The organism is Acinetobacter sp. EKM10A, assembly GCF_011075215.1.
Lineage (GTDB): Bacteria > Pseudomonadota > Gammaproteobacteria > Pseudomonadales > Moraxellaceae > Acinetobacter > Acinetobacter baumannii.
The window spans coordinates 214,432-272,102 of record NZ_JAALLK010000005.1 but is presented as its reverse complement, the minus strand read 5'-3'; the positions used below and the strand labels follow the sequence as shown (position 1 = coordinate 272,102).

Below are 57,671 nucleotides of genomic sequence, written 5' to 3'. Positions count from 1 at the left end.
TCCTCGAACACCACCCCAAGATAAAATAGTTAAACTACCATTGTAACTTTTGGTCTTACGCATTGTTGGGAAGAAAGCAAAAGACATAAAGTTTGCTGCAAAACGAGAAATATGCAGAATAAAGAAAGCAACTATTCCACCTAAAATCAGGCTAAAGTTTAAGTCAAGAATAAATAACTCAAGGCCAATTAAGGTAAATAAGAATGAATTGATAATCCCTTCTACTGTATGCCAAAAATGGTTAACCTCTCTGATCTCACGCTCTTCGCGAATTTCTTTCCATTTATTGCCGACGATTAAACCGCCAATTACGCAGGCAATCGGTGCGGATGCATGGGCAAATAGAGCCACCAAATATGCTCCACTTGCAAGTAATGCAGTTGTTAAAATCAGGGATTCCATTTCGTGTTTACCACGCAATAAGCGTAAAGTACCTATCCCAAATGCCCACCCAATACCAACAGCAACCACAATTTCATAAAGCAAAGCTTCTAATGTCGCAACCAATGAAAAATGTTCACCCTGTAAAACATTCAGTAATGTCATAAATAAGGCAATACACATCGCATCGTTAAATAAAGATTCTCCTTCTAATTTAACAATGAGATGATGAGGGGCACGAATTGAACTTAAAACACCTTTAATACCGATCGGGTCTGTTGCACCTAATGCTGCACCTAATAATAGAAGAACCAAAATTGGTACATGATGCCCAACTAACAATTGGAAACCGTAAAGTAAGCTACCAAACAATACAGCGCAGATTACCAAGGCAATAGTGGCTAAAATACTAATCTGTTTCCAATAGCTTCTTAGATCTGAAATTTTAAATTTAAGTGCTGAAGACGTCAGAATAAAGCAAATAACACCATTAATTAAAAAATCATAGAAATCGATGTGACGTACTGCTTCCTCAATATTATGAATATTGATAGTAATGAATTGATTACCATTTAAAAGACTGGCTCCCCATTGCAAAATGAAGACAAAAATCGCAGAAACAAGAGGTACGCCGATAGCCTGAGGAAAGCCCAAAATACGCTTATTAAATATGGTGGTCGCAATTGATAAGGCAAATACAACCGTAAATGCTTGTAATAAGAAAAAATTACCCATGAACACCCTTCTTCTGGGTCAATGACCAAATAAAAAATCTAGACAGCTGAACTGAACAGAACGAGAAAATAGACACCTCATGTGTGCCCAAGCAATTAAAAAGTTGGAATACAAGTTTAACGAATTACGTTAATCATTCTATCAATTAGTTAAATTTCTTAACATTAATTATGTTGGAGGGATGATTAAAAAGATGAGCCTACTTAAACACCTTGTAAACTCATCTTATTTATAGATTTAGATAGAATTATTAAAAGTATCGCATTGGCTAATATCACCAGTTTTTAAACCAACTTGGAACCAGTGCATTCGCTGTTCACTACTACCATGAGTAAAGCTATCCGGAACGACTTGTCCTGTTGCTCGTTTTTGTAAGTAGTCATCTCCAATTTTTTGCGCGGCATCCATTGCTTCCTCAACGTCCCCCTGCTCTAAAAACTGAGTACGTTGTTGATTATGATTGGCCCAGATACCCGCTAAACAGTCAGCTTGTAATTCTTGACGTACAGATAACTGATTACCTTCTCTTTGACTGACTTGCGCACGAGCCTGTTGTACTTGAGATGAGATACCAAGCAAAGTTTGGACATGATGCCCTACTTCATGGGCAACCACATAAGCTTGGGCAAAGTCCCCTGCCTGATCTTGTCTCGATAATTCTGTCTGATTTTGTTCGCCAGATATTCCCATCTGCTCACGCATATCTTTGAAGAATTCTGTATCTATATAAACCTTCTGATCTGCCGGGCAATAAAAGGGACCCATTGCAGACTGAGCTGTACCACAGCCTGACTGAATCATCCCACTAAACAAGACTAATTTTGGTGGTGTATAAGTTTTACCTAACTGTTTAAAAATAGGTGTCCACGTATCCTCTGTATCGGCTAAAATCGTCCTAATAAAATCCGAAGCTTCTTTTTGCTCAGCTGTTAAACTTTCCGGTGCAGTTGCATTTGATTGTTGCGAAGCAGTGACCTGCTGCGTTGCCTGATATGCTTGTTGTGGGTCAACACCAAAAAATTTCCATGCAACAAATGCTACAACCAAACCAATAATACTAATACCACCTGCCCTAACACCGCCTCCACCTCGACGGTCTTCAACATTGGTACTGACTCGACGGCCTTTCCAGCGCATAATTTCCCTCTTCTTTGTAGATGGCCTGATTAACTAGAAGCTTTTGGCCACATTTTTTGTATCAAACTAACAACAAGCAATACTATTGCACCAGCAACAATTCCTATTGCAAAGTTAATAAGCGTTGGGGTTAAAGCACCAATGATGTTGCCTACAGCAGGTATAGTTTCCACATGGTCAACTGTATTTTCAGTGACATGATGGAGTAAAGGAATCGTATGATTAATAATCCCTCCACCTACCAAAAACATCGCAATAGTGCCGACGATAGACAATAACTTCATTAAAAGTGGCGCAAATGCAAGCAGCCCGCGACCAATAGTTTGTTTAAAAGAAGTAGCCTGTTTTGTTAAATATAGACCCAAGTCATCAATCTTAACAATCATGCCAACCAAACCATAAACGCCGATCGTCATCACAACTGCAATAATGCTGAGGACACTAACTTTAGTCATTAAAGTTGCAGTTGCCACAGTACCTAAAGAAATAACCACAATTTCAGCTGACAAAATAAAGTCTGTACGAATAGCTCCTTTCACTTTATCTTTTTCAAAAGTTGCCAAGTCTAACTCTTCACTATCAAACTCTTTTTGTGCTTCTTCTGAGGTTGAGGCTTTTTTATGTGTAATGGTATGAAGAACTTTTTCAACACCCTCATAACATAAGAATAGCCCGCCAAGCATTAATAAAGGATTAATCAACCAAGGAGCAATCACACTAATTAATAAAGCTAGAGGAACTAAAATGAGCTTATTAACAAAGGAGCCTTTAGCAACTTTCCACACAATCGGTAATTCGCGATCAGCACGGACACCTGTAACCTGTTGTGCATTTAAAGCCAAATCATCACCTAAAACACCAGCAGTTTTTTTTGCTGCCATTTTGCTCATTAAGGCGACGTCATCTAAAATTGTTGCAATATCATCTAGTAGTAAAAGTAAGCCACTTGCCATTTCTTATCCAGGTTTGTATTTATTAAACTATTGTAAGATGATTTTTTTCAATTTTTGTAATTTTACTGAATAAATTCACAATATTATTTTAAGAAAAGTTTACCCAATTGCTGACGAAAAAATTTTATTTCCCGTACAATAATGCCAATCTTTTATATTGCAGGGCTTATTATCCCTGATTAAGCCAATACTATAGTGGAATAAATAATGAGTAATGTTGATCAGCGTCCAATTATTTTGACAGGCGACCGCCCAACCGGACAACTTCACCTCGGGCATTTTGTCGGTTCTTTGCGTTCTCGTGTAGGTCTACAGGATAGCCATCATCAACATCTCTTATTAGCAGATGCACAAGCGTTAACAGACAATGCCGATAACCCAGATAAAGTACGCCGTAACATTTTAGAAGTTGCTCTAGACTATTTAGCGGTAGGCATTGATCCAACTAAAACCACAATTTGTGTACAGTCATGCTTGCCTGCACTGAATGAGCTTACAATGTTATATCTTAACTTTGTAACTGTAGCTCGTTTGGAGCGTAACCCAACCATCAAATCTGAAATTCAAATGCGTGGTTTTGAACGTGATATTCCTGCCGGTTTCCTTTGCTACCCTGTAGCACAGGCAGCTGATATTACGGCTTTTAAAGCGACTGTAGTACCAGTAGGCGAAGATCAAATTCCAATGATTGAGCAAACTAACGAAATCGTGCGTCGTGTAAACCGTCAAATTGGTCAAGACCTTTTACCTGAATGTAAAGCATTGCTTTCTAATATGGCTCGTTTACCTGGTTTTGATGGTAAAGCGAAAATGTCTAAGTCATTAGGCAATACCATTGTTTTAAATGCTTCTGACAAAGACATCAAAAAAGCTGTAAATGCGATGTATACCGATCCAAATCATCTTCGCATCGAAGATCCGGGCCAAGTTGAAGGAAACATTGTATTTACTTATTTAGATGCATTTGATCCAAATAAAGAAGAAGTTGAAGAGCTAAAAGCACACTACCGCCGTGGTGGTCTTGGTGATGGTACAGTTAAAAAACGTCTTGAAGGTGTACTAAAAGAATTAATTACACCTATACGTGAACGTCGAGAAGAACTTGCTAAAGATCCTGACTACATTATGGATGTTTTACGCCAAGGTACTGATAAATGTCGAATCATTACCCAGCAGACTTTGGACGAAGTTAAAGATGGCTTAGGCTTATTTAAGTTCTAATTTTTTATATTAGAGATATAAATCAAAAAAGCCCTACGGGGCTTTTTTTATAATTATATTTAGATTCAATAATTTAATTTTTTAGAATTTCTATATATTTATTATGATTCACACGCTTTTACCCTTTTAACGTGAAGTAACACTAATTAACGTGAACCTTAATGAACAAATAAGAATGCGTCACTAATATAACTTGAGTAGGTTGATATGAACCTCACGACATTTCTCCTTAAGCCGAAACTGTTTTTAACAGATTCGTTGTTCTACGCAGTGATCACCCCAATCATTGCGTATTTTTTTGTCTTTTTTAACCAAATTATTCCTTATATCAATTATTTTATTTAACTTTTCAATAATACAAAAAAATACCGCATCATTTTTCAGATGCGGTATTTTTTAAAGATTCAAGGAAGCAATTAAGCTAAACCTTTCTCTTTTAATACTTGCAACATAGTTGAACCAAGCTCAGCTGGGCTACGAGTGTAAGCCATACCTGCTTTTTCAAATGCAGCGAATTTCTCCTCAGCAGTACCTTGACCACCAGAAATGATCGCACCAGCGTGACCCATACGCTTACCTTTAGGCGCAGTTACACCAGCGATGTAACCTACTACAGGTTTAGTCACGTTAGATTTGATGAATTCAGCAGCTTCTTCTTCCGCTGTACCACCGATCTCACCGATCATGATGATTGCATCAGTATCTGGATCGTCTTGGAACAATTGAAGAGCTTCAATTTGGTTCATACCTGGGATTGGGTCACCACCGATACCGATACAAGTAGACTGACCTAAACCAAGCTTAGTTGTTTGAGCAACAGCTTCATAAGTCAATGTACCTGAACGTGAAATGATACCAATACGACCTGGTTGGTGGATGTGACCAGGCATAATACCGATCTTACATTCACCCGGAGTGATCACGCCTGGGCAGTTAGGACCAACTAAACGAGTACCGTTACCGTTAGTTTCTAAATAACGTTTTGCTTTAAGCATGTCGATTGTTGGAACACCTTCAGTGATCACAACGATTAGGCCAACACCTGAATCAACCGCTTCAACGATTGAGTCTAAAACGAATGGAGCTGGTACATAGATTACAGATGCATCTGCATTTGTTTCACGTACAGCTTCTTTCATTGTGTTGAATACCGGTAAGTCAAGGTGAGTTGTACCACCTTTACCTGGAGTAACACCACCAACAACTTTTGTACCGTAGTCTAAAGCTTGTGCAGAGTGGAAAGTACCGTTTTTACCAGTAAAACCTTGTACCAATACTTTAGTGTCTTTATTAATTAATACGCTCATGATTGATACTCCCCTTACGCTTTAACTGCAGCTACAACTTTTTCTGCGGCATCAGACAAACCGTTCGCAGAAATTAATTTCAAACCAGATTCATCAAGTAATTTCGCACCTAACTCAGCGTTGTTACCTTCTAAACGAACAACAACTGGAACAGTTACGTTTACTTCTTGAACCGCTGCAATAATTGCTTCAGCAATCATGTCACAACGTACGATACCACCGAAGATGTTGATTAAAACACCTTGTACAGACGTATCAGCAAGAATGATTTTGAACGCTTCAATTACACGCTCTTTAGTTGCACCACCACCAACGTCAAGGAAGTTTGCAGGCTGACCACCATAAAGTTTAATGATGTCCATAGTTGCCATTGCAAGACCAGCACCGTTAACCATACAACCAATGTTACCTTCTAAAGCAACATAGTTAAGATCAAATTCAGATGCTTTTAACTCACGCTCATTCTCTTGAGATTTGTCACGTAAAGCAGCAACTTTAGGTAAGCGGTAAAGCGCGTTAGAGTCGATACCTACTTTCGCATCTACACATAAAATTTCGCCATTTTCACGAACTGAAAGTGGGTTAATTTCAAATAAAGCGAAATCATTTTCAACAAATGCTTGATAAGCAGCTGTCATGATTTTCACGAATTGACCGATTTGTTTGTCTTTCAAACCTAAAGCAAACGCAACTTCACGTGCTTGGAATGGTTGTAAACCAACTAATGGATCAACTTCAACTTTGATAATTTTTTCTGGAGTTTCTTCCGCAACTTTCTCGATTTCTACACCACCTTCTGTAGAAGCCATGAAAGTAATACGACGGCTAGAACGGTCTACAACCGCGCCCAAGTAAAGCTCACGCTCAACTGGATATACGTCTTCAGCAACAATGATGCTGTTTACTGGTTGACCATTTGCATCTGTTTGATACGTTACAAGACGAGTACCAATGATATTGTTTGCAAATTCGATAACATCTTCTTTAGATTTTGCAACTTTAACGCCACCAGCCTTACCACGACCACCAGCATGAACTTGCGCCTTCATTACAGCGAATTTACCACCAAGCTGTTCAAATGCAGCAACTGCTTCGTCTGCATTGGTTGCCAAGATACCTTCTTGTACCGGCATACCATATTCTTTCAATAACGCTTTAGCTTGATACTCATGTAAGTTCATTTAGTTACCTACTTAACTTTGTTTGTTGTCTTCAATTTGCGCAACATTCTCATGTTGTATAAGCAAATTGCTGTCTACGTCTATCAACTTGATGATTTTTTAATCACACCATCGAATGTGAAAAAGAGCGGAGGACCGCTCTTTATTTTATTTACGCTTACGTTGAATCGCGTGAATTGCACGACCATCTACAGCAAGTGCAGCTTCATGAACAACTTCAGAGAATGTTGGGTGACCAAAAGTCATCAACTGAAGATCTTCAACAGAAGATACAAATTCAAGTGCAATCATACCTTGGTGAACGATATCAGATGCCGCAGGCCCAATCACATGCATACCTAATAAACGGTCAGTTTTTGCATCAGCAACAAACTTAACAAAACCTGCACCTTCACCAGCAGCTAAAGCACGACCATTTACAGCAAAACCGAATTGACCAGTTTTTACTTCATGACCTTTTTCTTTAGCTTGCTCTTCAGTTAAACCAACCCACGCCGCTTCAGGGTGTGTATAGATAACAGAAATGATTGTGTCATAGTTTACTTGAGCTGCGTGACCGTGGATACGTTCAACAGCCATTACGCCCTCTTCCATTGCTTTATGAGCAAGCATTGGACCACGTACTAAGTCACCAATCGCATATACACCTTCTACAGAAGTTGCACAGTGATCATTTACTTCAACTAAACCACGTTCAGTTAATTTAATACCTGAATCTTCAGCTAATAAACCTTCTGCATAAGCTTTACGGCCAACACAAACGATTAACTTATCAAACGTTTGTTCTTTATCTTCGCCACCTTGAGTGTATTTAACAGTCACTTCACGACCGTTTACTTCAGTACCAGATACTTTTGCACCAATGCGGATATCTAAACCTTGTTTAGTCAAGATTTTTTGATATTCCTTAGAAAGTGCTTTATCAGCCATTGGCAAGAATGCATCCATTGCTTCAAATACAACAACTTCTGCACCAAGACGACGCCATACTGAACCAAGTTCTAAACCGATTACACCTGCACCAATTACACCTAAACGTTTAGGTACTTCAGGGAAGTTTAATGCGCCAGTTGAATCAACAATAATATCTTGATCTACAGGAGCTACAGGAATATTTACAGGCACAGAACCAGACGCAAGAATTACGTATTTAGGTTCTAAAATTTGAGTTTCACCTTCATGTGGAACAAACTCAACTTTTTTACCAGCAAGTAATTTACCTGTACCTTTTAACCACTCGATACCGTTGCCTTTAAGCAATTGATCAATACCGCCAGTTAATTGGTCAACAATTTTGTCTTTACGAGCAAGAAGTTTTGCAAGATCGAAATTCACTTCACCAGTTGTAATACCGTGATCAGCTAAATGATGCACTGTATCTTCATAACGATGAGAAGAATCAAGCAAAGCTTTAGAAGGGATACAACCTACGTTTAAGCAAGTACCACCTAAAGAAGGCTTACCGTTGTGAATACGTTTTTCAATACAAGCGACTTTGAAGCCTAGTTGAGCAGCGCGAATCGCAGCTTCATAACCACCAGGACCACCGCCAATGACAACAAGATCAAATTGTTGAGACATTTTTATCTCCATAAACCAGGATAGAGGATTACTCTACCCTGGTAGGTATTTATTCGAAGAAATTAAAGATCAAGAATGAGTTTAGCTGGTTCTTCTAACAATTCTTTGATTGCAACTAAGAAACCTACAGCTTCTTTACCATCGATCATACGGTGGTCATAAGAAAGCGCTAAGTACATCATTGGCAAGATTTCAACTTGACCATTTACCGCCATAGGACGTTCTTGGATTTTATGCATACCCAAGATACCAGTTTGCGGCTGGTTCAAAATTGGAGTTGAAAGTAATGAACCGAAAGTACCACCGTTAGTGATTGTGAAAGTACCGCCAGTCATTTCTTCGATAGATAATTTACCATCACGTGCTTTAGCAGCATAAGCAGCAATACCTGCTTCAACTTCTGCATAGCTCATACGGTCAGTATCACGTAATACTGGTACAACAAGACCACGATCAGAAGATACTGCAACACCGATGTCGTAGTAACCGTGATAAACGATATCATCACCATCAATTGAAGCATTTACAGCTGGGTAGCGTTTAAGCGCTTCAGTTGCTGCTTTAACGAAGAATGACATGAAGCCTAAACGAGCACCATGACGTTTTTCGAAAGCATCTTTATATTGCTTACGTAATTCCATGATTGGCTTCATGTTAACTTCGTTAAATGTAGTTAACATTGCTGTTTCTTGAGTAGCTGCAAGAAGACGCTCAGCTACACGTTTACGTAAACGAGTCATTGGAACGCGTTTTTCGATACGTTCGCCAACAGCAACGCTTAATGGAGTAACGTTAGCAGCTGGTTTAGCTTGATGGTTTGCAACATCTTCTTTAGTGATACGACCACCACGACCAGTACCTTGTACGTCAGAAGCAGCAATACCAGATTCAGTTAACGCTTTACGTACTGCAGGAGCTTGATCAGACACAGTTTCATTACGCTCAACAACAGGAGCAGCACCAGCTTGAGTCTGAGCAACTGCTTGTTCTACTGCCGCAGGAGCAGCAGCCGCTGCGCCAGCACCAGCTTCGAATTGAGCAATAACTTCGTCAGAAAGAACTGTATCGCCTTCACCTTTAATGATTGCAACCAAGCTACCATCTGCAGGAGCAACAACTTCTAAAACAACTTTGTCGGTTTCAATATCACAGATTACTTCATCACGTGATACAGGTTCACCCACCTTTTTATGCCAAGTTGCGATGGTTCCATCTGCAACAGACTCTGGGAATACCGGTGCTTTAATTTCGGTTGCCATTATTGAGAATCTCCTGATTGTTCAGCTTCGATTGCCAATGCATCATTAATTAGCTGAGCTTGTTGTTTTGCATGCAAGTACGGTGAGCCACAAGCTGGTGCAGCAGAAGCTTCACGACCTGCAAAACTGATACGGATTTGTTTGCCAGATTTTAAGATATCGTCATATAAACGCGGTGCGATAAACAACCAAGCACCTTGGTTCTTCGGCTCTTCTTGCGCCCAAACGAGTTCTTTCACATTTGGATAAGCAGCCAAGATTTCCGCAAGACGTTGCTCTGGGTATGGATACAACTGTTCAATACGTACAATTGCAACATTAGTTAAGTTTTGTTCACGACGTTTTTCGAGTAAGTCGTAATAAACTTTACCGCCACAAAGTACAAGACGAGTTACATCTGACTTGTTAATTTGATCGATTTCGTCAATTACAGTTTGGAATGAACCATGTGCTAGCTCTTCTAAAGTAGAAGTCGCAAGTTTATGACGAAGTAAAGATTTCGGTGACATTACGATTAATGGCTTACGAATTGGGCGTACAGCCTGACGACGTAATGCATGGAAAATCTGTGCAGGTGTCGTTGGAGTGATCACTTGCATGTTGTCTTCAGCACATAACTGTAAGAAACGTTCTAAACGAGCTGAAGAGTGCTCTGGACCTTGACCTTCGAAACCGTGTGGTAACAACATTGTTAAACCACAAACACGCTCCCACTTAGTCTCACCAGAAGCAATAAACTGGTCAATCACAACTTGAGCACAGTTTACGAAGTCACCAAATTGTGCTTCCCAAATAATCAAGCTCTTAGGAATTGTAGTTGCGTAACCATATTCGAACGCAAGAACTGCTTCTTCAGATAAAAGAGAGTCATAAATCGCAAAACGCGGTTGGTTCTCTTTCACATGGCAAAGAGGAATGTAAGTTGAACCATCAACTTGGTTATGCAATTTCGCATGACGGTGTGAGAAGGTACCACGACCCACGTCTTCACCAGTAATACGAACTAGATAGTCTTCATCTAATAAAGTTGCATAAGCTAAAGTTTCTGCTGCACCCCAGTTCAATGGAGTTTCACCAGTTTGCATTTTCACGCGGTCTTCAATTACTTTTTGAACCTGACGCTGCATTACAAACCCTTCAGGAAGCTTGCTCATGCCCTCGCCTAACTCTTTAAGGCGATTTATGTCAAATGAAGTATCCCAATCGTCTGTATATTCATGGCCCAAATATGGAGTCCAATCTACAAACATTTTAGTGTTCGGTTCAAGAATCAAAGCATTCGCTACATGATTACCCGCTTCTAAATCAGCACGATAATCTTCAACCATTTGGTCAGCTTCAGCACGGTCAAGTACTTTCTCTTGTACCAATTGATCAGCATAAAGTGTACGAGTAGTTGCTTTCTTAGCAATCACTTGATACATCAATGGTTGTGTACCAGATGGCTCATCTGCTTCGTTATGGCCGCGACGACGGTAACAGAACAAATCGATGACTACATCTTTACGGAATTCGTGACGGAAATCATGTGCTAATTGAGTAGCAAAGATAACAGCTTCAGGATCATCACCATTTACATGGAAGATAGGAGCCTGAATCATTTTAGCAACGTCTGTACAGTATTCTGTCGAACGCGCATCACGTGGATCAGAAGTTGTGAAACCAACTTGGTTGTTCACAATAATATGAACTGTACCACCAACCGTATAGCCACGAGTTTGTGACATCTGGAAGGTTTCCATGTTCACGCCCTGACCTGCAAATGCAGCATCACCATGAACAATAACTGGTAATACGTCATCACCGCCGATGTCTCTACGACGTACTTGACGCGCACGTACAGAACCTTCGACTACAGGACCAACGATTTCTAAGTGAGATGGGTTAAATGCCAATGCCAAGTGAACTTCACCACCTGGAGTCATTACATTACTTGAGAAACCTTGGTGGTATTTAACGTCACCAGAACCTTTCTTATGAAGTGCTTTACCTTCGAACTCACCAAATAAGTCCGCAGGGTTTTTACCCATAATATTAACAAGAAGGTTCAAACGACCACGGTGTGGCATACCGATAACAACTTCTTTACAACCTACGGCACCAGCACGCTGGATAATCTCATTTACCATAGGAATAAAAGATTCGCCGCCTTCAACACCAAAACGTTTAGCGCCGACGTATTTATTACCGAGATATTTTTCTAAGCCTTCAGCAGCGGTTAAACGCTCTAAGAAGCCTTTCTTTTGTTCATTTGAGAAATTGAATTTACCACGGGCACTTTCAAGACGCTGTTGAATCCAACGTTTCTCTTTTGTGTCCACGATATGCATATATTCAACACCGATCGAACCACAATAGATTGCTTCCATTGCTTCAATCATCTCAGCAAGCGTTGCTTCGCTTTTACCGATCTCAAGATTGCCTGTGTTGAATACTGTATCTAAATCTGATTTGGTTAAACCGTGTGCTGAAAGATCTAAATCAGGAATATCTTCACGCTTAGCAAGACCTAACGGATCTAACTTAGCTTTTTGATGTCCGCGATTGCGATAAGCAGCAATGAGTTGTAAAACGCCAATTTGACGACGCTCATGTTCAGTACTTACAGTACTTTGTACAACAGGTTGAACACGATTAGCATTACGTCCTAGTAATAGGAATTGCTCACGCACAGCGCTGTGTGGTTGGTCACCCTTTGGATATTTATCGAAATATTGGCGCCAGTCCTCAGCGACGGAGGTTGGGGAAGTCAGGTACTGCTCGTAAAGTTCTTCAATATACGCTGCACTATCAGCGGAAAGTTCAGTGTCAAGACGCAATGCGTCAGCAACTTCTTGCATTTGTGGACCCATTTCCTATTGCAAAAAATATTACAGGCTGCCTTTTAAGCATACCCATGATGCATAATGTCAAATTGGTAAAAATGACACTACTTACCCAACAGGTCTTCAAGACCATGGGGCGTCATACTACCTAGAGAGAAAACTCCATAGGTAATTAATGAATCACAACGCCCTCAATGGCATCATCACTCACCTTATACTCGATAAAAAACCGAGCAATTTTTTGCAAATCTTTTTAGAAAAATTAACTTTAAAATTAACTTTTCTAAAATGACTTTAACCATAAAAATTAAGCACAGATCTAAGATCGTGCCACTTAATTTAATTTCACTAGTATACGCTTTTTTCACCTATAACTTTGTGGCAAATCGTATCATGTTCTTAACGAACGATTGATTTTTTTGACATATACCATCTATAAATTGGCGAAATACATATCCAATTTTATCTATTAATATATGGTGCTTTATATAAAAACCCCTCTTTTACCGACTAAAGTATAAGACACGTATTATAAAATTAAAAAAAAACGCACATCAAGGATGTGCGTTCTCTATTTGCGCAGAATTAACCCGCTTGATCTAACAACATATTACGGATATGACCGATTGCTTTTGTTGGATTCAAACCTTTAGGACATACTGACACACAGTTCATAATACCTTTACAACGGAACAAACTGAACGGATCGTCAAGACGAGCCAAACGTTCTGCAGTTGCAGTATCACGAGAGTCGATAATAAAACGATATGCATTCAACAACGCTGAAGGACCCAAGAATTTATCAGGGTTCCACCAGAATGATGGGCATGAAGTTGAACAACATGCACAAAGAATACACTCATACAAACCATTTAAGTGTTCACGCTCTTCAGGAGATTGCAAACGCTCTTTAGGTGGAGCAGGTTGGTTATTGATCAAGAATGGCTGAATTTTGTCATACTGATCATAGAATTGGTTCATATCAACAACCAAATCTTTAACAACCGGCAAACCAGGTAATGGACGAATTACGATTTTCTCTGGTAAATCGTTAAGGTTTTGCAAGCAAGCCAAACCATTTTTACCATTGATATTCACACCATCAGAACCACAAATACCTTCACGGCAAGAACGACGGAATGTTAACGTTTCGTCTTGAACCTTCAAAGCAAGCAATGCATCAAGCAACATACGGTGCTTATCAGTCAATTCAAGCTTGAAAGTTTGCATGTACGGCGCTTTATCCTTATCAGGATCATAGCGGTAGATTTCGAATGTACGAGTACCTCTACTCATCTTTATACTCCCGATTAGAATGTACGTGGTGCTGGTGGAATTGGATCAACAGTTAACGGCTTGAAGCGCACTGGCTTATATTCCAAACGGTTATCTGATGAATACCATAAAGTATGTTTCATCCACTCATCATCACGGCGACCGTATGAATAAGTTGGGTGATCAGCTGGTAATTCATAATCAACTACCGTATGCGCACCACGACATTCTTTACGCGCAGCAGCTGAAATTAATGTAGCTTTTGCAACTTCATATAAGTTTTCAACTTCAAGCGCTTCAACACGTGCAGTGTTAAATACTTTAGATTTATCTTTCAAGTGGATGTTACGCACGCGTGGTTCAAGAGCAAGAATCTCTTTAACACCCTTATCAAGCAATGCTTGAGTACGGAATACACCTGCGTGATCTTGAACGATATCACGAATTGCATCAGCAACTTCTTGAGCATTTTCGCCAGAAGTTGATTCATCCAATTTACGTACACGAGCTAAAGTTTGCTCTAATACATTTGTTGGAAGCGGTGCATATTCATCACCATGATGCTTAGTTACGTAATCGATAATGTGCTCACCAGCAGCCTTACCAAATACAACCAAGTCAAGAAGTGAGTTAGTACCTAAACGGTTCGCACCATGTACTGATACGCATGAACACTCACCGATTGCATAGAAACCTTTTACAGGTTTAGTGTAGTTGTCTGTACCAGGCTCTGGTAAGCACACTTGACCATGCATATTCGTAGGAATACCACCCATTTGATAATGGATCGTTGGTACTACTGGAATTGGTTCTTTAGTGATGTCAACGTTTGCGAATTTTTTACCAATCTCAAATACAGATGGTAAACGCTTCATAATTGTGTCAGCACCCAAGTGAGTCATATCAAGCAAGATATAATCACCTTTTGGACCACAACCACGACCTTCTTTAATTTCTTGGTCCATAGAACGTGATACGAAGTCACGCGGAGCCAAGTCTTTTAAAGTTGGTGCATAACGTTCCATGAATGGTTCGCCGTCTTTGTTACGAAGGATCGCACCTTCACCACGACAACCTTCAGTCAACAATACGCCTGCGCCCGCAACACCTGTAGGGTGGAATTGCCAGAATTCCATATCTTGTAATGGAATACCAGCACGAGCAGCCATACCAAGACCGTCACCAGTGTTGATATAAGCATTTGTTGATGCACGGTAAACACGACCAGCACCACCAGTTGCAAATAATGTTGCTTTTGCTTGGAATACTGCAATGTTACCAGTTTCTTGGTCAATTGCAGTTACACCGAGTACATCACCTGCTTCGTTACGGATCAAATCAAGAGCGATCCACTCAACGAAGAATTGAGTACCCATTTTCACGTTGCTTTGATAAAGCGTGTGCAATAAAGCGTGACCAGTACGGTCAGCAGCAGCACAAGCACGTGGAACTGGCTTATCACCATAGTTTGCAGAGTGACCACCGAACGGACGTTGGTAAATTGTACCATCAGCGTTACGGTCGAACGGCATACCTAAGTGTTCAAGTTCATAAACAACTTTTGGCGCCTCACGACACATAAATTCGATTGCGTCTTGGTCACCTAACCAGTCAGAACCTTTTACTGTATCGTAAAAGTGGAAATGCCAGTTATCTTCTTGCATGTTACCTAACGACGCACCAATACCGCCCTGAGCAGCAACTGTATGTGAACGTGTTGGGAAAACTTTAGTAAGTACTGCAACTTTCAAACCTGCTTGAGCAAGTTGGTAAGATGCACGCATACCAGAACCACCACCACCAACGATAACAGCATCGAAAGTGAGGTTTTGAATATTTGAATAATCTTCTTTAGGGTTTATCGCGCCCATGATATCTTCCTATCAATTCGCCCAGAAAATCTGGATACCCCAGATTGCGTACACAAACACTGCAATAATGACAGCCGTAGTCAGTACAAGGCGTAAACCTTTCGCTGAAGGACCCATTTGACGAGTAGTGACATAGTCAGTAAAAACCTGCCACATACCAATCCATGCGTGTGCGATAAGCGACAAAATTGCCAATAAAGAGAAAATCTTCATTGGTAATGTCATCATGAAGCCAGCCCATTGTTGATAGTCAAATCCGCCTTTGCAGAGGATCCAACCAAAAAGAACAACAGTATAAGCTGCCAATACCACAGCACTTACACGCTGGATAAACCAATCACGAGAACCTGAACCTGTTAAACCTGTAGCACTTTTCATTAGAACATAATCCATACAAAGGCTGCGATAATGGCTACCACAGATAAGATCAATGAAATTGTCGCTGCAATACGACCGCTTTGCAGTTCTTCAGCAAAACCTAGATCTGCAAGCAAATGCTTAACCCCAGCAATAAAGTGGAAAATCAAGCCGGCTACAAATACCCACACAACAAAACGTACGAGGATATTTCCAAAAACGACATTTTTAACGTAGTCAAATCCTTCTGGTGAAGATAATGATTTATCTAGAATCCATAAGAGAACTGGTACTAATAAGAAAACGATGACACCTGATAAACGGTGTAAAATTGATGCAATAGCCACGGGTGAGCGTAAATTTACCGCTAACACCTGACCCATGGACAAATTGACAGGTCTGTTGCTTTTCACAGCGGGCATCCTGTAGGTAGAAACTCCGACCGGAGTTTGTTGAATTAATTCCAAGGAAAGCTGGCATTGTTAGGCAAGCACAGCTCATGCCTAACCTATAAACGACACTGAATTATAAAACGCGAAATATCAAAATACAAACAATCGACTTTGGCTTTTCCGCAAAAACTCATCAAATAAGAATCATTCACATAGCCAAACAGCATCCTTTCCTATCCCGAAGTTAAGATTAAACAAAACATGTGCTTGTTTAATCTCATCTTTTATAAAAAATTGCTTTTCTACAGTTTTATTTAAAATAAGTGCATTTTAGACTAAAGATAAAGTTAATAAATCGTCAACTCAAGACAAAAATATAAATAAAACTGCTTCTTACCTGCTAATTTTATTCGGTTTTATCTATAAAGAGGGATTATCCATATTTATATCAAAAGAAATAAAGTGCTACTTGACTGTTAACAATGATCACTATTTTTACAAAAAATGAGTTTTAATTTTTTCTAGACTGTTCAATGAGCTATTTTTTAAACAATTAAACTTAAAAAAAGACAACTTTTGGAATTATCAAATAGTGATAATGTGGCGATTTTTGAATCACAATTTAAAATTACAGCCTGAGTTTTATGATTTTTTTAATCGGATTGGCATTTTATAACGTTACCCTATTCTTAATTTTTATTTAAAAATTTGCTTACAATTGTACTCACGCTTCATTTTTTTTCTGCACGTTCTTCTTGAATTGACTTATGATACCATCCCGATGCAGTGATTTTACTGACTTTTTTTGCTCGGGTCTTGATGACTAACTCTCTGTGGGAACGTCATTTTTTATCCATAAGTATAATTGACAAAATTTCAGTACTCACTAATCTTATAGCAAATTTTGACACCGTCTGATTCGCACATGAGAAAATTAGGATTTCGAGTCAGATAATCATTCACCAGGACAGGAGATCTATTGAATGTCTGAAGCAACTGGCAAAAAAGCCGTATTACATCTTGATGGCAAAGAAATTGAATTACCAATTTACAGTGGCACATTAGGTCCCGATGTAATCGACGTTAAAGATGTATTGGCCTCAGGTCACTTTACTTTTGATCCTGGTTTTATGGCGACAGCTTCATGCGAGTCTAAAATCACATTTATCGATGGTGACAAAGGTATTTTATTGCACCGCGGTTACCCGATTGACCAGTTAGCGACTCAAGCAGACTACCTTGAAACTTGTTATTTATTATTAAATGGCGAGTTACCAACTGCTGAACAAAAAGTTGAGTTCGATGCGAAAGTTCGTGCTCATACTATGGTTCATGATCAAGTTAGCCGTTTCTTCAATGGTTTCCGTCGTGATGCTCACCCTATGGCAATCATGGTTGGTGTAGTAGGCGCATTATCTGCTTTCTATCACAACAACCTTGACATTGAAGACATCAACCACCGCGAAATTACTGCGATTCGTTTGATTGCTAAAATTCCAACGCTTGCTGCTTGGAGCTACAAATATACTGTAGGTCAGCCATTCATCTATCCACGTAATGACTTAAATTACGCGGAAAACTTCTTACACATGATGTTCGCAACTCCTGCAGACCGTGACTACAAAGTAAACCCTGTTCTTGCACGTGCAATGGATCGTATTTTTACGCTTCACGCTGACCATGAACAAAACGCGTCTACTTCTACAGTTCGTCTTGCTGGTTCTACTGGTGCGAATCCATATGCGTGTATCTCTGCTGGTATCTCTGCTCTTTGGGGTCCTGCACACGGTGGTGCGAACGAAGCAGTTCTTAAAATGCTTGATGAAATCGGTAGCGTTGAAAATGTTGCTGAGTTCATGGAAAAAGTTAAACGCAAAGAAGTTAAACTTATGGGCTTCGGTCACCGCGTTTACAAAAACTTCGACCCACGTGCTAAAGTGATGAAGCAAACTTGTGACGAAGTTCTTGAAGCATTAGGTATCAATGATCCTCAATTAGCGCTTGCTATGGAACTTGAACGTATTGCATTGAACGACCCGTACTTTGTTGAACGTAAACTTTACCCTAACGTAGACTTCTACTCTGGTATCATCCTTAAAGCGATTGGTATCCCAACAGAAATGTTTACCGTTATCTTCGCTCTTGCACGTACAGTTGGCTGGATCAGTCACTGGTTAGAAATGCACAGTGGTCCTTACAAAATTGGTCGTCCTCGTCAGCTTTACACTGGTGAAGTGCAACGTGACATCAAGCGTTAATATTCGAAAGAACATTAATGTAAAAAAGCTGCCTAATGGCAGCTTTTTTTATAAATAAGTTTTTAAAAGTTATTCTTCTTCAAACATATTTAATAAGTGATGACTAATCCCATCAGCTCTTAGCCAAGCCAACTCATAACTCGCTTTAGCCAAAGCTAAAATACGTCTTTCAAACTCAGTCCATACTTCTTTAACTTGCGCTTCTGAAATCCCCAAACCACTCTCATGAGCTAAATGCTTATTCTTTTCACATATTTTTAAGGCATGGTAGAGTTTACGCCCTTTACTCGCCCCTTCCATTAACCTGACACGTTTACCTAATATAAATCCTTCTACATGCTGTAGATTCGCCTGCGGCAACATAGGTACCAAAATCTGATCCAATTGATCATCTAAACGCTTCCAGACAGCTAAACGCTGCTCTGCCGTATAGGTATTCCATTGAATTACTTCATGGTTAAAGCGGCGACAACCACGACATACCTGATCACCAAAAACTGTTGAACAACGCCCTGCACATGGGGTGAGAGAGAGCATTCGATGATCACTACTCAAAACAGACTCCTTAAATAAACCATATACTTTTTATGGTTTTCTCGCTTATTACGAATTTTCGCGCTAAAATATGCGCCTTAAATTTCTATCTTAATACATTTGGAGTTTTCCATGAACGCTACTGTAGAACAGCTTGCACCTGTAGAACAGCAAGCGACCGCGGGTTGGGTTGTTGCAGCACTATATCAATTTAAAGAAGTTCAAGATCCAGCTGATCTTCAACAACGTCTTTTAGACTTAGTGAAAACAATTAACCTTTGCGGAACTCTGATTGTAGCAGGTGAAGGAATTAATGGTACTGTTGCTGGGGACCGTGAAGCAATTGATACGATTCATCAATTTTTGTTAAACGAAGGTTTTAACGCTATGGAATATAAAGAATCCCATAGTTCTGACAAACCTTTCCGTAAAATGAAAATCAAGCTTAAAAAAGAAATCGTGACTTTAGGCGTTGAAGTAAAACCTCGTGATTTAGTGGGTCACTATCTTGATCCTAAAGAATGGAATGAGCTTATTGCACGTGATGATGTGATTCTAATCGACACACGTAATGATTATGAATATAAAGCCGGAACTTTCAAAGGTGCGATTGATCCAAAAACAGAAACTTTCCGCGAATTTCCTGAATATGTAAAAAAAGAGTTAGAACAACATAAAGATAAGAAAATCGCGATGTTCTGTACGGGCGGTATTCGCTGCGAAAAATCAACTTCTTTACTTCTTCAAGAGGGCTTTAAAGAGGTTTACCACCTTAAAGGCGGTATTCTTAAATATTTAGAAGAAACTCCTCCTGATGAAAGCCTTTGGGAAGGTGAATGTTTCGTATTTGATGGACGTACTGCTGTAACTCATGGTGTTGAAGAAGGTGCAAACATTAAATGTCATGCTTGTGGCTGGCCTTTAACTCCTGAAGAGTCTGCGCTACCAAGCTATGAACATGGTGTTTCTTGCTTGTACTGTATTGATAAAACCACTGAAAAACAAAAAGCTGGCTTCCGTATGCGCCAATCACAAATTGCTGCCGCTAAACGTAAACGTCTATAAGATTTAATAGAGTTTCAAAAAAGGCATTTAGTTTTCTAGATGCCTTTTTTTAATTCATATAAATAAATTCTGACAATAAAAAACGCCCTAGAAAGGACGTTATTTATTATTTCTTCTAATAAATTAATTTGGAGTATGGTACATCAAATATAACTCATTCAAATTATCTGGGATTTCTTCTGCCAGTTCATCCATTAACTGTCCATTGCGACGGAAAGATTCCATCTGTGGATCTTCTTCATCAATTCCGCTAAAAACCATGATTGGTAAAGTCAAATCAACCAATTGTTCTTCATACTCAGGGGCAAACCAAGCCTCTTCGTTTAAGAACATTGCATCAACAAACCCTACACTCCAATCGCCTAGGCTTGATTCAACGTCAGCTTCTTCAACTTCAAATGGAAATTCAATCCCATTTTCATTTGCTAAATCTTGACGAATCGACTCTAGCCAAACCTTGATTTGTTGAATAATTTCAGCCGGAACCTTTTTCTGGTTACCTTCGAACAATTCATCTAACCAACGGTCAAACTGAGGACCTACTGCAATTGCACACAAAAATCCATGAGTTGCAGCAAAGTCTAGACCATACTCATTGTGGTCTCCATCTAGATATTCACTTAATTGGTCTAAATCTAATGCACTCATTGTGTGTTACCTGACTTTAAAAAGAAATTGACGATAGCATAGCACTTAAGCTGACGATGCCCTATTTAGTTTTGATTAGTCTTCGTCATCAAGATCATCATCGTCTAAATCATAATCGAAATCTTTTAACTCACGCTCTAAACGGCGCTGTGCCAATAGATCATCAATTAATCTACGTTTTTCCAACGATTCTTTTGCACTGATTTTGCCTGATGACTCATCAAAACCGACATCATCATCATCGCCGTAGTTATCATCTAGTTCAAAATCTGTAGAAGACACTAAAACTACCTCATAATGAAAAAATGTGAATGGGTCTAGCCGCTATTTATCTGTCTTACTTTTCCTTGTCAAGTTTTATTTATATTTTTTTCATTTAATTGCTCATTTGTACTTTTTTTCACCCAAAAAATTGTGTATTTATAAAACAGAACAATCTTTTGATAAGCGAAGATTTCTACAAATTTTTCTATGATTTAACCTTGAAAAAAATGATTTTAGCCCAATATTCAAAAAATAGTCGTGAATTCAAAGATATTTTTTATTTAACGGTCACCGATCAAAGCCCAAACATTTCAAGCAAATTGTGCTATCATGCACGGTTTTTCACTGCCACAGATTCAACAAAGAGTAAGCAAAGATGAGCGATATGCATTCCCCTACTTCTCAAGTAGCGGCTCTGATTAGCCGAGGCAAAGAACAAGGTTACTTAACTTACGCTGAGGTTAACGATCATCTGCCGGACTCGATTACTGAAAGCGAACAGATTGAAGACATCATCCAGATGCTTCAAGACGTTGGTATTCCTGTACACGAGCGTGCACCTGAATCTGACGATACCATGTTCGGCGAATCAGCTGATGCAACTGATGAAGTTGCTGAAGAAGAAGCTGCTGCCGTACTTGCATCTGTTGAAAATGAGCCTGGACGTACGACAGACCCTGTACGTATGTACATGCGTGAAATGGGTACAGTAGAACTGTTAACCCGTGAAGGTGAAATCAGCATTGCTAAACGTATTGAAGAAGGCATTCGTGATGTCTTGAACTCAATCGCTTACTGGCCAAATGCTGTTGAAGTTGTATTAAAAGAATATAATGATTTTTTAACTGGCGAACGCCGTCTTGCCGATATCTTATCTGGTTATTTAGACCCTGAAACTGATGAAGATATTCCTGAAGTTTTAGAAGACGTTGAAGAGCTTGAGGAAGAAGACGAATCATCTACAAAGTCAACGAAAGAAGTTAAGCTTGATGATGACGATGAAGAAGAAGAGTCTGAAGGTGATGATGATTCTGAAGGTGATTCAGGTCCAGACCCTGAAGTTGCAAAAGTTCGTTTTGCTGAATTAGAAGCTGCATGGGCTCAAACTAAAGCTGTCATCGAAAAACATGGCCGTAATAGCCCTGAAGCAAATGAAGCTCTTGAGTCTTTAGCAACTGTATTTATGATGTTTAAATTTACTCCACGTTTATTTGACATCATTTCAGAAATGATTCGCGGAACTCATGAACAAATTCGTGCCAATGAACGTGAAATTATGCGTTATGCAGTACGTCGTGGTCGTATGGACCGTAACCAGTTCCGTACATCTTTCCCGAAACAGGAATCTAATCCTGCTTGGTTAGATGAACAAATTGCTAAAGCTCCAGCTGAAATCAAGGCTCACTTGGAAAAAGTTCGTCCTGATGTTTTAGCCTTCCAGCAAAAAATTGCAGATATCGAAAAAGAGCTTGGCCTAAACGTTAGTGAAATTAAAGATATTTCTAAACGTATGGCAATTGGTGAAGCCAAAGCTCGTCGTGCGAAAAAAGAAATGGTAGAGGCCAACCTTCGTTTGGTAATTTCGATTGCGAAAAAATATACCAACCGTGGTTTACAGTTCCTTGACTTGATTCAAGAAGGGAACATTGGTTTGATGAAAGCCGTAGACAAGTTTGAATACCGTCGTGGTTATAAATTCTCGACTTATGCGACTTGGTGGATTCGTCAGGCAATTACCCGTTCTATTGCCGATCAGGCTCGTACAATTCGTATTCCTGTACACATGATTGAAACGATTAACAAAATTAACCGTGTATCGCGTCAATTATTACAGGAAATGGGCCGTGAACCTACTCCTGAAGAGTTAGGCGAACGCTTAGAAATGGATGAGGTTAAAGTTCGTAAGGTTCTTAAAATTGCGAAAGAGCCAATTTCAATGGAAACTCCAATCGGTGATGATGAAGATTCGCATCTTGGCGATTTCATTGAAGACCAGAACATCACTTCTCCAATTGATGCTGCGACTTCAGAAGGCTTAAAAGAAGCAACTCGTGAAGTTTTAGAAAACTTAACTGAACGTGAAGCAAAAGTATTGAAGATGCGTTTTGGTATTGATATGCCAACCGATCATACTTTAGAAGAAGTAGGTAAGCAGTTTGATGTAACACGTGAGCGTATTCGTCAGATTGAAGCAAAAGCATTGCGTAAATTACGTCACCCTTCTCGTTCCGAACACTTGCGTTCTTTCCTAGAGAATGACTAATTTTTGAAATCTTGAAATTTCGAGACTAGTCCCCATTTAATAGAAAGAGCTATAAACGCCTGCGATGATGCAGGCGTTTCACATGATGAGGTTACTTATGTTAGACCGCACTCCATCTCGCGAACTCCGTGAAGACCTTTGGGTATTTCCAATGGACTATCCAATTAAACTCATTGGCGATGCGGGTGAAGAATTACGTATAGCTGTCGTTGATATTCTAGTGAAACATTTTCCTGACTTTGACCAAACAACGTTAAAAGTACAAGAATCACGTACAGGCAAATACCATTCATTAACCGCGCAATTACGCTTTGATGAATTGGAACAAGTGCATGCTTTATATGCAGACTTGGCTGCTTGTCCGCAAATAAGAACTGCGCTTTAATTTTAAAATGCCATGACAAATTTAATGTCATGGCATTTTTATTTATACCAATCTTTATAGAAATAATTACAAATATTTAGAACCGCTTAAGCAAAATACTTTAAACTCATCAAAAGCATACTCTCATAATTTAAAGTTGAGAGACTTCCCTTCTGTTAAGTACTATGCACAGGAAAATGTTTAATGAGCCTTGATAAACCCACTTTGATTATTCGTCAGTGGAACGATTTACAAGATTATCAAAGCAAATTCGAATCGATGAAGAACCTGACCAATCAACGTGATGAAAATACAGCAGACGAGCTGTGGTTACTCCAGCATCATGAAGTACTAACTCAAGGTCAGGCAGGAAAACCAGAACATATTCTGATTCCATCAAACATTCCTGTAGTACAAACTGACCGTGGTGGACAAGTAACTTGGCATGGTCCTGGTCAACTCGTCGCTTACTTTATGTTTGACCTTAATCGACTGAAATGGAATGTACGCACATTGGTCAGTTTTGCTGAACAATTTATGATAGATGTTTTAAAGAAATATAACATTGAAGCATATGCAAAACCTGATGCACCAGGCGTTTATGTGGATGGCAGAAAGATTGGTTCATTAGGCTTCAAAATTCGCCGTGGACGTAGTTATCATGGTTTAGCCCTAAACTTGGACTGTGCTCTAACTGGTTTTCAAACCATCAACCCATGTGGTTATGCAGGGCTAGAAATGGTCCGCATACAAGATTTAGTGACTCCATATCCATTATTTGAACAACTTTGTCAGGACTTTATTGAGTATATTAAAGGTACTGGGTACTTTAATGACCCAGAAGTCAAAATTGAATAAATGATTTTGAGATGGAATAAAAATATATTAGAGTAATTACTCTAAATTTGCTTTTGCATAATTTTAAGAAGGGATAGCAAGTGATTTCGACAAAAGCTGTAAAGCCCACTCTGCAACTTGCCTACGTTAAGCTCATGATGGACGTTGTTGGTCGAGGCTTAGTCATGGCGAGTCAAGTAGATAGTGAAATACAAGAGGAAGTGTCTAAATTTCCTGTTCACTTTGTACTTTCAATGAATGTCTTCCCAAATGGACCAGCATTTTTTGCACGAGTGACAGAAGATAAACAATTAGAACTGCTAAAAAGAGCGGAAAAAAAGCCTGATTTAACCATTACATTTAAGCATGTAACTCATGCTTTTTTGGTTTTTTCTTTTCAGGAAAGTACTGCTCAAGCCTTTGCAAATGACCGCATGATTGCTGATGGTGATGTATCCGCAGCAATTCGTTTAGTTCGCTGCCTCAATAAAATGGAGTCTCTCATTTTACCGAAATTGGTGGCTTCACTCGCTGTTAAAGAATACCCAACTGAACTTACCCTAAAAGAAAAATTCAACCAAGCTGCAAATATTTATTTAAAAGTAGCTAAGTCTTACTTCAAGCGGAGCGCATAACATGGCTAAACCATATTACGAATTCTTTTGTCCTGTAAAAGTCATTGCCGGTAATGCTGCTTTAGAACATATTCCGTTTGAACTTGCGACTTTAGGTGCAAAACGCCCTCTTATCATTACCGATAAAGGTGTTCGTGCAAATGGCTTGTTAAACCCTATTGAAGCTGCTTTTAGCACAACTGATGCAGTCATTGGTCATGTTTTTGATGATGTTCCACCAGACTCAAGCCTTGAAGTTGTTCGACTTGCCGCGGAAGCTTATCGCACAAATAAATGTGATGCGATTATTGCTGTGGGTGGTGGTTCTGTTATCGATACCTCTAAAGCAACTAACATTTTAGTATCAGAAGGTGGAGATGATCTTCTTCAATATTCTGGTGCACACAACCTACCAAAACCATTAAAACCATTTTTCGTCATCCCGACTACATCAGGTACGGGATCTGAAGTGACCATGGTTGCTGTTGTGTCTGATACACAAAAGAATGTTAAATTGGCATTTGCTTCATATTACTTAATGCCACATGCTGCGATTTTAGATCCACGCATGACATTAACTTTACCACCTCACTTAACTGCAATGACGGGTATGGATGCGTTAACACATTGTGTTGAAGCATACACCTGTATGGCAGCCAACCCACTCAGCGATGCCTATGCAAGTGCAGGTATTAAAAAGATTAGCGAAAATCTATTTAATGTCTTAGAAAATCCAAATGACACACAAGGTCGTTTAGAACTTGCACAAGCTTCTACAATGGCAGGTATCGCATTCTCTAACTCGATGGTAGGCCTTGTACACTCATTAGGACATGCATTAGGTGCAGTTGCTCACCTGCCCCACGGGCTGTGCATGAACTTATTCTTACCTTATGTGCTTGAGTACAATAAACAAGTCAATGGTCAGAAAATTGGCGAGTTGCTATTACCACTTGCAGGTGCCGATATTTATGCCCAGACTCCTGCTACTCAGCGTGCAGACAGAGCAATCGCAACTATTTTAGCAATGCGTGATCGTTTATTTAGGTTAACCAAATTACCACGTACCTTACGTGAAACAGGTAAAGTTACTGAAGCACAGCTTGATGAAGTGGCAGAGAAAGCACTAAATGATGGCTCAATTATTTATAATCCTAAAGAAGCAAGCTTAAAAGATCTAAGAGAGATCTTACAAAAAGCTTGGTAAGTTAAGATTTAGATATCTAAAGCAAAAAGCTAAAGGTCTGATTTTTATGATAAATCAGACCTTTTTTATATCTATGAATTTTTATTCATCATTTTCTTTGGAAATATGGCAAAAAATTTGCTAAAAAATCCACGAAAGTACTGACAATTTGCATCAATTTAGGATAGATTGGCGCACTTTATCTTTTATGTAGGGGGGATCGTTCGTCTCAAACGATCCTTAACACCAAGCTGATCCTTGATCAACGATTATGAGGATAACGCCGTTGACAAACTTATCTGGGACTAAACCAACAGCTAAACTTCAAAAGAATCTTGTGCTTTGGCACATCATTATTATTGGTTTAGCTTATATTCAGCCATTAACTTTATTTGATACTTTTGGTTTAGTATCAGAACGAAGTGGTGGTCATGTACCTACTTCTTATATCTTTGCCTTAGTTGCAATTTTATTGACGTCGATCAGTTATGGACACATGATCAAACGCTATCCTTCTTCAGGATCAGCATATACCTACGCCCAAAAGTCAATTCACCCTAATGTTGGTTTTATGGTGGGTTGGTCATCTTGGCTAGACTATTTACTTTCACCACTCGTCAATATCATTTTGGCCGATATTTATTTAAGAGCTTTGTTTCCAGAAGTAAATAATTGGCTATGGGTTATTGGCTTAACTGCATTAATGACTGTGATTAACTTATTTGGCGCACGCTTTGTCGCGCGTTTTAACAGTACAATTGTAGTTATTCAACTTGGTGTTATTTTTTACTTTGTTTATCAAGTATATATTCTCCTTACCCAAGGCGTATATGCTGATGGTACGCTTAATCCCGATAAAGCCGAATTATGGTCATTAACTCCTTTTTGGAATGATATGACTTCTATTAGTGCTTTGATTGGTGGTGCAACAGTACTGTGCTTTTCTTTTACAGGTTTTGATGCTTTATCTTCACTTGCAGAAGAAACTAAAGATGCTGAAAAAACGCTTCCAAAAGCGATTTTCTCAACAGCATTACTTGCAGGTATTATTTTTATTGTAAGCACTTACTTTATCCAGTTGTATTTCCCTAGCAACCCAAACATCTATTTTAAACCATTAGATGAATCACAACCTGTTATGGTTGCAGCAATTGGCAGCATTGCATTTAAAACATTAGTTTTATATTTTGCTGTAGTTGCAGTAATGGCATCCGGTATTTCAGCACATGCTGGTGTATCTCGCTTAATGTATGTAATGGGTCGTGATGGGGTTATCAATAAAAAGTTGTTTGGTCATATTAGCCCAAGATTGCATACTCCGACTTACAACATTCTTATTGTTGGTGTGGTTGCATTATCTGCTGGCTTTTTAGACCTTGAACATATTGTTAACTTAATTAGTTTCGGGGCCTTAACTGCTTTTAGTTTTGTAAACTTCTCGGTGATTTCGCGCTACGCGCTGAGAGATGGTAAAAACAAATCTATCAAAGATATTATTAATTACATTATTGTACCAACGCTTGGCTTTGCTAGTGTGTTCTTAATGTGGTTAGAAATTGACAAGCTTGCTTTGCAAATTGGCTTAGCTTGGGCAGTGTTTGGGGTAGGTTATCTTGCCTATAAAACCAAAGGCTTTAAATATAATGCTCCTCAACATAATGAGCATGAATAATAAAAAAGGCGCTTAAAAGCGCCTTTTTTTATGGACTCATTAACCATATATTTTATTTACAATGGCTTGTACACGTTTTGCATAAACTTTAGCTGTTTCCAAATCCCCTGTTGGGACTTCATCTACACTTGCATCCGAAGGCGATTGAACTAAAAGCCCTACCGAACCGCCTAAGTTGTTTACATCTTCACGTGTTGCATCTTTTGTATTTGCTGGCAATAAACCCAGACTCACCCAAATGCCACCATGCTGTGATGCTAAAGTTTGCAGCTGGATAAGCGTAACTTGTTTATCCCCATTTAAACTTGCACTATTCGTAAAGCCTGCAAATACTTTATCTTGCCAACCACGTGTGAACCAAACCTTTGAAGTTGCATCAGCAAATTTTTTAAATTGCCATGGTGCTGTACCCATATAAGTCGGCGCACCAAACACAATACCTTTTGCATTATTCAATGTTTCCCAATCTTGCTCAGTGATATTACCTTCCTGATCAATCTGGATAAGTTGAGCATTAATTTCATTAGCAAAAGTTTCAGCCACTACTTTAGTGTGGCCATAACCTGAGAAATATACAACCGCAATATTAGAATTAGACATGGAAGAAAACCTATGTTTTATTAAATTCCATTTAATGATATATTTTAGATACTAGGTGTCAATTAGTTACCATTTGGTAACTATCCCATTTTTTTAGAAAAGAGAGGGTAAATTAGATGAATGAATGTCTAAAATATAATATTTTTCAACAACATTGCCCTGCTCGACTGTTCTTTGAAAAAATTGCAGACAAATGGGTTTTACTCATCTTAAATATTCTTGAGCATGAAACTCAGCACTTCAACTTACTTAAAAAAAATATTGAAGGGATTTCACCTAAAGTCTTGTCTCAAAAGTTAAAAATGTTAGAGAGAGACGGTTTTATCGAACGAAAAATTCAGGATACTTCCCCTATTCGTGTCGATTATTCCCTCACGCCACTTGGGCAAAATGTAGCTGCTATGGCGTATCAGTTAAAAGAGTGGGCTGAAACTAATATTGAGCAAGTTTTAGCAGCCCAAATCATCTATGACGAAAAAATACTAGAACAAGCTTAAATAAAAATAAGGCCACTAAGGGCCTTATTTTTATTCAGTACTTAAGAAATTAACCTAATTTTTTAAAGCCTTGCTGACGCCATGCTTCATATACAATTACGGCAGTTGCATTAGATAAGTTTAAACTTCTTGAGTTTTCTGCCATTGGTAAACGAATCCATTGTTCTTGAGGGAACATCAGACGAACATGTTCAGGCAAGCCACGTGTTTCTGGCCCCATCAATAAAGCCACAGGTCTATTTAAATCAACTGTATGAGGCGTAGCAGAACCTTTCGTAGTTAAAGGAAAAACATGCTCAACACCTTTTGCTTTTAAGTCCGCAAGACAAAGCTCTATGTTGTCCCAAATTTGCATTCTTGCCCATTCATGATAATCAAGCCCTGCACGTTTAAGCTTTTTATCATCCAGTTCAAAGCCTAAAGGCTTAACTAAATGCAATTGAGCGCCTGTATTCGCGCATAGACGAATAATATTACCTGTATTAGCAGGAATCTCAGGCTCGTATAGAACAACATGAATCACTTAATTACTCACTTAAATTACTTATTGGTTAGCTCAGGCAATAATTACATCTCTTTTGCAGATATCAATAAGCCTACTAATTCCACTGTAACTGTTCACGCAAACGTACAACCTCACCAATAATTGTGAGTGTCGGCGCATGAATTTGATGTTCTGTCACTTTAGATGCAATATCAGCAAGTGACCCCACCACAACCTTCTGTTCAGGTGTCGTACCCTTTGAAATTAATGCAACTGGCATATCTGGACGTTGTCCATGCGCAATCAACTGCTCACAAATACGCTCTAATCCCACCAACCCCATATACAGTACTAATGTCTGGTTTTCGTATACCAGCTCATTCCACGGTAACTCAGGAGAACCTTCTTTTAGATGGCCTGTAAGAAAGCGGACACTCTGGGCATAATCACGATGGGTAAGCGGAATACCTGCATAAGCTGAACAACCTGACGCAGCAGTAATACCGGGAACAACTTGAAATGGGACGCCAGCTTGGAATAATTCTTGGATCTCTTCGCCACCACGGCCAAAAATAAAAGGGTCTCCCCCTTTTAAACGACAAACACGTTTACCTTTTTTCGCGTAGTCAACCAATAATGCATTAATACCTTCTTGAGGAACACTATGGTTAGAACGCGCTTTACCAACATATATTTTTGTTGCGTCTCGACGGCACAATTCTAAAATAGGTGCAGAAACAAGACGGTCATAAATGACCACATCAGCTTGCTGCATTAAACGTAAAGCTTTTAAAGTAATGAGTTCAGGATCACCTGGACCTGCACCCACCAAATAAACCTCGCCTTTAGGTGCTTTCCACTCCTGCAGTGCTTGTTCAAGCATGCTATCGGCAACATCTAGATTGTCATTAAAAACTTGTTCTTTTAAGGGGCTCGCATACAAGTTTTCCCAAAATATACGGCGCTCATCTGGATTAGAAATTTTTTCTTTAACCTGATTGCGCCATTTTCCTGAAAACTCAGCTAACTTGCCCATGCCATGTGGAATAGAGGTTTCTAACTGTGTACGGATTTGACGAGATAGAACAGGAGATGTTCCATTTGAGGCCACAGAAACAATTAATGGAGATCGATCAATAATCGCAGGCACCATAAAACGACAATGTGGAATATCATCGACGCTATTTACAAGTAAATTGCGTGCTTCACACTGCTCAAAAACTGTTTTATTTACTTCTGCATCATTGGTCGCTGCAATAACTAAACGATAGGGTGTACTTAAAAATTTTTCAGCAAAAGCTTCAATAAACGGCTCGCCGCCTGTTGTTTTAATTAATTGCAGAAGCTGATCTTCAATTGCAGGAGCAACAACATCAATTATTGCTCCTGCCTTAGCTAATAAGGTTGCCTTGCGTAAAGCAATATGCCCTCCGCCCACAATCAGACAACGTTGCTGCTGCAACTTCAAAGAGATTGGAAAAATATCCACCTTAAACCTCTACATCAATCATCTGACTATGTTTAAGCAAAAACCGTGCACAATTTAGATGCAAAGCTTAATCAATAAACGTTGCACCACCCATATATGGGCGTAATACTTCTGGAATCTCAATTGAACCGTCTTCGCGTTGGTAGTTTTCCATTACTGCAAGTAAAGTACGCCCAACAGCAAGGCCTGAACCATTTAGAGTGTGCACCAATTCGGTCTTCTTCTGATCCATACGGTAGCGTGCCTTCATACGACGTGCCTGGAAATCACCCATATTAGAGCAGCTTGAAATTTCACGATAAGTATTTTGGCTTGGAACCCAAACTTCTAAGTCATAAGTTTTAGTCGCACCGAAGCCCATATCACCACCACAGAGCAAAATTTTGCGGTAAGGCAAACCAAGTGCCTGTAAAATGCCCTCAGCATGTGCAGTAAGCTCTTCAAGTGCCTGCATAGATGTTTCAGGCTTAACGATTTGCACCATTTCAACTTTATCAAATTGGTGCTGACGAATTAAACCACGTGTATCACGACCATAAGAACCTGCTTCACTACGGAAACATGGAGTATGAGCCGCATATTTTAATGGTAAGCGATCTGCATCAATAATTTCATCACGGACAAAGTTAGTGACTGGAACTTCTGCTGTAGGGATGAGGTAGTATTCTTTTTCACCTTGAAGTTTAAATAAATCTTCTTCAAATTTTGGTAACTGACCTGTCCCACGTAATGAATCAGCATTTACCAAATAAGGCACATACGCTTCAGTATAACCATTTTTTAAAGTATGGGTATCGAGCATGAACTGAGTTAAAGCACGTTGTAGACGCGCTAAAGGCCCCTTCAACACACTAAAACGTGAGCCTGTGAGTTTAGTGGCAGTTTCAAACTCTAGTCCGCCCATCCACTCGCCTAAATCAGTATGATCTTTGATTTCAAAATCGAACTGACGAGGTGTACCCCATTTTGAGATTTCAACGTTATCATTTTCATCTTTACCAGCTGGCACAGATTCGTCCGGCAAGTTAGGAATGCTAAGCGCTTTTTGCTCAATCTCGTTTTGTAGCTCTGATAAAGCAACTTCGGCAGCTTTAATTTCATCACCAATGGCTTGCATACGTGCCATGATTTCAGAAGCATCACCACCGGATTTTTTAATCTGACCCACTTGTTTAGCACCGGCATTTCGCTCTGCCTGTAACTTTTCAGTTTTTGATTGCAAGTCTTTACGGTGAGTCTCTAAAGATGCCCATTCTTGAACATCTAACTGAACACCACGTTTTGCCAAAGCTGCATTAACGACTTCAATATTATTTCTGAGTAACTTAGGGTCGATCATAATCAATCATAATATGGGTAAAAAACTGGCTATAGTGTAAGCCCTTAACACTAAAAAATATAGTGATCATCTTCATAACGAATAGCTTTCACACAATTCTTAGAATAGATCTTATATTTTATAAGTTATAGTTCGGTACACTCGGTAAATACTCAGGTTTAATATATTTAGCTGCTTCAAAATATGGCAAGGTTAATTCAGACATACCTTCGGCATAAGAAGCTAATTCATAAATTGGATAGACAAAAACAATCCCATTTGCACCATAGTAGAAATTATCACTTAATTGCAGTTTTTCGCGGCTAATATTGTGCTCTTGAAGCCAATTAGTATTTGCATCAAAAAGTGCATCAACCAACTGTTTTTCAACATCTGGCTTAATAAGTTCTTCAACGGTAATGTGTTTTTTATTTAACAAGTCAAAATTTACAAACTCTTGATGTGACATACCATGTGCTGCCCCCGCAGAGTATGAATATGTCTGGAATGCAAAGGTTGCAAGGTTATAATTTTGCCCTAAATAACGGACATAGATTGCACTCTGACTTGAGCTCGGTTCCCCTTCCGGTACCTCAACAGGTTTATCAGCCAAATTTGCAAAAGCATTCGGGTCTGCTTTCTTTATACGGTTCGTAAAATAATCATTAATCCATTTTTGATTGGTTTGTACGGTCTGAAAATCATATTCAGTGCAACCGTCTTCAAGACAAACTTTAGGTTTTGGCAGCTTTACCGGAACAACTTTTGCTTGAATGACAGGGACTTCAGCTTGCTTTTGCTCTTTTACTGAAGCACTAGAAGCCGGTTGTTCATCTTTAGCTGTAGATTTTGGCTGACAACCGCTCACCGCAACCATGGCAGCTAACATTGGAAGAATGAAAATAGTTTTTTTATCGTAAAGTTGCATGTTAATCCCCGTAAACTCACTCCTACCACTATACAAAGCGTAAGTTTAAGACGGGGTTAAAAAATGTATCTAGGCTTGATATATAAAAAGAAAGCCATCGTAAAGATGGCTTTCTAAATCATCAGACTTATTGATCAATAATATCGGTACCTTTCGGAGGCGTAAAATTGAAAGTTGAAGCCGGAATTGAGGCATTTACTTTAACATTCTTGAAACGAACATAAGTCGTTTGACCTAAAGAATCTTGCAATACCATGAGTGTAGGTGCTTTGTTGGCACCAAAACTAATCGTTAAGCTTTGGAAAGCTCCATCTTCTTTTTTAGGGAATAAAGTGAAATATAACTTAGATTTATCTGGCTGAGTTACTCGGTAAGACTTCATGATTTGGTTAGTATTACCAGAGAGTAATAAAGCCGGTGTATCAGCGACTTGATCATCTAGGCTTTGGCGCACAGCCTGTTGTAGATCAGGGTCATAAATCCAGACTGTTTTTCCACTTGTTACAATAGTTTGCTTAGAGGGACTTACAGTTTCCCAATAAAATTTCCCCGGACGTTCAACTTTCATTGAACCTTTAAATGTCTGGTTCATATGCTGAGCACTTAAGCCTTTTTTCTGTGCTACAGTTTTTGTATTCGCTTTCGTTGTTTGTTCAAAATCGGCAGTCAAACGCTGTAAGCCTGATAACTGATTTACCAAGTTCCCAATTGCCTGTTGCTCCGGTGCTGCTACGGGTGCAGCGAACGCTGTAGTACTCATTACAGGAGCAAGCACTGAGGCGCTGAGTGTAATAGCACACATGGTTTTACGAAGCATATTCATGTCATCACCTTTTTAGTTGCTGTAAGATAACTTGTTAGCCTTTCAATTAATCCAGCTAAACAAGCTCTTCATTCAAGACTTATATTAACCGACAAACTTTGTGCTAATCATTGAGAAAATAAGATATTTTGTTATGTTATTCATGTTGTTTGTAGAATTTCATTCATCATCATGAAGACAATATTGATGTATTTCCATAAAAAAAGCCCACAAAATGTGGGCTTTTTCTTAAGCTAAAACTTAAACAGTTTCAACTTTTACGTAGCGACGGCCAAATTGACCTTTCACTTCGAATTTTACTACGCCGTCAGCAGTAGCAAATAAAGTATGGTCACGGCCCATACCAACATTTGCACCAGCGTGGAATTCAGTACCACGTTGACGAACGATGATGTTACCAGCAGTTACAGTTTGGCCACCGTAAACTTTAACACCTAACATTTTTGGGTTTGAATCACGACCGTTCTTCGTCGATCCACCGGCTTTTTTAGTTGCCATGTCTCTTACTCCTCGTGATTAGCCTGAAATACCAGTAATTTTCAACTCAGTGAACCATTGACGGTGACCTTGTTGTTTACGGTAGTGTTTACGACGACGCATTTTGATGATGCGGATTTTGTCGTGACGACCATGACCAATCACTTCTGCAGTTACTTTAGCGCCAGCTACAACTGGAGCACCGATTTGAATGTTGTCACCGTTTACAACCATTAATACATCATCAAATGTAATAGTTGCGCCAGATTCAGCCTTCAATAATTCAACTTTAAGGGTTTCACCCTCAACTACACGGTGCTGTTTACCACCGCTTTGGATTACTGCGTACATAACGTACTCCAATCAGCCCGTGTCGTCGTGCCGATAAAGGGATATATCGATCTTAAAACGAACGCCACTGGGGTTATACAAGGCGACAGATTTTAAGTGAAATTTGATCAAACGACAAGTGCTTTATCTTTAACTAAGCAACAGAAGCCATCATTCTTACATAATAAAAATAGCTTCAATTTGATTTTAGTACTTTTCATTGATTCTGAATGGAATTTAAAATACAGTTCCAAACACAACTTGCAACAAGAACAAGCTGTATTCATGTTGACGTTATTAAAATTTATTGTTTTGTCGGAAACACATGGTTTTGCCGAAATAAAGAACAAAGAACTCTTCATGAACATACAAATGATTAATATCAATTGCTTGTTTCCCTGTTTAATGCACTTTTAATTGATACACTAACGCCACTTATCTACCAATACGGGGTTTTTCTTCATATGGTCATCGATTTTAAGCAAGACATTCTCGCTCCTGTTGCTACAGACTTTGCTGCGATGGATCACTTGATTAATGAAGGAATTAGCTCAAAAGTCGGCTTGGTCATGTCAGTGAGTAAACATGTAGTTGAAGCTGGCGGCAAACGTATGCGCCCAATCATGTGTTTACTTGCAGCACGCGCTTGCGGCCTCGACAATATGCAAAATGCACAGCGTCTGGCAGCTATTATTGAAATGCTTCATACCGCAACTTTAGTGCATGATGATGTAGTTGATGAATCTGGACTTCGCCGTGGTCGCCCTACTGCAAATGCAACATGGAACAATCAAACGGCCGTATTGGTTGGTGACTTCCTTATTGCCCGCGCTTTTGACCTTTTGGTTGATTTAAACAACATGACCTTATTAAAAGACTTCTCAACAGGTACATGTGAAATTGCTGAAGGTGAGGTATTACAGCTCCAATCTCAGCATCAACCGGATACAACCGAAGAAACATATTTAAAAATTATTCACGGGAAAACTTCTCGTTTATTTGAACTTGCAACCGAAGGTGCGGCTATTTTGGCAGGACAAGAAACTTACCGCGAACCTTTAAGATTATTTGCAGGTCATTTCGGAAATGCATTCCAGATTATTGACGATATTTTAGACTACACTTCAGATGCTGAAACATTAGGTAAAAATATTGGTGATGATTTAATGGAAGGTAAACCGACTTTACCGTTAATTTCAGCATTAGCACATTCAACCGGTGAAGAGCATGCCATTATCAGACGCAGTATTGCGACTGGTGGTGTTGACCAATTACCTAAAGTGATTGAAATTGTGCAAAAGTCTGGTGCTTTAGACTATTGCCAGCGCCGTGCCCAAGAAGAAACAGAAGCAGCACTGCAAGCCTTATCAATCTTGCCTGATACACCTTATCGTCAAGCGTTGATTAATTTAACTCGGCTTGCATTACATCGAATACAGTAGATATTATTTTGCCTATGCATATAAATTTTTCAGAACATTTTTTTAAAATCCAGAAACAGCTTGAAAACCCTCAAGCTGTTATTGACGAAAATATTCTCATTGACCTAGTCAATGCTTTACGGCCATCCGATCCTCAAGATACGGATGAAATAGAGCAAAAAATACAAGCCTTTATTGATAGCCTATTACTTACTCCTACCGCTCCAGCCCTTTTACAAACCTTTTTATTACGCCTCATTAATCAATATAAGCAAGTCAGCTTATATGCAGATAGCGGTATTTTGTCTTTAGATGGTTTCTGGAACCAGCTTGGGCAAAGACTTGGCGGCCATTTTCTGCCACTTATTGAAGATGCAAGCCAGCTTAAAATTCTGATTGGAAAAATTTTCTATTTAGAAAGTGATTCAATCTGGTTAAACAATGTCGATGACAAGGATTGGGCAACTTTATTCGGACTTATTGGGCAAAGTAATAGTAATGTCGATGAAAAGCATGCCATTCAGCGAGAAATGATTAAGGCGATTACTGTCTTATCTTACCGTATTAGTGGTATTGGTCTTTATCCTGAATTTATTAACGCTCAACCTGAATTAACCGAATATGAATCGCCATTTTTGGTACAAAACCGTGAAATTATTGAGTTTATAGAGAAGTACAAAAAACAGGATATTTCTAGCAACGACATTGCTGTGCTTCCACCTCCTGATGCCTCTCAAGCATTTGTAATGCTAGAGCAGTGTCGAGACGTCGTTTTAAAAATACGCCGAGCGACCAAAAGAATTGGTGTAAGTTTAAGTTTGACCTATCTTTTGTCTTTACTTGAACAGTGTTTAGATCGGATTGAATTATTACTCTATCTAGTTGTAGACGATAGCGAGGGACGCTACGTTTCTTTAGGAAACTTAATTTCAGACTTAACTAAAGCACATTATAGTGAAAAAAGTGTCCGCTCGTTACTCAGCACGACCAGTGAGCTTATTGCCTTTCAAGTCACAGAGAATGCAAGCCGTACTGGCGAACACTATGTAAGTACAGACACCAAAGGCTTTTGGGGCATGTATAAAGCCGCTGCTGGTGCAGGTGTGATTATTGCCTGTATGGCCTCATTAAAAATTCTTGCTGCACGTATGACTATGGCTCCGCTCATGCAAGCCTTTACGTTCAGTATGAACTATTCACTTGGCTTTATTCTGATTCATGTATTGCACTTTACTGTTGCAACAAAACAACCCGCAATGACAGCCGCTGCCCTCGCTGCAACTGTACAGCAACGTAAAGGCTCTAAAACTGCACAAATTGCAGAATTAGCCGCACTTATTATCAATATTATTCGAACTCAGTTTATTGCTATTTTAGGTAATATCTCGATTGCAATTCCTACTGCCGCTCTTATTACCTTTGCTTGGCAGTTCTATCTTGATGAGCCTTTATTAACTCATACCAAGGCAACTTATCTATTACATAGCCTAAACCCTTTTACCTCATTAGCCGTTCCGCATGCAGCGATTGCTGGGGTGTGTTTGTTTTTATCTGGCCTAATTGCGGGCTACTTCGACAACATGGCAGTTTATAGAAAAGTAGGACCCCGTTTAAAAGCACATCGACGTTTAAGAAACTTATTTGGACAAGAACGCCTGAACCGTTTTGCAGAATATATTGAACGTAATTTAGGGGCGCTCGCAGGTAATTTCCTATTTGGCGTAATGTTAGGAAGTATGGGAACAATTGGCTTTATTTTGGGCCTACCTCTAGACATTCGTCACATTGCCTTTGCGTCAGCGAACTTCATTCAAGGTTTAATGACTATTAATGGTAGTCCTGATATTGGCTTGATTATAGTTTCATTTTTAGGCGTACTCTGTATTGGTCTCACCAACTTATTTGTGAGTTTCACACTCACTATTATTGTGGCATTACGTGCACGTCGAGTTCGCTTTGAACAATGGAAGCCATTAGCCAAACTGGTCATGACCCATTTTCTTACCCGACCAAGTGACTTCTTCTGGCCACCGAAACAGCCTCTAGAATTAGAAGAAAATGCCCAAGCCAATAGTGGAAAAAAAGCAGAACATTAAATGTTTTGCTTTGTACACAAAATGTGATGTCCGTCAATTTTGTTGTGATTGTTTTTCCAAATGTTAAAAAAATTTCAAAATGAATTTACGATGATCTATCAGGCTTGAAAAAAAGTGTACTGGCAAGTACACTTTCAACGGCGTTCAATAGTGAAAAACTATATGAATAAGCAAAGGTGTGTTTATGCCCTATCTATTGCTTTGTATTGGTTGCGTTTTTTTAGGATTAGGTGTTCTTGGTCTTTGTGTACCAAGTCTTCAATCTTTGGACTTGCTCACCGTTCAAACATTGAGTCACCATCGTTTAGATTATCTTAATAGTATAACCACCTTTCTTGCACGCGTAGGCGGCATGCCTTTTGTATGTTTTTTATCCTTTCTAGTATGTATATATTTTGCATGGTATAAAAAATATATTACTGTTATTTTCATTAGCTTGGGAGTTATTGGCAGTATCACCATGGGTTGGCTGCTCAAGTGGTGTGTTAACCGGCCTAGACCTCCTGAGGCATATCATATTGTTGAAAGTTACGGTGCATCGTTCCCAAGTGCACATAGTGTTTATGCATCAACACTGGCTTGTCTGGCAATGATTATGTTATGCCATAAGCACAACATTAACTCTCCTTATATTGTTTTGATCTCCTGTCTTTGGTTTGTGTGTATGGGGCTTTCAAGAATATATGCAGGAGTTCATTTCCCAACAGACGTACTCGCTGGTTGGGGCATTGGTTTTATTTGGATTGCACTGCTTTGGCTCTGGTTATTACAAACACAAAGTAGGTTAAGTAGAAAACAAATATATTTTTAGATTTTATCTAAACGAGGTGGAACAATGATGTCGGCTAAGCTTTGGGCACCAGCCCTTACTGCTTGCGCATTAGCAACAAGTATCGCGCTTGTTGGTTGTAGCAAAGGCTCCGATGAGAAACAGCAAGCTGCTGCTGCTCAGAAAATGCCGCCTGCAGAAGTAGGTGTTATTGTTGCTCAACCACAAAGTGTTGAACAAAGCGTTGAGCTTTCAGGCCGTACTTCAGCATATCAAATTTCTGAAGTTCGTCCTCAGACAAGTGGCGTGATTTTAAAACGCTTATTTGCTGAAGGAAGCTATGTTCGTGAAGGTCAGGCGCTTTATGAGCTCGACTCTAGAACGAACCGTGCAACGTTAGAAAATGCAAAAGCATCACTCCTACAACAACAGGCAAATCTAGCTTCACTACGTACCAAGTTAAATCGTTATAAACAACTTGTTTCTAGTAATGCTGTGTCTAAACAGGAATATGATGACTTACTTGGTCAAGTCAATGTTGCAGAAGCACAAGTTGCAGCAGCTAAGGCTCAAGTAACAAATGCAAATGTAGATCTTGGTTATTCTACAATTCGCTCTCCTATTTCTGGCCAATCTGGTCGTTCTTCAGTAACGGCTGGTGCTTTGGTTACTGCAAACCAGACTGACCCGTTGGTAACGATTCAACAGTTAGATCCTATCTATGTTGATATTAATCAGTCTAGTGCTGAGTTATTGCGTTTACGTCAACAACTAAGTAAAGGCAGTTTAAATAACAGTAACAACACGAAAGTAAAATTAAAGCTTGAAGATGGTTCTACCTATCCAATCGAAGGGCAACTTGCTTTCTCTGACGCTTCTGTAAACCAAGATACAGGAACAATTACATTACGTGCCGTATTCTCTAACCCGAATCATTTATTGCTTCCGGGTATGTATACCACTGCGCAAATTGTTCAGGGCGTTGTTCCAAATGCTTACCTGATTCCTCAAGCTGCCATTACTCGTTTACCTACAGGACAAGCTGTAGCGATGCTTGTTAATGCTAAAGGGGTTGTTGAGAGTCGTCCTGTTGAAACCTCTGGTGTTCAAGGACAAAACTGGATTGTGACTAACGGCTTAAAAGCCGGCGATAAAGTCATTGTTGATGGTGTTGCCAAAGTTAAAGAAGGGCAAGAAGTATCAGCAAAACCTTATCAAGCTCAACCAGCAAACTCTCAAGGTGCAGCACCAAATGCTGCGAAACCGGCTCAATCAGGTAAACCTCAAGCAGAACAGAAAGCAGCTTCAAATGCATAAGGGGTAGATTGAATGGCACAATTTTTTATTCATCGCCCCATATTTGCGTGGGTGATTGCATTAGTCATTATGTTGGCGGGTATTCTTACGCTAACAAAAATGCCTATTGCACAATATCCAACGATTGCACCACCAACCGTAACGATTGCTGCGACTTATCCTGGTGCATCGGCTGAAACAGTTGAAAATACTGTAACCCAGATCATTGAACAACAAATGAATGGTCTTGATGGCTTACGTTATATTTCATCTAACAGTGCTGGTAATGGTCAGGCATCTATTCAATTAAACTTTGAACAAGGTGTTGACCCTGATATTGCACAGGTTCAAGTTCAAAACAAATTGCAATCTGCAACTGCGCTTTTACCTGAAGATGTACAACGTCAAGGTGTAACAGTTACTAAATCTGGTGCGAGCTTCTTGCAAGTTATTGCATTCTATTCACCAGATAACAACCTGTCAGACTCTGACATTAAAGACTATGTAAACTCGTCAATTAAAGAACCACTTAGCCGTGTTGCCGGTGTTGGTGAGGTACAGGTCTTCGGTGGCTCATACGCAATGCGTATCTGGCTTGATCCAGCTAAATTAACAAGCTATCAACTTACTCCTAGTGATATTGCAACTGCCTTACAAGCGCAGAACTCGCAAGTTGCTGTAGGTCAGTTAGGTGGTGCTCCGGCTGTACAAGGTCAAGTTCTTAACGCAACAGTAAATGCACAAAGCTTATTGCAGACTCCTGAGCAGTTTAAAAATATCTTCTTAAAGAACACAGCATCAGGTGCTGAGGTTCGATTAAAAGATGTTGCTCGCGTAGAATTAGGTTCAGATAACTATCAATTTGACTCGAAGTTTAACGGTAAACCGGCAGCTGGTCTTGCAATTAAAATTGCCACAGGTGCTAACGCACTCGACACAGCCGAAGCAGTTGAACAACGTTTATCTGAACTACGTAAGAACTATCCAACAGGTCTTGCAGATAAACTGGCTTATGACACGACTCCATTTATCCGTCTTTCAATTGAAAGTGTAGTACACACATTAATTGAAGCCGTGATTTTGGTATTCATTGTCATGTTCCTATTCTTACAAAACTGGCGTGCAACGATTATTCCAACGCTTGCAGTTCCAGTAGTTGTATTAGGTACATTTGCGGTCATTAATATCTTTGGCTTCTCAATTAACACCTTAACCATGTTCGCTATGGTATTGGCAATCGGTCTTCTGGTCGACGACGCCATTGTTGTAGTCGAAAACGTTGAACGTGTGATGAGTGAAGACCATACCGATCCGGTTACGGCCACTTCTCGCTCAATGCAGCAGATTTCTGGTGCGTTAGTAGGTATTACCAGCGTATTGACAGCGGTATTCGTACCAATGGCTTTCTTTGGTGGTACAACAGGTGTAATTTACCGCCAGTTCTCGATTACCCTTGTAACTGCAATGGTTCTGTCGTTAATTGTAGCGTTGACGTTCACACCGGCACTTTGTGCAACTATCTTGAAACAGCATGATCCTAATAAAGAACCAAGCAATAATATCTTTGCGCGTTTCTTTAGAAGCTTTAACAATGGTTTTGACCGCATGTCGCATAGCTACCAAAATGGTGTTAGCCGCATGCTTAAAGGCAAAATCTTCTCTGGCGTGCTCTATGCTGTTGTAGTTGCCCTTTTAGTCTTCTTGTTCCAAAAACTCCCGTCTTCATTCTTACCAGAAGAAGATCAGGGTGTGGTCATGACACTTGTACAATTACCACCAAATGCAACGCTTGACCGTACCGGTAAAGTGATTGATACCATGACTAACTTCTTTATGAATGAAAAAGATACCGTGGAATCTATTTTCACTGTTTCTGGTTTCTCATTCACAGGTGTTGGTCAAAACGCGGGTATTGGCTTCGTTAAGTTGAAAGACTGGAGCAAACGTACGACACCAGAAACTCAAATTGGTTCATTGATTCAGCGTGGTATGGCATTAAATATGATCATTAAAGATGCATCATATGTTATGCCGTTACAGCTTCCAGCAATGCCTGAACTTGGTGTAACTGCCGGATTTAACTTGCAGCTTAAAGATTCAAGTGGTCAAGGCCATGAGAAACTGATTGCAGCTCGTAACACGATTTTAGGTTTGGCATCACAAGATAAACGTCTTGTAGGTGTGCGTCCAAACGGTCAGGAAGATACTCCTCAGTATCAAATTAATGTAGATCAGGCTCAAGCTGGTGCTATGGGCGTTAGTATTGCCGAAATCAACAATACAATGCGTATTGCATGGGGTGGCTCATACATTAACGATTTCGTTGACCGTGGTCGTGTGAAAAAAGTTTATGTTCAAGGTGATGCGGGCAGCCGTATGATGCCTGAAGACTTAAATAAATGGTATGTACGTAATAACAAAGGTGAGATGGTTCCATTCTCGGCATTTGCTACAGGCGAATGGACGTATGGTTCTCCACGTCTCGAACGTTATAACGGCGTGTCATCGGTTAACATTCAAGGTACACCTGCACCTGGCGTGAGCTCTGGTGATGCCATGAAAGCAATGGAAGAAATTATTGGTAAGTTACCATCTATGGGCTTACAAGGTTTCGACTATGAATGGACAGGCTTATCACTTGAAGAACGTGAGTCTGGTGCTCAAGCGCCGTTCTTATACGCACTTTCATTGTTAATCGTATTCCTTTGCTTGGCTGCACTATATGAAAGCTGGTCAATTCCGTTCTCGGTTTTACTTGTGGTACCACTTGGTGTCATTGGTGCAATCGTATTGACCTACTTGGGCATGATTATTAAAGGAGATCCAAATCTCTCAAATAACATTTACTTCCAGGTAGCGATTATCGCGGTTATCGGTCTTTCTGCAAAAAATGCGATCTTGATTGTTGAATTCGCAAAAGAATTGCAGGAAAAAGGTGAAGATCTACTTGATGCAACCTTACATGCTGCAAAAATGCGTTTACGTCCAATTATCATGACCACCCTTGCCTTCGGTTTCGGTGTACTTCCACTTGCACTTTCAACAGGTGCTGGTGCAGGAAGTCAGCACTCTGTAGGCTTTGGTGTACTTGGTGGCGTACTCAGCGCGACGTTCTTAGGTATCTTCTTTATCCCTGTATTCTATGTGTGGATTCGTAGTATCTTTAAGTACAAACCAAAAACCATAAACACTCAGGAGCATAAATCGTGATGCAAAAAGTATGGTCTATTTCAGGTCGTAGCATTGCGGTATCTGCACTTGCGCTTGCTTTGGCAGCTTGTCAAAGCATGCGCGGCCCAGAACCAGTCGTGAAAACCGATATACCACAAAGCTATGCATATAACAGCGCTTCTGGTACGTCTATTGCTGAACAGGGTTATAAACAGTTCTTTGCTGACCCGCGTTTGCTTGAAGTGATTGATTTGGCTCTTGCCAATAACCGTGACTTACGTACAGCAACGCTCAATATTGAACGTGCTCAACAGCAATATCAGATTACACAGAACAACCAGCTTCCAACAATCGGAGCAAGTGGTAGTGCAATTCGTCAGGTTTCTCAAAGCCGTGATCCGAATAACCCCTACTCTACTTATCAAGTAGGTTTGGGTGTAACTGCTTATGAGCTAGATTTCTGGGGTCGTGTTCGTAGCCTCAAAGATGCTGCTTTAGATAGTTATCTTGCAACACAAAGTGCTCGTGATTCGACTCAAATCAGTCTGATTAGCCAAGTTGCTCAAGCATGGTTAAATTATTCGTTTGCAACAGCAAACTTAAGACTGGCAGAGCAAACGCTTAAAGCACAGTTAGATTCTTACAATCTCAACAAAAAACGTTTTGATGTAGGTATTGACAGTGAAGTTCCATTACGTCAAGCACAGATTTCTGTAGAAACTGCGCGTAATGATGTAGCGAACTACAAAACTCAAATTGCTCAAGCACAAAACTTGTTGAACTTGCTTGTAGGCCAACCTGTTCCACAAAACTTGTTACCTACACAACCTGTAAAACGCATTGCTCAACAAAATGTGTTTACTGCCGGTTTACCAAGTGACTTGTTAAATAACCGTCCGGATGTAAAAGCTGCTGAATACAACTTAAGCGCTGCGGGTGCGAATATCGGTGCTGCAAAAGCACGTTTATTCCCAACCATTAGCTTAACGGGTTCGGCTGGTTATGCATCAACTGACTTAAGTGATCTATTTAAGTCTGGTGGTTTTGTATGGTCAGTTGGTCCAAGCTTAGATTTACCAATCTTTGACTGGGGTACACGCCGTGCCAATGTAAAAATTTCTGAAACTGATCAGAAAATTGCATTGTCTGATTATGAAAAATCAGTTCAGTCGGCTTTCCGTGAAGTTAATGACGCGCTTGCAACTCGTGCCAACATTGGTGAGCGTTTAACAGCTCAGCAACGTCTAGTAGAAGCGACTAACCGCAACTACACACTTTCTAATGCCCGCTTCCGTGCTGGTATTGATAGTTACTTGACTGTTCTTGATGCGCAGCGTTCTTCATATGCAGCTGAACAAGGTTTGTTATTGCTTCAACAAGCAAACTTAAACAACCAAATCGAGTTATACAAAACTCTAGGTGGTGGTTTAAAAGCAAATACTTCAGATACAGTGGTACACCAACCATCTAGTGCTGAACTTAAAAAGCAATAAGTTTTAAATCACTTTCTTATAAAAGCTCACTTCGGTGGGCTTTTTTATTGCAACTCATCTGAATATTTTTTATCTTGAAAGCTTAAGAAATTTAGATTGATAAAAAACAATGTTATTAAGTAATTTAGAAAGTGTTCCAGGCCATCAAATTTTAAAGCAGCTTGATGTTGTTTACGGGAGTACCGTCCGTAGTAAGCATGTGGGTCGCGACTTGATGGCAAGTTTAAAAAATATTGTAGGTGGTGAACTTACGGGTTATACCGAATTATTAGAAGAATCTCGACAAGAGGCTATGCAACGTATGATTGCAAAAGCCCAGCAACTTGGTGCCAATGCAATTGTCGGTATTCGTTTTTCTACCTCAAATATTGCCCAAGGTGCTTCTGAATTATTTGTATATGGCACAGCAGTAGTTGTGCAGCCTCAAGCACCTCATCTACCCGATCCATTTAGTGCATAGGTAGAAAATGGACAATCTTATTTTTCAGCTTGTTATTTTTCTCATTCTTTTCAGTATTGGTTGGGCTTTTGGCCGCCATATTGAACGAAAACATTTAAATGAACTTCTAGAAAAAGAGCAACAATTTGCCCATATCAGAATTGATACCAATCGTTTTGCCACAAGTGATCAGTTAGGCCATTTTATTAGCAGTAATGTAGTTATTTCGCATGACTACTTTAAATATGTACTGGCCTCTATAAAAAATATTTTAGGCGGTCGGCTGACCAGTTATGAAAGTATTGTTGAACGTGCTCGCCGCGAGGCGATTGTACGACTAAAACAACAAGCTCAAAGTGTCGGTGCCAATCACATTATGGGAGTTCGGCTGAGTACAACCGAACTGGGTATGCAAGGTGGAATGGTAGAGGTATTTGCCTATGGAACAGCAGTCAAAGATTAACACTGCCCCATAGCAGAAAAATGTATACGCGGATTGCCAATATTTTTAGTTAAGTGTTGGCAAATTCCGGTAATTTTCCATATGCCCTGTTGTTTTGCCAAAGTAAAATAATAGCGACCAAAAGAATGAAAATAATCATTTTCCGAAAAACGATAAATTTGATAATTACATTCTAACCATGCTTGGTCTTGTTCAATCCGAATAAGAGGATTGCTTAAATTGTGCTGTAGCCGCAAATGTGACAAAGCTTGTTGCCGTGAACCTTTATATTCATGACAAGACACTACACATAAAGGCTCCCCTCTAAACTGCAAATAATCCACCTCAAGTTGATCGGCCAACAACTCATCAAACGCATCCCAATTTTTCTGGTCAAAAACCAATTGAAAACGCGTAATGACCTCTAAAATACGATGGTAGTCTTGATCCATGGTGAACCTTCTATGCGGGTTTTTCCATCAATTTAGCACGGCGAAATCTTTTTTTTATTTCACTTTTGTTTTCCGGATCATTTTATAAAGTAGTTTCGGTGACATACGGGAAACCATCACGCCTAATTTTTCTTTAGTACCGCCCACTACAATATATTCCTGTCCTTGCATTAATGCCTTAACTGACTGTTCTGCAAAAACATCGGCCTCTAGTCCATTTTCGATTGCTTCATCTTGGTGGCCTTGAGGTTGCCCTGCACCATTTAGTGCATTAAACGAAACATTAGTTTTTACAAAGCCCGGGAAAATAACCGAAACTTCAACACCCTGATCGGCAACTTCGGCACGTAAACTGTTAGCCCACATGTGAATAGCAGCTTTAGCAGCCGAATAACTGGCACGGTACTGCGTACCTAAAAGCCCTGCTACACTAGAGACAAATACGACTCGGCCAGACTTTTGTTTTAGCATGGTCGGTAATACGGTTTTAGTTAACGCGACTTGTGAGAAATAATCGACTTCCATAATGGCCCGTTCTGTTGCCATTGTGGTGTCTTGAATAAGAGCACGTTGACTTAAACCCGCATTATTAATAAGCCAGTCAATTCGTCCTTTTGCTTTTAAAATCTGCTCATAAGCCTCTTGAACTTGCTCTTGATTGGTAATGTCTGCAACTACCGACAAGTGCTGATCCGGATGGAGTAAACCAACGCGAACTTCTTCCAACTCTTCAAAGCGACGCGAAGTTAAAATCACTTGAGCACCTTGCAAAGCAAACTCACCAGCTAAAGCTTTACCTAAACCGGAAGAGGCTCCCGTAATCCACACTACTTTATTTTGCAAAGTATCAAGTTTGGCCATTTTAACTTCCTATTATCTTTTTAAATTATGCTGCTTGATGCATGAAGGCCAAAAAGTGGTTGATATAGTGAGTTGCGGTCGTTTGATCAACCTGCGTCCCCAATTTTTCCAAACGTTTATAGCCCAAATGCGTTGTCATATTAATGACCCCATTTAGGGTTTTATCGACAACCAAATTAAATTTTAAACGTTTTTTAGGTTCACGTACTAGGCTTGTTACACCTAAATCCACAATTTGAATCAAGGTCTGAAAAGCTTTTTCTACGCTTTGCATATTGCCCGCGCGTATTTGTTCCGTCAGCGTTTGGGCCTGTTGTACAAGTTGAGGTGTGATCGGGTATGTAATATAAACCTCTTGCTCACGTTCTTTCATGAGTGAGGTCATATAATCAACTAAAGGTAAAAGTCGTTCATTACCGAAAAAAGAGACTGACCAAGGCATATATTTTCGGAAAGTATCTAAAATTTGCTGAAGAACTTTCTCGGACTCATACCGCTGTTTTTGAGTCATAGTAGAGTTGTCTTGCTCATCCTTTAACAATACAGAGAAAACTTGCTCAATAATTTCACACGACAAATCAGAAAGAACATCCCCCAATACTTTCGACTGGCTTTCTCTTACCCCAGCATGTAATTTCTCTCGAATTGAAGCAAACTGGGTATAGGTTGAATCGGAAATCTTAAAAAAAACTTTGTAGCTCATGTGTCGCATCCCTTTTCAATTCTTTTGTAATTTTTCTGCCGTGCCGCTACACGATTAAATTGTGATCCATGCTTCATAAATCTACCGTTTTTTGAAAAAAATACAAAACCGTTTATCTGTTTTCAGCACATTAATTTCGAGGCAATTTTTTGCTACAATAGATGCAATTTTTTATGCATATTCGATCTAAGCTACTATGACTGACGCTCAAACCGCTCAAAATATTGCCACCACCTACGATCCAACCGAGATCGAAAAGAAGTGGTACAAAACGTGGGAAGAACAAGGTTACTTCAAACCTTCTGGTCACGGTGAATCATTCTGTATCATGATTCCACCACCAAACGTCACTGGTAGTTTGCACATGGGCCATGGCTTTAACAATGCCATTATGGATGCCCTCACCCGTTATAACCGTATGATGGGTAAAAACACTTTGTGGCAACCGGGTACTGACCATGCTGGTATTGCAACTCAAATGGTTGTTGAGCGTCAACTTGGCTTACAAGGTATCACTCGTCACGACTTAGGCCGTGAAAAGTTCATCGAAAAAGTTTGGGAATGGAAAGAACAATCTGGCGGCACAATTACCAAACAAATTCGTCGTTTAGGTTCGTCTGTAGACTGGTCACGTGAACGCTTCACGATGGATGAAGGTTTATCAAACGCCGTTAAAGAAGTATTCGTTCGATTACACGAAGACGGTTTAATTTACCGCGGTAAGCGCCTAGTAAACTGGGACCCTAAACTTCAAACTGCGCTTTCTGACCTTGAAGTAGAAAGCAAAGAAGAAAAAGGTTCACTTTGGCACTTTAAATATTTCTTTGAAGATAAATCAGTTAAAACTCAAGATGGCAAAGACTATCTCGTAGTTGCAACGACTCGTCCTGAAACTTTACTTGGTGATACTGCTGTTGCTGTTCACCCTGAAGATGAGCGTTATGCGCACCTTGTTGGTAAAAATATTGTATTGCCAATCACTGGTCGTTTAATTCCAATCGTTGCTGACGACTACGTTGAAAAAGACTTTGGTACGGGCTGTGTAAAAATCACCCCTGCTCACGACTTTAACGACTATGAGTTAGGTAAACGCAATAGCTTGCCAATCATTAATATCTTCAACAAAAACGCCGAAGTTTTAGGTGAGTTTGAATATATTGCCAAAGCTGGTGAACAAATTTCTAAAACCATTACTGCACCTGCAGACTACGCTGGTTTAGAGCGCTTCGAAGCACGTAAAAAATTAGTTGCTCAAGCGGAAGCTGAAGGCTGGTTAGACCAAATCCAACCGTATGACTTAAAAGCGCCACGCGGTGACCGTTCTGGTGTGATCATTGAGCCATTATTAACTGACCAATGGTACGTAAAAATTGCGCCTCTTGCAGAGCCTGCAATTGAAGCGGTCCAAGATGGTCGTATTAAGTTTGTTCCAGAGCAATACAGCAACATGTACATGGCATGGATGCGTGACATTCAAGACTGGTGTATTTCACGTCAGCTTTGGTGGGGTCACCGTATTCCAGCTTGGTACGATGCTGATGGCAACATCTATGTTGGCCGTAGCGAAGAAGAAGTTCGCGCGAAAAATAACATCGCGGCCGATGTTGAGCTTAAACAAGACGAAGACGTACTTGATACATGGTTCTCATCTGCACTTTGGACATTCTCAACTTTAGGTTGGCCAGAACAAACTCCAGAACTCAAAACTTTCCACCCAACAGATGTGTTGGTGACTGGTTTTGACATTATCTTCTTCTGGGTTGCCCGCATGATCATGATGACCATGCACTTCATGAAAAATGAAGATGGTTCATCTCAAATTCCATTTAAGACGGTTTACGTTCACGGCTTGGTACGTGATGGTGAAGGTCAGAAAATGTCGAAGTCTAAAGGTAACGTTCTTGACCCATTAGACTTGATTGACGGTATTGATTTAGAAAGCTTAGTTGCAAAACGTACAACTGGCCTCATGAACCCGAAAGATGCTGCGAAGATTGAAAAATCAACGCGTAAAGAATTCCCAGAAGGCATTAATGCTTATGGTACTGACGCAGTTCGTTTCACGTTCTGTGCCCTTGCAAACACTGGTCGTGACATCAAGTTCGACTTAAAACGTGTTGAAGGTTACCGTAACTTCTGTAACAAAATCTGGAATGCAACACGTTTCGTTCTGATGAATGTTGAAGGCCAAACTGTTGGTCAAGAAGCACGTCCTGATCTTTGGGAACTTCCAGAACAATGGATTATCAGCCGTCTGCAAAAAGCTGAAGCTGCTGTACACCAAGCGTTTGCAACTTACCGTTTAGACCTTGCTGCTCAAGCGATTTATGACTTTATCTGGAATGAATACTGCGACTGGTACGTTGAGTTAACTAAACCAGTTCTGAACGATGCAGAAGTTTCAGAAGAGCGTAAAGCTGAAGTACGCCGTGTATTGCTTGCTGTGATGGAAGCTTCTTTACGTTTAGCTCATCCATTAATGCCATATTTGACAGAAGAAATCTGGCAAACACTTGCACCAATGCTTGGTCAAGGCGGCCCAACAATTATGACTGCTCAATACCCTATTCCTGAGCAAGCAAAAATCAATGAACAAGCTGAAGCAGATATGCAATGGCTTCAAGGTTTGATTGGTGCGGTACGTAACATTCGCGGTGAAATGGGCTTAGGTAATGCGCGTTTATTACCAGTATTACTTCAAAACATTTCTAATGCTGAACGTGAGCAAATTACTCGTATTGAAGCGTTGTTCAAAGCATTGGCTAAAGTTGAAAGTATTGAGTTCTTAGGTAAAGATCAAGAACCACCGCTTTCTTCTTCAAGTGTTGTAGGTCATGCATCGGTATTTGTACCAATGAAGGGCTTAATTGATCCTAAAGCTGAGCTTGCTCGTTTGCAAAAAGACTTGGATAAAATCCAAAAGCAACACGATCAAATTGCAAATAAACTTGCAAATGAAGGCTTTGTATCTAAAGCACCAGCAGCGGTTGTTGAAGGTGAAAAAGCGAAGCTTGCTGAGTTTGCTGCGCAGTTAGATAAAGTTAAAGCGAATATGGAGCAAATTGCTGCGCTTTAATCTTTAAAGTTCACAATTTAATCTGTAATATAAAGGGCTGATTATTCAGCCCTTTATTTTTCATAGTTTAATAATCTTGAATAACTTCTAAATAGATTTGGTCGTACTCAGTATCGTAAAAAAAATCACATCCTACATATTCGGTTATCATTTCGGATAAAAATCTAGAAGCTAAGTCATGCTCAGCAACATATTCATCCTCAAAATAATAACATTTATAACAATCTGCCCATTCTTGAATATCACCGTTCGCATCTAATAAATCATTAGCTTTAAGTCCTTCAAGATCTAAATATTCTGATTCATCTTCCTCATTAAAATATTCAAAAAATACAGGTGAGTTTATAATTTTTTGCTCTAATTCAGATAACCTACCTTCTATTTTAAAATCATCGACCATCTGAAAAACCGAGCGTACAAACTTCCCATACTGAAAAAATGAATATCCATATGTACCACCACTATCATAAGCAGCAAAAAATAATACCCATTCTGTTAAATTACTTTCTTTAAATCGCTTTGCCCATAATGAGTGATCATCCATTGCAGAAAATAAAAAATCTGCATGATAAATTATCAATACATTATTAAAAATCTTTAAACTTATACAATTATCATATCGCGTATCAAAATCCGTTCGCTCACTCAAACTAACAACATTAATAGTTCTATTCTTCCAACCTGAAACTAACTCTATTGCATTTTCCATTGTCCCATTAAATGGTACAGCTAAACCACCAGCACTTATTCCCATAAAAAGTCTCTTTAAAATTTTATTCAATTCTAAGTTCAATCAACACTCTTAAACAATCAAAGCACGAACAGAGTTTGGGGATAGAATATGTTATGTTCCCTTTCTTTTTAGAAGAAGATTTTAGGGAGAGGTTATAGAACCCCATGTCCCAACAACATCTCTACCCCCCTCTCTTTTTTCATATGCTTTAAGCGTTCCTTTTCCCACTTCACCTGCTACTTTAACTCAGCACAGTCAGCATCTACAGCTTTATAAATATCACTAATATGTACATGCTCTGCTTTCACATTCTTTGCTAACTGAAACGAATCTAAAATCTCACCAATTTGACTTTCAAGTTGCTGACTTTGTGCATCTAAAGCCAGTTTATAAAACCGCAACTGCTCGGCAGATAAGTCTTTAGCACCTAGCCCTTTATTCTGTTCAAGCTGTAACTGGAGTTTGAGTAAATAAAACAAATCCTGCTTTTCATAGGCCTGACTGGCTTGTTGGAACAACTCAGTTTTTTCCTGTTTTTTTGTTTCATCTTGCTCACGGTCTGGGTGAATCATCGCGGCAATTTTTAAATAAACTGTTTTGAGTGACTGGGTAGCCATCTGCTCAGCTTGTTCACGTTTCTGTTGCTGTCTTTGCTGTTTAGCTTGTTCTCGCGCTTGTTGTTGCTCGGCTGTATACTTTTCAAATTCTTCTTCTAACTCTGCACGTTGATCAACACTTTCTTCATATTCAGATTTTATTGGCTGCACTTTTTTATTCTTTTTTACCGACTCTCCTGCATGCTGCTGATAAAAAGTATCGATCTGCTTCACTAACTCCAACTGTTCAGCAGACAGCATTTGGGAGCGCTTCAACATTTGCGCAAGCTGGGCAATTTTTTCATCCAGTTGTTGTATGTCTGCTTTGGAAAACTCATGGCTATGTAATATATTCCAAAGTTGCTCTAACTGCTGAAATAGCACTGTATGTAAATCGTTATATACAGGCATCAGTTTTTGTCGTATGTATTGTTGAATCTCAGCTTGTGCATTTTGCCATGTGCTCAGACTAACTTTTTGCTGTTCTATTTTATCAATCAGGCGATTCAGTTTTTTCTGCTGTGCAGATGGTTCAGACCTTTGCTGCAAGCTCACTTTGAGATCAAAGGACATACTCATCCACCCGAAAAAGAAAAAAGTGTAGCAATAATTATATGAGGAAGGTAGCCAGCATTCTTTAAGTGTTAAAAAGCCTAAAATTTATATCTTAAGAAATCCACCAAATGACCAGTGGTAAAGTCACGGCGGCGCATAAAGTTTGAAAGCTAATCACGGCTGCCATGAGCTGACTATCTCCACCCAAAACTTTGGTTAAAATGTATGAAGCAGAAGCAGTTGGTAATGCAAAGAAAATAACTAAAATTTGTGTTTGCAAGCTTGGTAAACCATACCACGTACAGACCGCGTAAGCCAAAGCAGGAACTGCTAAAAGTCGTGCAAACGTGTCTGCTGCCAATACCATAATGTCTTTTTTAATTTGCATAAACTGTAAAGCTGCGCCAACACATAACAACCCTAGTGGCAGACTCGACACTGAAAAAAGCTTAATAAACTGAGTAAAGCCTTCCCAAATTGGGATATGAAGTGCATTGACTGCTGCCCCAACCACACACGATGCAATTAAAGGATTTTTAAGAAGAGCAATCAAAACAGGTTTAATTGCCATGTGTTCTTTAGAGGTTAAAGCAAGCACCGAAATAACGTTCACGAGCGGAATGCAAAGTGCCAATAAAATTGCCAGAATTGCCATTCCTTCACTTTTAAAAAGCGAAGTGACTAAAGCCAAACCAATATAGGTATTAAAGCGAACCATACTTTGTACATGCACACCAAAACTTGCGGGTGGTATGTGCCAAAACATTCGAAGTATGTATAAAAAAGCGGTCACTGCTAAAACCACAATTAACATCGCAATGATGGCTGTACTCAAGCTTTTTAAGTCAATTTTTGCAGTCGAGAGCGTACTAAAAAGCAAAGCAGGAAATAAAATATAGTAATTCAGCTTCTCTGCCCCTGCCCAAAACTCTTCACTAAAAAAACGATATTTTTTAAATAAGTATCCCGATGCAATTAATGCAACTAAGGGAAAAAGAGATAAAACAATACTATTCATTTCTTTACTCGAGTTTTGTTGGAGCTTGCTAGTTTGGGAACTACCTTGGCTTACTCATATATTAAAGATAATGAAAACTCATGATAAAATGAGTTTTTACTCATAATAAGTACAACATGACATTTACCCAGCTTGAAATTTTTGCACTCATTGCTGAACTAAAAAGCTTTACTGCTACAGCAGAAAAGCTGGGAATTTCACAATCGGCAGTTTCCCATGCGCTTAAATCATTAGAACAACAATGGGGTATTAACCTGATTTCAAGATCCCAAAGCGATATTGAGCTGACGACGACAGGTCAGCAGTTATTAATCCATGTAAAAGAACTATTGAGTATTTCTGAAACTTTAGAAAAAGAAGTAGCTGCCATTCATGGTTTAAATGAAGGCACATTACGTATTGGTTCTTTTGGAGCTTCATCATCTATTTATCTATTGCCTGAAATTTTAGAAGCCTTTCGGCAACGCTACCCAAAAATCGAAATTTATATTGATGAAGGTGAAGATAAAGAAGTTGCCCAGTGGTTACTAGAAAGGCGTATAGAGGTTGGTTTTTTGATTATGCCAGATGAGCGATTCGATACATTCCCCTTAATTGAAGATCGTTTTGTGGCCTTAATTCCGAGTGGTTACCCGCTCGCGCAGCAACTCTATATTGATCCAGCACAATTAGAAAACTGCCCTTTTATTATGACAATGGCAGGTAGTCGTCATCAGGTCGAATTAATTTTAAAAAACTTTAATGTGAAACCCGACATCAAATTTTATGTTTCACAAATTCTAAGCATTGTGAGTATGGTTCATAACCAGTTAGGGATTTCGATTGTCTCTGATATGGTGATCACCAAAGAGCTACTCTCGCTTTATCCAAACGTAGTTAAACGCCCATTTAACCCGAACCTTAAACGTTCTATTGGTCTTGCAGTAAAAAATAAGAAACACATCAGTCCAGCCGTAAAAGCATTTATTGAAGTTGCTCAAGAGGTTTGATCTGATCATTAATTAAATATAGATAATTTTTGAAAATTTAATAATGATCTCTTTCAGATCAATTTATCAACATATTAGATGACTTGTAACGTAAAAAGCGCCCTTATTGCCCTATCTTGAATAAATCAACGCACCATTTATCGCCAAAATCCCCTATTTCAATCCAAATTGGTGCGCTTATTGCATATTCACTTTTATGCAATTGAGTTTGTTTCGACAAACTTAGGTTTTTAGATTCCTTAAATCTATTTTGGTGCAATTTACAGACCCAGATTTGTTCCAAAATGGAATTTAGCACTTTTTTCGAGCATGCTATGCAAAATGTAGATCTATTTTTCTTATTACTTGGTGCAGTTTTGGTTCTTGCCATGCACGCAGGTTTTGCATTCTTGGAACTTGGTACAGTTCGCCACAAAAATCAGGTGAACGCGCTTAGTAAAATTCTGACTGACTTTGCCCTCTCCGCAATCGCATATTTCTTTGTTGGCTACTACATTTCGTATGGTCAGCACTTCTTTCATGATGGTACGGTTTTATCCAATGATCATGGCTATAACCTTATGCGTTGCTTCTTTTTACTCACTTTTGCTGCGGCCATTCCCGCCATTATTTCTGGCGGTATTGCAGAACGCGCAAAAATGCGTTCACAAGCGATTGCCACACTCGCATTGGTTGCACTGGTTTATCCGTTCTTCGAGGGAATGGTCTGGAATGGCAACTACGGTCTGCAAAAGTGGTTAGAAACAACTTTTGGCGCAGCTTTTCATGATTTTGCCGGTTCAGTCGTAGTACATACTATGGGCGGTTGGATAGCACTTGCTGCTGTCATTTTGTTGGGCGCACGTTCTGGCCGTTATAAGAAAGATGGTCGTGTAAGTGCTCACCCACCTTCTTCTATTCCATTTTTGGCGCTTGGTTCATGGATTTTGATTGTAGGCTGGTTTGGCTTTAACGTGATGAGTGCACAGCGTGTTGATGCAATCTCCGGTCTCGTTGCGATTAATTCACTTATGGCAATGGTCGGCGGAACGATTACAGCAAATGCGATTGGAAAAAATGACCCTGGTTTCTTACACAACGGTCCACTTGCGGGTTTAGTCGCTATTTGCGCAGGTTCTGACATTGTTCATCCAGTCAGTGCACTTGTGATTGGTGGTGCAGCGGGTGCTATGTTCGTGTATCTATTCACCTATACCCAAAACAAACTCAAAGTTGATGACGTTCTTGGTGTCTGGCCGCTACATGGTGTATGCGGTGCATTTGGTGGTATTGCCGTAGGTATTTTTGGTCAAAAATGGCTAGGTGGTTTAGGCGGCGTATCATTCATCTCTCAGCTCATCGGTACAGCACTCGCGATTGCTATTGCACTGGCTGGCGGTTTCATTGTTTATGGCATTCTTAAAGCGACCATTGGCATTCGCCTATCTCAAGAAGATGAGTTCCGTGGTGCAGACTTATCTATTCATAAGATCTCAGCAAACTCTGAAGAAGGTATGTTTTAATACTTTCTAAAGTGCTTAAGGCGACGATACTACTCGTCGCTTTTTTATTTTTTATGGAAAATTGAACTTCTTTCACCAGTATAGTTTAAGAGCAATTTAAGGTTAATTTTATGTAATTAGTCGCACCTATTGTCGATTGATATTGCATCAGAATGACTAATCAAAAACTTTTTTTCCAAATTAATATTCTCTTTCTTTTTTTCAGTTTTTTTATTCTTCTATTTGTATTTCCAGTCGGTGGGAAAATTGATATGTACCTCATCCAACCTTGGATTGATTCAACAGGTCATTTTTTCAATCGGGACAATTGGTATCTTGAAAGGCTTAATCATGAAATTGTAAAACAAATCATCACCGCCGTTTATGTTATCTTTTTTGGTTTATGGCTTGCGTCATTTAAATTAAAAAAATTAAAACCTTATCGCTGGCAATATGGCTATATGTTTTTTGTCAGTATGCTCGGTAGCAGTATAGTTGGCCTAATAAAGTCACAATCTGCTCACGCCTGCCCTTGGAATATGGTTCACCCTAATACTTTAGGAAGCTATATTTGGGACTTTAGCGCTAAACATGGCCATTGTTTTCCAGGCGGTCATGCAAGTGCAGGTTTTATTTTAATGACAGGTTATTTTGTTTATCGTCTTGAACAACCTAAACGTGCTTACTTTTATTTATTCTCCGGTATTTTATTAGGTTTCATGATGGGTTGGGCGCAAATGATGCGAGGAGCACATTTCCTAAGCCATAACTTATGGACAGGCTGGGTCGTTTGGGCAATAAATATTTTATTTTATGCGATTTGTATTCATCGTTTTGAGTTCGAAAAACAAGTGAAACAAGAGCTTACGTAATCACGCTCTTGTTTCATGTAAATGTAAGACTTTAGGTAATTTTACTAATACAGAAAGACCGCCAAGCTCCAAGCTCTTATCG

At 39.5% G+C, this 57,671-nt stretch carries 52 protein-coding genes and 2 pseudogenes (2 of these 54 only partly in view); 23 read left to right on the top strand and 31 right to left on the bottom strand.

The genetic code is table 11. The features are described 5' to 3' along the window. The 3 genes from G9371_RS09430 to G9371_RS09420 form a co-directional block, all read right to left on the bottom strand. Positions 1 to 1,116, bottom strand: the 5' portion of a protein-coding gene (locus tag G9371_RS09430; RefSeq protein ID WP_000526259.1) for a cation:proton antiporter. It extends 387 nt beyond the left edge of the window; 1,116 of the gene's 1,503 nt are visible here — the first part of the coding sequence; the start codon lies at positions 1,114 to 1,116; its stop codon lies beyond the left edge, outside the window. A gap of 237 nt (positions 1,117 to 1,353) precedes the next feature. Beyond that, positions 1,354 to 2,253 (bottom strand): neutral zinc metallopeptidase, encoded by a 900-nt coding sequence (locus G9371_RS09425; protein ID WP_001267353.1) that lies wholly within the window; start codon positions 2,251 to 2,253, stop codon positions 1,354 to 1,356. Positions 2,254 to 2,282: 29 nt separating this feature from the next. Next, the gene (locus tag G9371_RS09420) at positions 2,283 to 3,206 is read right to left on the bottom strand and encodes a DUF808 domain-containing protein (RefSeq protein WP_029424794.1); all 924 of its coding nucleotides are present in this window, start codon (positions 3,204 to 3,206) and stop codon (positions 2,283 to 2,285) included. Positions 3,207 to 3,413: 207 nt separating this feature from the next. Here G9371_RS09420 and trpS point away from each other — a divergent pair, with 207 nt between their 5' ends. After that, positions 3,414 to 4,427 (top strand): tryptophan--tRNA ligase, encoded by a 1,014-nt coding sequence (gene trpS, locus G9371_RS09415; protein WP_000072941.1) that lies wholly within the window; start codon positions 3,414 to 3,416, stop codon positions 4,425 to 4,427. A 416-nt stretch (positions 4,428 to 4,843) separates the two neighbouring features. Here the strand turns inward: trpS and sucD are convergent, their stop codons facing one another. The 10 genes and pseudogenes from sucD to sdhC form a co-directional block, all read right to left on the bottom strand. Further along, positions 4,844 to 5,734 (bottom strand): succinate--CoA ligase subunit alpha, encoded by an 891-nt coding sequence (sucD, locus tag G9371_RS09410; RefSeq protein WP_000114637.1) that lies wholly within the window; start codon positions 5,732 to 5,734, stop codon positions 4,844 to 4,846. Positions 5,735 to 5,748: 14 nt separating this feature from the next. After that, on the bottom strand, positions 5,749 to 6,915 hold the full coding sequence (sucC, locus tag G9371_RS09405; RefSeq protein WP_001048573.1) for an ADP-forming succinate--CoA ligase subunit beta: 1,167 nt from the start codon (positions 6,913 to 6,915) through the stop codon (positions 5,749 to 5,751). Positions 6,916 to 7,062: 147 nt separating this feature from the next. After that, positions 7,063 to 8,496, bottom strand: a complete 1,434-nt coding sequence (lpdA, locus tag G9371_RS09400; protein ID WP_000082613.1) for a dihydrolipoyl dehydrogenase — start codon at positions 8,494 to 8,496, stop codon at positions 7,063 to 7,065. A gap of 62 nt (positions 8,497 to 8,558) precedes the next feature. Beyond that, entirely contained in the window at positions 8,559 to 9,755 is a 1,197-nt protein-coding gene (gene odhB, locus G9371_RS09395; protein ID WP_000179879.1) for a 2-oxoglutarate dehydrogenase complex dihydrolipoyllysine-residue succinyltransferase, read from the bottom strand. After that, a complete protein-coding gene (locus G9371_RS09390) occupies positions 9,755 to 12,595 on the bottom strand; it encodes a 2-oxoglutarate dehydrogenase E1 component (RefSeq protein ID WP_001984866.1) in 2,841 nt (946 codons plus the stop codon). Before G9371_RS09390 ends, odhB begins: the two co-directional genes overlap by 1 nt. A 157-nt stretch (positions 12,596 to 12,752) precedes the next feature. Beyond that, positions 12,753 to 12,882: pseudogene (locus G9371_RS09380) on the bottom strand (hypothetical protein). A gap of 283 nt (positions 12,883 to 13,165) precedes the next feature. Continuing rightward, positions 13,166 to 13,876: a succinate dehydrogenase iron-sulfur subunit gene (locus G9371_RS09375; protein WP_000086385.1), complete on the bottom strand. Its 711-nt coding sequence runs from the start codon at positions 13,874 to 13,876 to the stop codon at positions 13,166 to 13,168. Between the two features lie 14 nt (positions 13,877 to 13,890). Next, positions 13,891 to 15,726, bottom strand: coding sequence for a succinate dehydrogenase flavoprotein subunit (gene sdhA / locus G9371_RS09370; protein ID WP_000500957.1), 1,836 nt, complete (start codon positions 15,724 to 15,726; stop codon positions 13,891 to 13,893). 12 nt (positions 15,727 to 15,738) lie between these two features. Next, the gene (gene sdhD / locus G9371_RS09365; RefSeq protein ID WP_000833672.1) at positions 15,739 to 16,104 is read right to left on the bottom strand and encodes a succinate dehydrogenase, hydrophobic membrane anchor protein; all 366 of its coding nucleotides are present in this window, start codon (positions 16,102 to 16,104) and stop codon (positions 15,739 to 15,741) included. Then, entirely contained in the window at positions 16,104 to 16,505 is a 402-nt protein-coding gene (gene sdhC, locus G9371_RS09360) for a succinate dehydrogenase, cytochrome b556 subunit (RefSeq protein ID WP_001984863.1), read from the bottom strand. The genes sdhD and sdhC overlap by 1 nt, the downstream gene beginning before the upstream one ends. A 953-nt stretch (positions 16,506 to 17,458) precedes the next feature. Between sdhC and gltA the strand changes: the two genes are divergently transcribed. Then, positions 17,459 to 18,733 carry a citrate synthase gene (gltA, locus tag G9371_RS09355; protein ID WP_001287579.1) on the top strand — a complete coding sequence of 425 codons (1,275 nt, stop codon included), beginning with the start codon at positions 17,459 to 17,461 and terminating at the stop codon, positions 18,731 to 18,733. Positions 18,734 to 18,802: 69 nt separating this feature from the next. Here gltA and G9371_RS09350 read toward each other — a convergent pair whose 3' ends face one another. Beyond that, on the bottom strand, positions 18,803 to 19,288 hold the full coding sequence (locus G9371_RS09350) for a DUF1289 domain-containing protein (protein ID WP_001981983.1): 486 nt from the start codon (positions 19,286 to 19,288) through the stop codon (positions 18,803 to 18,805). 111 nt (positions 19,289 to 19,399) lie between these two features. Here G9371_RS09350 and G9371_RS09345 point away from each other — a divergent pair, with 111 nt between their 5' ends. Beyond that, positions 19,400 to 20,332: a rhodanese-related sulfurtransferase gene (locus G9371_RS09345; protein WP_000994655.1), complete on the top strand. Its 933-nt coding sequence runs from the start codon at positions 19,400 to 19,402 to the stop codon at positions 20,330 to 20,332. Positions 20,333 to 20,455: 123 nt separating this feature from the next. On the opposite strand, the gene G9371_RS09340 is transcribed toward G9371_RS09345, so the two are convergent. Together G9371_RS09340 and G9371_RS09335 are read right to left on the bottom strand one after the other, a co-directional pair. Continuing rightward, positions 20,456 to 20,980 (bottom strand): YecA family protein, encoded by a 525-nt coding sequence (locus tag G9371_RS09340; RefSeq protein WP_001274941.1) that lies wholly within the window; start codon positions 20,978 to 20,980, stop codon positions 20,456 to 20,458. A 75-nt stretch (positions 20,981 to 21,055) separates the two neighbouring features. Further along, positions 21,056 to 21,262, bottom strand: coding sequence for a PA3496 family putative envelope integrity protein (locus G9371_RS09335; RefSeq protein ID WP_000099358.1), 207 nt, complete (start codon positions 21,260 to 21,262; stop codon positions 21,056 to 21,058). Between the two features lie 358 nt (positions 21,263 to 21,620). Between G9371_RS09335 and rpoD the strand changes: the two genes are divergently transcribed. The 6 genes from rpoD (at position 21,621) to G9371_RS09305 (ending at position 28,180) form a co-directional block, all read left to right on the top strand. Then, entirely contained in the window at positions 21,621 to 23,507 is a 1,887-nt protein-coding gene (gene rpoD, locus G9371_RS09330) for an RNA polymerase sigma factor RpoD (protein ID WP_001281941.1), read from the top strand. Positions 23,508 to 23,604: 97 nt separating this feature from the next. Then, positions 23,605 to 23,892 carry a YbeD family protein gene (locus tag G9371_RS09325; RefSeq protein WP_000887099.1) on the top strand — a complete coding sequence of 96 codons (288 nt, stop codon included), beginning with the start codon at positions 23,605 to 23,607 and terminating at the stop codon, positions 23,890 to 23,892. A 183-nt stretch (positions 23,893 to 24,075) separates the two neighbouring features. After that, positions 24,076 to 24,729, top strand: coding sequence for a lipoyl(octanoyl) transferase LipB (gene lipB / locus G9371_RS09320; RefSeq protein ID WP_000050856.1), 654 nt, complete (start codon positions 24,076 to 24,078; stop codon positions 24,727 to 24,729). A gap of 80 nt (positions 24,730 to 24,809) precedes the next feature. Next, positions 24,810 to 25,343, top strand: coding sequence for a hypothetical protein (locus G9371_RS09315; RefSeq protein ID WP_000626048.1), 534 nt, complete (start codon positions 24,810 to 24,812; stop codon positions 25,341 to 25,343). A 1-nt stretch (position 25,344) separates the two neighbouring features. Next, complete coding sequence (locus G9371_RS09310) at positions 25,345 to 26,529, top strand: iron-containing alcohol dehydrogenase (protein ID WP_029424795.1); 1,185 nt, start codon at positions 25,345 to 25,347, stop codon at positions 26,527 to 26,529. Positions 26,530 to 26,794: 265 nt separating this feature from the next. Further along, positions 26,795 to 28,180: an APC family permease gene (locus tag G9371_RS09305; protein ID WP_000183443.1), complete on the top strand. Its 1,386-nt coding sequence runs from the start codon at positions 26,795 to 26,797 to the stop codon at positions 28,178 to 28,180. A 39-nt stretch (positions 28,181 to 28,219) separates the two neighbouring features. On the opposite strand, the gene G9371_RS09300 is transcribed toward G9371_RS09305, so the two are convergent. Further along, on the bottom strand, positions 28,220 to 28,780 hold the full coding sequence (locus G9371_RS09300; protein WP_000071875.1) for a flavodoxin family protein: 561 nt from the start codon (positions 28,778 to 28,780) through the stop codon (positions 28,220 to 28,222). A gap of 116 nt (positions 28,781 to 28,896) precedes the next feature. Here G9371_RS09300 and G9371_RS09295 point away from each other — a divergent pair, with 116 nt between their 5' ends. Further along, a complete protein-coding gene (locus G9371_RS09295) occupies positions 28,897 to 29,277 on the top strand; it encodes a winged helix-turn-helix transcriptional regulator (RefSeq protein WP_001001259.1) in 381 nt (126 codons plus the stop codon). 49 nt (positions 29,278 to 29,326) lie between these two features. Here the strand turns inward: G9371_RS09295 and G9371_RS09290 are convergent, their stop codons facing one another. The 7 genes from G9371_RS09290 to rplU all read right to left on the bottom strand — a co-directional run bounded on the left by G9371_RS09290 (position 29,327) and on the right by rplU (position 35,147). Beyond that, entirely contained in the window at positions 29,327 to 29,800 is a 474-nt protein-coding gene (locus G9371_RS09290) for a tRNA (cytidine(34)-2'-O)-methyltransferase (protein WP_000582207.1), read from the bottom strand. Positions 29,801 to 29,876: 76 nt separating this feature from the next. Continuing rightward, positions 29,877 to 31,250 carry a siroheme synthase CysG gene (gene cysG, locus G9371_RS09285; RefSeq protein WP_000350915.1) on the bottom strand — a complete coding sequence of 458 codons (1,374 nt, stop codon included), beginning with the start codon at positions 31,248 to 31,250 and terminating at the stop codon, positions 29,877 to 29,879. Between the two features lie 67 nt (positions 31,251 to 31,317). Then, the gene (gene serS, locus G9371_RS09280; protein ID WP_029424796.1) at positions 31,318 to 32,589 is read right to left on the bottom strand and encodes a serine--tRNA ligase; all 1,272 of its coding nucleotides are present in this window, start codon (positions 32,587 to 32,589) and stop codon (positions 31,318 to 31,320) included. Positions 32,590 to 32,707: 118 nt separating this feature from the next. Beyond that, positions 32,708 to 33,496, bottom strand: coding sequence for an RsiV family protein (locus tag G9371_RS09275; RefSeq protein ID WP_001177773.1), 789 nt, complete (start codon positions 33,494 to 33,496; stop codon positions 32,708 to 32,710). Between the two features lie 127 nt (positions 33,497 to 33,623). Beyond that, complete coding sequence (lolA, locus tag G9371_RS09270; RefSeq protein WP_001056757.1) at positions 33,624 to 34,319, bottom strand: outer membrane lipoprotein chaperone LolA; 696 nt, start codon at positions 34,317 to 34,319, stop codon at positions 33,624 to 33,626. Positions 34,320 to 34,559: 240 nt separating this feature from the next. Then, positions 34,560 to 34,817, bottom strand: coding sequence for a 50S ribosomal protein L27 (gene rpmA / locus G9371_RS09265; RefSeq protein ID WP_000201632.1), 258 nt, complete (start codon positions 34,815 to 34,817; stop codon positions 34,560 to 34,562). An 18-nt stretch (positions 34,818 to 34,835) separates the two neighbouring features. Continuing rightward, on the bottom strand, positions 34,836 to 35,147 hold the full coding sequence (rplU, locus tag G9371_RS09260; protein WP_000271409.1) for a 50S ribosomal protein L21: 312 nt from the start codon (positions 35,145 to 35,147) through the stop codon (positions 34,836 to 34,838). 96 nt (positions 35,148 to 35,243) lie between these two features. On the opposite strand from rplU, the gene G9371_RS09255 reads away from it, so the two are divergent. From G9371_RS09255 to G9371_RS09215, 9 genes are all read left to right on the top strand, one after another. Further along, on the top strand, positions 35,244 to 35,543 hold the full coding sequence (locus G9371_RS09255) for a hypothetical protein (protein ID WP_000667115.1): 300 nt from the start codon (positions 35,244 to 35,246) through the stop codon (positions 35,541 to 35,543). A 47-nt stretch (positions 35,544 to 35,590) separates the two neighbouring features. Then, complete coding sequence (gene sdsA / locus G9371_RS09250; protein ID WP_000234083.1) at positions 35,591 to 36,568, top strand: All-trans-nonaprenyl-diphosphate synthase; 978 nt, start codon at positions 35,591 to 35,593, stop codon at positions 36,566 to 36,568. A gap of 14 nt (positions 36,569 to 36,582) precedes the next feature. Beyond that, positions 36,583 to 38,643, top strand: a complete 2,061-nt coding sequence (locus tag G9371_RS09245) for a site-specific recombinase (protein WP_000547886.1) — start codon at positions 36,583 to 36,585, stop codon at positions 38,641 to 38,643. Between the two features lie 184 nt (positions 38,644 to 38,827). Further along, positions 38,828 to 39,454: a phosphatase PAP2 family protein gene (locus G9371_RS09240; protein ID WP_029424797.1), complete on the top strand. Its 627-nt coding sequence runs from the start codon at positions 38,828 to 38,830 to the stop codon at positions 39,452 to 39,454. Positions 39,455 to 39,478: 24 nt separating this feature from the next. Next, the gene (gene adeI / locus G9371_RS09235; protein WP_000986589.1) at positions 39,479 to 40,729 is read left to right on the top strand and encodes a multidrug efflux RND transporter periplasmic adaptor subunit AdeI; all 1,251 of its coding nucleotides are present in this window, start codon (positions 39,479 to 39,481) and stop codon (positions 40,727 to 40,729) included. 12 nt (positions 40,730 to 40,741) lie between these two features. Beyond that, positions 40,742 to 43,918 (top strand): multidrug efflux RND transporter permease subunit AdeJ, encoded by a 3,177-nt coding sequence (gene adeJ / locus G9371_RS09230; protein WP_000046678.1) that lies wholly within the window; start codon positions 40,742 to 40,744, stop codon positions 43,916 to 43,918. After that, on the top strand, positions 43,918 to 45,372 hold the full coding sequence (gene adeK, locus G9371_RS09225; RefSeq protein WP_001174793.1) for a multidrug efflux RND transporter outer membrane channel subunit AdeK: 1,455 nt from the start codon (positions 43,918 to 43,920) through the stop codon (positions 45,370 to 45,372). Before adeJ ends, adeK begins: the two co-directional genes overlap by 1 nt. 109 nt (positions 45,373 to 45,481) lie before the next feature. Then, positions 45,482 to 45,832 carry a YbjQ family protein gene (locus tag G9371_RS09220; protein WP_000927242.1) on the top strand — a complete coding sequence of 117 codons (351 nt, stop codon included), beginning with the start codon at positions 45,482 to 45,484 and terminating at the stop codon, positions 45,830 to 45,832. A gap of 7 nt (positions 45,833 to 45,839) precedes the next feature. Next, positions 45,840 to 46,274, top strand: a complete 435-nt coding sequence (locus G9371_RS09215; protein WP_000369287.1) for a YbjQ family protein — start codon at positions 45,840 to 45,842, stop codon at positions 46,272 to 46,274. Here the strand turns inward: G9371_RS09215 and G9371_RS09210 are convergent. Genes G9371_RS09210 through G9371_RS09200 form a run of 3 tightly spaced genes read right to left on the bottom strand, consistent with a single transcriptional unit; the run spans position 46,271 to position 48,269 of the window. Then, positions 46,271 to 46,705 carry a nuclear transport factor 2 family protein gene (locus tag G9371_RS09210; protein ID WP_000371755.1) on the bottom strand — a complete coding sequence of 145 codons (435 nt, stop codon included), beginning with the start codon at positions 46,703 to 46,705 and terminating at the stop codon, positions 46,271 to 46,273. The two genes, G9371_RS09215 and G9371_RS09210, sit on opposite strands and share 4 nt — an antisense overlap. 54 nt (positions 46,706 to 46,759) lie before the next feature. Further along, positions 46,760 to 47,566: an SDR family NAD(P)-dependent oxidoreductase gene (locus G9371_RS09205; protein WP_001086059.1), complete on the bottom strand. Its 807-nt coding sequence runs from the start codon at positions 47,564 to 47,566 to the stop codon at positions 46,760 to 46,762. 25 nt (positions 47,567 to 47,591) lie between these two features. Next, positions 47,592 to 48,269 carry a hypothetical protein gene (locus G9371_RS09200; RefSeq protein WP_029424798.1) on the bottom strand — a complete coding sequence of 226 codons (678 nt, stop codon included), beginning with the start codon at positions 48,267 to 48,269 and terminating at the stop codon, positions 47,592 to 47,594. A gap of 196 nt (positions 48,270 to 48,465) precedes the next feature. Here G9371_RS09200 and G9371_RS09195 point away from each other — a divergent pair, with 196 nt between their 5' ends. Further along, positions 48,466 to 51,345, top strand: coding sequence for a valine--tRNA ligase (locus G9371_RS09195; RefSeq protein WP_029424799.1), 2,880 nt, complete (start codon positions 48,466 to 48,468; stop codon positions 51,343 to 51,345). A gap of 67 nt (positions 51,346 to 51,412) precedes the next feature. Here the strand turns inward: G9371_RS09195 and G9371_RS09190 are convergent, their stop codons facing one another. The 3 genes and pseudogenes from G9371_RS09190 to G9371_RS09180 form a co-directional block, all read right to left on the bottom strand. Next, positions 51,413 to 52,138, bottom strand: a complete 726-nt coding sequence (locus tag G9371_RS09190; RefSeq protein ID WP_223237864.1) for a hypothetical protein — start codon at positions 52,136 to 52,138, stop codon at positions 51,413 to 51,415. A 92-nt stretch (positions 52,139 to 52,230) separates the two neighbouring features. Beyond that, positions 52,231 to 53,247, bottom strand: a pseudogene (locus G9371_RS09185) (molecular chaperone DnaJ). Positions 53,248 to 53,341: 94 nt separating this feature from the next. Then, positions 53,342 to 54,247, bottom strand: a complete 906-nt coding sequence (locus G9371_RS09180) for an AEC family transporter (RefSeq protein WP_029424801.1) — start codon at positions 54,245 to 54,247, stop codon at positions 53,342 to 53,344. Between the two features lie 116 nt (positions 54,248 to 54,363). Between G9371_RS09180 and G9371_RS09175 the strand changes: the two genes are divergently transcribed. The 3 genes from G9371_RS09175 (at position 54,364) to G9371_RS09165 (ending at position 57,589) form a co-directional block, all read left to right on the top strand. Continuing rightward, entirely contained in the window at positions 54,364 to 55,236 is an 873-nt protein-coding gene (locus G9371_RS09175; RefSeq protein ID WP_029424802.1) for a LysR family transcriptional regulator, read from the top strand. Positions 55,237 to 55,550: 314 nt separating this feature from the next. Further along, entirely contained in the window at positions 55,551 to 56,738 is a 1,188-nt protein-coding gene (locus tag G9371_RS09170; protein WP_029424803.1) for an ammonium transporter, read from the top strand. Between the two features lie 152 nt (positions 56,739 to 56,890). Further along, positions 56,891 to 57,589 (top strand): phosphatase PAP2 family protein, encoded by a 699-nt coding sequence (locus tag G9371_RS09165; RefSeq protein WP_000184466.1) that lies wholly within the window; start codon positions 56,891 to 56,893, stop codon positions 57,587 to 57,589. Here G9371_RS09165 and G9371_RS09160 read toward each other — a convergent pair whose 3' ends face one another. After that, on the bottom strand, positions 57,590 to 57,671 hold the final stretch of the coding sequence (locus tag G9371_RS09160) for a two-component system sensor histidine kinase PmrB (RefSeq protein ID WP_000559381.1). 1,253 nt of this gene lie beyond the right edge of the window; the window shows 82 of its 1,335 coding nt (coding positions 1,254-1,335); its start codon lies off the right edge, out of view — the gene reads right to left on this strand; the stop codon is at positions 57,590 to 57,592.

Bases quoted from the DNA above. Each gene is read 5' to 3' on its own strand.
- G9371_RS09425 (WP_001267353.1), bottom strand. From the start codon at position 2,253: ATGCGCTGGAAAGGCCGTCGAGTCAGTACCAATGTTGAAGACCGTCGA.
- G9371_RS09420 (WP_029424794.1), bottom strand. From the start codon at position 3,206: ATGGCAAGTGGCTTACTTTTACTACTAGATGATATTGCAACAATTTTA.
- trpS (WP_000072941.1), top strand. From the start codon at position 3,414: ATGAGTAATGTTGATCAGCGTCCAATTATTTTGACAGGCGACCGCCCA.
- sucD (WP_000114637.1), bottom strand. From the start codon at position 5,734: ATGAGCGTATTAATTAATAAAGACACTAAAGTATTGGTACAAGGTTTT.
- sucC (WP_001048573.1), bottom strand. From the start codon at position 6,915: ATGAACTTACATGAGTATCAAGCTAAAGCGTTATTGAAAGAATATGGT.
- lpdA (WP_000082613.1), bottom strand. From the start codon at position 8,496: ATGTCTCAACAATTTGATCTTGTTGTCATTGGCGGTGGTCCTGGTGGT.
- odhB (WP_000179879.1), bottom strand. From the start codon at position 9,755: ATGGCAACCGAAATTAAAGCACCGGTATTCCCAGAGTCTGTTGCAGAT.
- G9371_RS09390 (WP_001984866.1), bottom strand. From the start codon at position 12,595: ATGCAAGAAGTTGCTGACGCATTGCGTCTTGACACTGAACTTTCCGCT.
- G9371_RS09375 (WP_000086385.1), bottom strand. From the start codon at position 13,876: ATGAGTAGAGGTACTCGTACATTCGAAATCTACCGCTATGATCCTGAT.
- sdhA (WP_000500957.1), bottom strand. From the start codon at position 15,726: ATGGGCGCGATAAACCCTAAAGAAGATTATTCAAATATTCAAAACCTC.
- sdhD (WP_000833672.1), bottom strand. From the start codon at position 16,104: ATGAAAAGTGCTACAGGTTTAACAGGTTCAGGTTCTCGTGATTGGTTT.
- sdhC (WP_001984863.1), bottom strand. From the start codon at position 16,505: ATGCCCGCTGTGAAAAGCAACAGACCTGTCAATTTGTCCATGGGTCAG.
- gltA (WP_001287579.1), top strand. From the start codon at position 17,459: ATGTCTGAAGCAACTGGCAAAAAAGCCGTATTACATCTTGATGGCAAA.
- G9371_RS09345 (WP_000994655.1), top strand. From the start codon at position 19,400: ATGAACGCTACTGTAGAACAGCTTGCACCTGTAGAACAGCAAGCGACC.
- G9371_RS09340 (WP_001274941.1), bottom strand. From the start codon at position 20,980: ATGAGTGCATTAGATTTAGACCAATTAAGTGAATATCTAGATGGAGAC.
- rpoD (WP_001281941.1), top strand. From the start codon at position 21,621: ATGAGCGATATGCATTCCCCTACTTCTCAAGTAGCGGCTCTGATTAGC.
- G9371_RS09325 (WP_000887099.1), top strand. From the start codon at position 23,605: ATGTTAGACCGCACTCCATCTCGCGAACTCCGTGAAGACCTTTGGGTA.
- lipB (WP_000050856.1), top strand. From the start codon at position 24,076: ATGAGCCTTGATAAACCCACTTTGATTATTCGTCAGTGGAACGATTTA.
- G9371_RS09310 (WP_029424795.1), top strand. From the start codon at position 25,345: ATGGCTAAACCATATTACGAATTCTTTTGTCCTGTAAAAGTCATTGCC.
- G9371_RS09300 (WP_000071875.1), bottom strand. From the start codon at position 28,780: ATGTCTAATTCTAATATTGCGGTTGTATATTTCTCAGGTTATGGCCAC.
- G9371_RS09295 (WP_001001259.1), top strand. From the start codon at position 28,897: ATGAATGAATGTCTAAAATATAATATTTTTCAACAACATTGCCCTGCT.
- serS (WP_029424796.1), bottom strand. From the start codon at position 32,589: ATGATCGACCCTAAGTTACTCAGAAATAATATTGAAGTCGTTAATGCA.
- G9371_RS09275 (WP_001177773.1), bottom strand. From the start codon at position 33,496: ATGCAACTTTACGATAAAAAAACTATTTTCATTCTTCCAATGTTAGCT.
- lolA (WP_001056757.1), bottom strand. From the start codon at position 34,319: ATGAATATGCTTCGTAAAACCATGTGTGCTATTACACTCAGCGCCTCA.
- rpmA (WP_000201632.1), bottom strand. From the start codon at position 34,817: ATGGCAACTAAAAAAGCCGGTGGATCGACGAAGAACGGTCGTGATTCA.
- rplU (WP_000271409.1), bottom strand. From the start codon at position 35,147: ATGTACGCAGTAATCCAAAGCGGTGGTAAACAGCACCGTGTAGTTGAG.
- sdsA (WP_000234083.1), top strand. From the start codon at position 35,591: ATGGTCATCGATTTTAAGCAAGACATTCTCGCTCCTGTTGCTACAGAC.
- G9371_RS09245 (WP_000547886.1), top strand. From the start codon at position 36,583: ATGCATATAAATTTTTCAGAACATTTTTTTAAAATCCAGAAACAGCTT.
- G9371_RS09240 (WP_029424797.1), top strand. From the start codon at position 38,828: ATGCCCTATCTATTGCTTTGTATTGGTTGCGTTTTTTTAGGATTAGGT.
- adeI (WP_000986589.1), top strand. From the start codon at position 39,479: ATGATGTCGGCTAAGCTTTGGGCACCAGCCCTTACTGCTTGCGCATTA.
- adeJ (WP_000046678.1), top strand. From the start codon at position 40,742: ATGGCACAATTTTTTATTCATCGCCCCATATTTGCGTGGGTGATTGCA.
- adeK (WP_001174793.1), top strand. From the start codon at position 43,918: ATGCAAAAAGTATGGTCTATTTCAGGTCGTAGCATTGCGGTATCTGCA.
- G9371_RS09220 (WP_000927242.1), top strand. From the start codon at position 45,482: ATGTTATTAAGTAATTTAGAAAGTGTTCCAGGCCATCAAATTTTAAAG.
- G9371_RS09215 (WP_000369287.1), top strand. From the start codon at position 45,840: ATGGACAATCTTATTTTTCAGCTTGTTATTTTTCTCATTCTTTTCAGT.
- G9371_RS09210 (WP_000371755.1), bottom strand. From the start codon at position 46,705: ATGGATCAAGACTACCATCGTATTTTAGAGGTCATTACGCGTTTTCAA.
- G9371_RS09205 (WP_001086059.1), bottom strand. From the start codon at position 47,566: ATGGCCAAACTTGATACTTTGCAAAATAAAGTAGTGTGGATTACGGGA.
- G9371_RS09200 (WP_029424798.1), bottom strand. From the start codon at position 48,269: ATGAGCTACAAAGTTTTTTTTAAGATTTCCGATTCAACCTATACCCAG.
- G9371_RS09195 (WP_029424799.1), top strand. From the start codon at position 48,466: ATGACTGACGCTCAAACCGCTCAAAATATTGCCACCACCTACGATCCA.
- G9371_RS09180 (WP_029424801.1), bottom strand. From the start codon at position 54,247: ATGAATAGTATTGTTTTATCTCTTTTTCCCTTAGTTGCATTAATTGCA.
- G9371_RS09175 (WP_029424802.1), top strand. From the start codon at position 54,364: ATGACATTTACCCAGCTTGAAATTTTTGCACTCATTGCTGAACTAAAA.
- G9371_RS09170 (WP_029424803.1), top strand. From the start codon at position 55,551: ATGCAAAATGTAGATCTATTTTTCTTATTACTTGGTGCAGTTTTGGTT.
- G9371_RS09165 (WP_000184466.1), top strand. From the start codon at position 56,891: ATGACTAATCAAAAACTTTTTTTCCAAATTAATATTCTCTTTCTTTTT.